Source organism: Bacillus sp. E214, assembly GCF_008087365.1.
Classification (GTDB): Bacteria; Bacillota; Bacilli; order Bacillales; family Pradoshiaceae; genus Pradoshia.
Window position 1 is genome coordinate 57,672 of sequence record NZ_VENN01000004.1, and the last position, 57,671, is coordinate 115,342.

Below are 57,671 nucleotides of genomic sequence, written 5' to 3' on the forward strand. Positions count from 1 at the left end.
GCTCCGGAAATTCCACAAGCAATATACAGATCCGGTGTCACAACCTTACCTGTTTGGCCAATTTGCAGAGAATAATCACAGTATTCGGCGTCACATGCTCCGCGAGATGCTCCAACAGCACCACCAAGAACATTGGCCAATTCTTTTAGTGGTTCAAAGCCTTCTTCGCTTTTTACTCCCCGTCCACCGGCAACAATTACTTTAGCTTCTGACAGGTCAACTCCCTCAGTTGCTTTACGTAATACTTCCTTAATAACGGTACGTAAATCCTTGATATCTACAGATATAGTTGAAACATCCCCCGTACGGGAAGAATCATGCTCAAGCGGATCAATATTATTTGGTCGAATAGTAGCAAATACTAGTCCATCTGTTACAATTCTCTTTTCAAATGCTTTACCGGAGTAGATTGGACGTGTGAAGACGATATTTCCGCCTGCCTCTTCTACACCAATCGCATCTGAAATTAGTCCGGAACTTAATTTACCAGCAACACGCGGCGCCAGGTCTTTTCCCAATGAAGTATGGCCGAAAATAAGTCCGTCAGGAGATTCTTGATCAATCACAGCTAACAAGGCCTGAGTATAACCGTCTGATGAATACTGTTTTAGCTGTTCATTCTCAACAGCGATAACACGGTCGGCTCCATAATGAATTAATTCCATCCCAATCTCTGTAACAGACTCTCCAAGTATAACGCCTACAACTTCTCCGCCCTCAGCAACTGTCTTAGCTGCAGCGATTGCTTCAAAGGATACATTACGAAGAGAAGACTCTCTTGTTTCACCTAAAACTAAAATCTTTCTAGACATAATTTTACCTCCCGTTATTTTTCCCTTTGTGTTCGTTGCTATCTATCACTATCACCGTTTATTTAAATTAAATTACCTTTGCTTCAGTACGAAGCAGATTAACCAGTTCCTTTACTTGGTCAGGAATTTCCCCTTGTAAAACTTTACCGGCATCTTTCTTAGGAGGCAGATAAATTTCAATACTCTTTGTTTTAGCTTCTACATCATCTTCTTCAAGATCAAGGTCATCCAGTTCCAATTCCTCAAGCGGTTTTTTCTTCGCTTTCATAATCCCTGGTAAGGATGGATAACGCGGCTCGTTCAAACCTTGTTGAGCTGTAATTAATAAAGGCAGAGAAGTTTCAATAATCTCAGAATCCCCTTCAACATCTCTGGTAACGGTTACATTTTCGCCGTTAATTTCAAGTTTAGTAACAGTAGTTACATAAGGGATATCGAGTAAACCGGCTACACGCGGTCCTACCTGACCGGAACCTCCATCAATTGCCACATTCCCTCCAATAATCAAATCAACCTCTTGTTCTTTTAAATACTCAGCTAATATTTTAGAAGTTGTATATTGGTCTCCATCTTCCACATCATCTTCAATATTTATAAGAACTGCCTTATCAGCTCCCATTGCAAGTGCAGTTCTTAGCTCTTTCTCTGCATCTTCTCCGCCGACTGTCACAACAGTCACTTCGCCGCCCTGTGCATCACGCACCTGGATAGCTTCCTCCACTGCATACTCATCGTACGGGTTAATGATAAACTCAGCGCCATCTTCTTGAATACGGCCGTTTGATAATGAAATTTTCTCCTCTGTATCAAATGTCCTTTTTAGCAAAACATAGATATTCATGTATTGCCCTCCTATAGTTCGTATTAATTTTGAAGATTGAGAAAACTAAATATATATAACTCCTACTCTCTGAAGCTCCCACTCAAAGAGAAGAGGTTACTCACAAAATGATTCGCTATTGACCGCCTATTTTCCTTTAAAAATCGGCAAACGTTTTTCTAAAAATGCATGAATCCCCTCTTTAGCATCTTCAGTGACAAAGATTTTGCCAAATTGGATAGCTTCCTCATCTACTCCTTTGTAATATTGTTCATGCTTAGAGTAGTTAATAAGGTGGATGGCTTTCTCTAGTGCAATTGGACTTTTTCCTGCAATTTTACCGGCAATCTCTTTTACGGCATCCATTAACTCTTCATCCTTGAAGGATTTATTTGCAAGTCCTGCTTCAACAGCCTCCAAACCAGAAATAGGTTCAGATGTGAACATCATCTCTGCAGCTTTGGATGCTCCCACAAAACGAGTGAGCCTTTGAGTACCAGCAAAACCGGGAATAAGACCCAGCTGCAGCTCTGGCAATCCAAGCTTAGCCCTTTCAGTTACGTATCGCAGATGGCAAGACATAGCGAGCTCAAGTCCGCCTCCCAATGCAGCGCCGTGAATGGCCGCTATGACCGGTTTTTTGAACCGTTCAATCCTTTCAAATAAATCCTGTCCTCTTTTAGAAAGAGCAGAAAAATCTCCTTCGGATGTAACTGTCGTGAATTCTTTAATATCTGCACCAGCTGAGAAAAATTTCCCCTCTCCATATAGGACAACAACCCGCACATCCTCGTTTTCTTCAATCGAATCAAACATGGCGGATAAATCTTCAAGAAGATCAGAAGCCAGTGCGTTAGCTGGTGGCCTATCTATAGAGACATAGGCCACCTGATTCTCCTCATATACACGTAATGTCTTCATTTGTATTACCCCTTTTTTGTATCATGGTTATCTCATTCAAGCACCCAATCCTTTGATTATTAAATGGTGAACTGGTTCAGCTTGCTTATTAAGATCATATTTTTGCTCGTTCATCACCCAAGTCGTAACGATTTCATCCAGCGTACCAAATACCATATGACGAGCCAGACGAACATCAAGTTTATCTTGGAATTCCCCTTGTTCAATTCCTGTAACTAAAATGGAATCAACAAGCTTTAAATATCCTTTAAGAACATCATTAATTTTATAACGTATCTCTTTATTGGATTGCCGTAATTCCAACTGTGTAACGATAGCCAAATGCTTATCCTCAGAAAGAATCTCAAAATGCTTGCGCACCAGCACCAGCATTTTTTCAGTTGCACTGGATACCCGTTCCATCTCTTCTTCAATACTGGATATGAAACTTCCCAGTTTATCCTGGAACATGGAAATCAAAATATCTTCTTTATTTTTGAAATACAAGTAAATCGTACCATCCGCTACACCCGCCTGCTTTGCTATCTTGGAGACTTGTGCTTGATGGTAGCCGTTTTCTGCAATAACAATCACGGCTGCATCAATAATCTGTTTGTATTTTGGGCGGTCTTTTTTCATTATCATTCTTCCTCCTCTAAAAATGAATGAATAGTCATTCATAATTTCATATTAGAGGGGAAAAATAATAAAGTCAAGCTAAATCCCTTTTCAATCAAATGGTTTTGCGAAGAGCTTTCTTCAGAACCGATTAAGCCTCTCTTTTATCAATTGTTTGTTGTTTTTGTTTCTCTTCATCAACCAATACACGTCGTAGAATTTTACCAATCGCGGTTTTCGGAAGCTCATCGCGGAATTCATATAGACGAGGTACTTTAAAGGCAGCCAAATGCTTACGGCAAAATTCATTTAATTCCTGCTCGGTCACTTTTGCTTGATCTTTCAATACTACATACGCTTTAACGGTTTCTCCGCGATATGGATCAGGCACACCCGCCACCACGGCTTCCTGAACAGCCTCATGCTCATATAATACCTCTTCAATTTCCCTCGGATAAATATTGAACCCGCCTGCAATAATGATATCTTTTTTACGATCCACGATGTAGAAGTATCCTTCTTCATCCATATAGCCCATATCTCCCGTTAATAACCATTCACCAGAGAAAGCGTTTTCTGTTTCCTCTGGACGATTCCAATATCCTCTCATAACTTGGGGGCCCTTTATTGCCAGTTCACCGACCTCACCTGGAGGTAACGGCTCTAAGGTTTCAGAGGATAGAATTGCTGCTTCCGTACTTGGCCATGGTAAACCAATACTTCCCTTCACACGCTTGTCACTCCATAAAAGATTAGCATGAGTTACGGGTGATGTTTCTGTCAAACCGTAGCCCTCAACCAATTTACCTCCAGTGAGTTTTTCAAATTTCTCCTGAACTTCCACTGGGAGTGCTGCTGAACCACTTATACAGGCATCAATGGATGATAAATCATACTTCGAAATATCCGGATGATTTAATAAGCCAATATACATGGTAGGAGCTCCTGGAAATAGAGTTGGCTTCTGTTTCTGTATAGTCTTCAAGGTCGTAACGGCATCAAACTTTGGCAATATAATCATCTCATGGCCCTTCATGATAGAAAGGATAAGAACGGTAGTCATCCCATAGACATGGAAAAAAGGCAATATTGCGAGGACTTTTTCTTCTGCTTCTTTATATTTATAGAGCCAGGCATCACACATTTTTGTATTGGCTACCAGGTTATTATGTGTCAGCATAACTCCCTTAGGAAAACCAGTTGTTCCACCGGTATATTGCAGTAAGGCAAGATCTTCTTCCGGGTTGCCTTCATACTCGACCTCGGTTTTCGGTGATGTTTTTAGGATTTCAGACATGAGATGATGATTGCCTTTATGCTCAACATTGACGACAATGCCATATTGCTTTTTCTGGATAAATGGATAAATTAAGTTCTTTGGAAAAGGTAAAAAATCTTTGATGGGAGCAACGATGATATGCTGTAAATCTGTTTTTTTCATGACACTCATGACACGGGGGAACAAAATATCTAAAGTCAGGATAACTTTGGCACCTGAATCCTGCATTTGGTATTCGATTTCTCTTTCCATATACAGAGGGTTCGTTTGAACCACTATAGCACCTGCTATCAATGATCCATAATAACCAATGACTCCCTGCGGCGAATTTGGTAGCATGATAGCTACTCGGTCACCTTTTTCAACGCCTAGCTTTTTCAAATAATGGGCAAATTGCAATGCATACTCATACAGTTTCTTGTACGTAATTGATGTTCCCATAAAATGAATGGCGTTTTTAGTTGGGTATTTGTAAGCAGACTGTTTTAAATAATCCTGTATTAAATTATGTCCATACTCGATGCTTTTCGGGATTTCTTCTGGATAATGCTTAAACCATGGTTTTTCTTCTAACAATGTAAAAACCTCCCTTAAAAAGCTATTTCTCCTAGTTAATTATAGTATAATGAATTTTATGTGACAATATTTTACTAATATTCTGTTAACTTTATTTGAATTATCTAGTTCTTAACTCCTAAAGAATGATTTTGGAAGTCCTGAATATCCAATAATCACTTTTTTGCTTTCAATGTGTACTTAACTTGCCGGCAGGATATAAAAAAGAGCCTAAACAGCGGGACCCCCCACCATTTAAACTCTTTCACTCACGCACTCACGCGTAGAAGGCCATATATATGATCCCGACAATGATAAATAAAGCAGATACCACCAACAAAATCTTCCCCAGTGTTTCCATGGTCTCCTCCTGTGTTCTCCCTTATTTCAATTCAACAATCGTCACGCCAATTCCACCTTCAGAAGCTTCCCCAAACCTCATTGATTTGACTGAACGATGATTCTTCAAATACTCTCTGACTCCTTGTCTCAGTGCCCCTGTTCCTTTCCCATGAATGATGGAAACACGCGGATAACCGGCAAGCAAGGCATCATCAATATATTTCTCCACTCTAGACAATGCATTTTCGTAACGCTCACCACGGAGATCAAGCTCTAGATTAACATGAAAATTTTTACCTTTAATCTTGGTGATCGTTTTCGTCTCGACTGGCTTTGGACTTTTCTTAAATTCGAGATCTTTCTCATCCACTTTCATTTTCATGATTCCCATTTGAACATTCCACTCATGATCGGATATCTTTTCTATTAATTGACCAATTTGTCCCCAAGTGAGAACCTTAACTTCATCGCCAGGCTTAAGCGTCCTTTTGGCTGACGATACAGCGGCTTTTCTTATTTTTTTGGATTCCTCAGGTTTTGCTTCATTAAGCCTTCTCTTCGCCTCTATCAATTCATGCTCTTTGACTTCAGCACTCTTTTCGATTCGCATCTGTCTCAGCTCACGGATAATTTCCTCCGCTTCTTTTTGAGCCTTTTCTACGAGTTGCCTTGCTTCCTGCTTGGCTTTTTCGATTAGCGTATCTTTTTTATCCTCGTACTCCATTAATTGTTTTTGTAAATCTTGATGAAGGATTTCAGCATCCCTCAAATATTCTTCCGCTTCCTGCCAGTCTTTTTCAGCTTCCTTTCGTGAAGTTTCCAAAGATGCAATCATGTTTTCAACCTTATTGGAATCGGCTCCAATCATTCCACGAGCGTTGCGAATAATCCGTTCAGTTAAACCCAGCTTCGTAGAGATTTCGAACGCATTACTTCGACCAGGCACACCGATAAGCAGTCGATAGGTTGGACTGAGCGTTTCTACATCAAATTCCACACTTGCATTCATGACGCCTTCTTTATTATATCCATAGGCTTTCAGCTCAGGATAATGGGTTGTAGCAATAACCTTAGCTCCACGTGAATGTGCTTCATCCAGAATTGAAATCGCTAGTGCCGCTCCTTCCTGAGGATCTGTTCCAGCTCCAAGCTCATCAAATAATACGAGTGATTCAAAGTCCAAGGTTTCTAGGATTTCCACTATATTCACCATATGAGATGAAAATGTACTCAAGCTTTGCTCAATCGATTGTTCGTCACCGATATCTGCATATACAGATTTAAAAACTGCTAATTCTGATCCATCCATTGCCGGTACCTGCAAACCTGCCATAGCCATTAATGTACAAAGACCGACCGTTTTTAATGTGACGGTTTTACCGCCTGTATTCGGTCCTGTAATGACCATCGTCCCATAGGTCTCTCCAAGAATGATGTCGTTGGCAACAACCTCTTCTTTTGGAATGAGCGGATGTCTTGCCTTCTTAAGCTTAATGATTCCCTGATTATTCATAATCGGCATGGATGCATGAATAGCTTTTGCATATTTTGCTTTTGCAAAGGCAAAATCGAGCTTAGCCAAAATAGAGACATTCAGTAGAATATCATCTGCATACTCGCCTACAGCATTGGAAAGTGCTGTTAGTATACGTTCTACTTCCCTACTTTCTTTTACGCGAATATCCTGTAATGTATTATTCAATTGAACAATAGACTGCGGCTCAATAAACAAGGTTTGCCCTGATGCAGATTGATCATGGATAATACCGCCATAATGATTTCTATATTCCTGCTTTACAGGAATGACAAAACGATCATTCCGAATCGTCACAATCGTATCTGATAACATTTTGGCGGCATTGCTTGAACGAATCATACTTTCAAGCTTTTCTCTAACTCTTGCTTCATTCGTGCGCAATTGCTGACGCAACGTCCGGAGCGTATCACTGGCAGAGTCCAGAACCTCACCATGGTCCCCAATTGCCATATTGATGTCTTTTTCCAGATCACTCAGATTCACTAATTGGTCTTTATATTCATAGAGAATAGGAAGTTCGATTTCATTTTCCTGCATATCCTCCAAAAATCTGCGTAGAGTCCGTCCTGCTCTCAGTGTACTTGATGTTTCCATCAATTCAACAGGACTGAGAACACCACCAATCCGAGCTCGTTTTATATGGGAGCGAATATCAAATATCCCTCCAAGAGGCACATTGCCCTTTAAGCGATATACGGTTGCAGCCTCGTCTGTTTCATATTGAGTACGTTTAACCTCTTCCAAATCGGTATTGGGCATTAACTGTTCACTTAGGCTTTTTCCCAGACTGGAAGAAGCATGTTTTTGCAATTGTGCAATGATTTTTGTAAACTCGAGTGTTTTTAATACTTTGTCTTGCATGGAGAAAAATCCTCCTTACTTTTTCTGTTAGTCTCTATTGAGGAAAGCCAAAAAATCGTCCTCATTTTGGGCGTTTAATACAGTCTCTTTCTTGATCCAGCCACGCTTGGCGTTTGACACACCTACGTCCATATTCTCCAGCATATCAATGCTGTGAGCATCTGTATTAATAACGATTTTAACTCCTGCATCCTGAGCTTTTTTAACATTTTCCGCTGCTAAATCGAGACGATTTGGATTGGCATTCAACTCTAATACCGTATCAGTTTCTTTTGCAAGCTGAATCAATAAATCCATATCCACTGCGTAACCGTCTCTTCGCCCAATAACCCGCCCAGTTGGATGTGCGATAATATCGACATGTTTATTGGTCAATGCTGTTTTCAAACGCTCCATAATCACTTCCTGCGGTTGTGAGAAAGAGGAGTGAATAGAAGCAATAACAAGATCTAATTGTTCTAGAATTTCATCATCAAAATCAAGTGTACCATCCGGAAGGATGTCCATTTCGATACCGGACAGGATCATGATGTCATCATATTCCTTATTTAACTTCCTGATTTCTTCTTTCTGTTTTAAAACTCTTTCAGGTGTCAGTCCGTTTGCCACTTTTAAATATTGAGAATGATCGGTTATGGCCATATAGCGATACCCCTTGGCACGGCAAGCTTCTACCATCTCTTTTAACGTATGGGAGCCGTCACTCCAGGTTGTATGCATATGAAGATCACCTTTAATATCCTCCAAGGAAATTAAACCGTAATCAGCTTGATATTTATCGATTTCAGTACCATCCTGCCTAATTTCCGGTGGAATATACGGCAGACCAAAATGGCTATATAGGTCTTCTTCGCTCTCAAATGTTTTGACTTCACCAGTTTCTAAATTTTCAACGCCATATTCACTAACCTTTTCACCGCGATCCTTAGCCAATTGGCGTAAACGGACATTATGGTCCTTAGATCCAGTAAAATAGTGTAAAGCCGTTGCAAACTCAGCTGGCTTTACCATCCTGAAATCTACTGCTATTTCATAATCATAGGCTAAAGCAAGAGATACTTTTGTATCACCGGCTGCAACGATATGATCAATATTGGTTAACCCTAAGATTTGTTCTTTGACACTCAAGGGATTGTCAGTAGCTATGATGAAATCAAGGTCTTTTATCGTTTCACGTCCGCGCCTTACACTGCCAGCTCTTGAAAAGCGAATAACATCTTCCATTGCCTGCAGTTTTGCCTCAATGTCTTCCACAATCGGCAGCATAACAGCAAGAGGCAGACGATCCGGTTTTGTTCCCATTGCTTTGATGGCATCAAGTATGTTTTCTTCAGACTTTTTGCCAAAGCCGGCAAGTTTACTGACTTTCCCTTCTTCACACGCTTTCTGCAGCTCTTCCGCATTCGTAATAGCTAACTCTTTATATAGCTTGGCAATCTTTTTCCCACCGAGTCCTTGTAAGCGAAGAAGAGGAATTAACCCCTTCGGCACTTCCTCCTGCAATTCTTTAAGGACCTCTGATGATTCCATTTCGATATATTCATTTATGACAGCTGCCGTTCCTTTGCCGATCCCGCTCAGCTTGGTGAAATCATCAATCTCCGACAGGCTGCGTTCATCTACTTCAAGTGCCTGTGCAGCTTTGCGAAAGGCAGAAACCTTAAATTGATTTTCTCCCTTTAATTCCATATATATTGCTATTGTTTCCAATAGTTTAATGACATCTTTTTTGTTTACGCTCATTCCGGCCACCTACCCGTCCTATTTCATTTATTAGATACCTTTATCCTTCATTATATACAAGCTCAATCGGATACTAAAAAAGAATGACTTCCCTATTGGAAGAGGAAGTCATGAAAATGGATGGAACCACAAATTTGTCACCCAATCAGATAAAAATGGGGTGTTCATAATGATTGTTTTCGCTAAGGATGAGTTATGTATCATTTCCTGCAGTGACTCAATGGGTAGCATAGCACCAATAAATAGGATAATAAACATACCCAAATACATTTCTACAAATCCTAAAGCCCCGCCAGCCAATTGATTAAACTGCTTCAAAAGGGGCAGCTGAGCAAGAAAGTCCAGCATGGACCCAATAATTTGCAGGACAATTTTTACGCCAACAAAAATAATAAAGAATGCAATTGCATTGTAAAAAGCAGAATCCAAATCTGTAATATTAAACAGCATATTAAGACTTGAGTCAGTATCCGCTGATGACGGAAAAGGAACCCACATTTCAAGCTTAGGACCGAGGTCTTTATAAAATAATTTAGCTACAATCAAGGCAATAATAAAACTTAATAAGTGTACAAGCTGCAAGATTAAGCCTCTTCTTAAACCTATTAAAAATCCTATGAGTAAAGCTACTAATATGAATAGTGTAACCATAATATCCTCATTTCTTCTGTTGATTTATTTCTATTTCCAAGGCTTCTATCTTTTCTAACAATTTATAGTATTCATGCATCGTATTAACTGCAGTTAATACAGCTAATTTAGTCGTATCCAGACTCGGGTTTTTTTGACCAATTTCGCGCATTTTATCATCCACCGAGTGGGCAACTTGTCGTAAATGAGAAGTTGATTCATCGCCTACAATGGTGTATTGTTGTCCATATATCTCAACGTTTATCCTGTTTTTATCAGACAAGGCGGTTGCCTCCAATCATAAAAATCCTGTCTACTATCATAACATGAAAACCAATTTCTTGGTATTCCTAGATAAAAACTACTATCAATCGTAAAATATCATATACACAAATTTCCGTCCTATCAACAAGAGGACGGAAATTTGGCGTAAAGAGGAGTAGAGTAGAAAAATGGCGAATACTGTTATTACAGTAACAAAAGAAACGATTCTTAAAATGAAATCCTATTACTTGAATTCTTTATTGCCTAAAACACCACCCGGAGCTGTTTTCTCAGCGAAAATGAATGGGATGACGATTACGGCCTATAATTCTGGAAAAGTATTGTTCCAGGGAGCCGTCTCAGATGCAGAAGTTCAAAAATGGAGTAGCGGATCAGCCAATGCTGCTGCCCCTCAAAAAAAATCACCAATTAAAAAAAGAAGTGTATCAGACCATATCTACCGTCCTCCTCATACAATCAATGAGTTGAGTATCATTGGTACAGATGAAGCGGGAACGGGCGATTACTTCGGACCCATAACAGTTGCGGCAGCCTATGTCAGCAAGAAACATATTCGGGAACTTGAAAATATGGGCATACGGGACTCAAAAACGATTCGCGATCCGCAAATATTAATTCTTGGCAAAAAGATTACAGCAATGATTCCGTATAGTCTGCTTGTCCTGAAAAACGAAAAATACAATAGCCTTCAGCAAAAAGGAATGAGCCAGGGTAAAATGAAAGCCATGCTGCATGAACAAGCTATTCATCATTTGCTGGCCAAATTGGAAGGAACCAAGCCAGATGGTATTCTCATAGACCAATTTTGTGAACCTGATATATATTTTCGCCATACCGCCACGAACGGAAATCGTGAAGTTCCCTTGTATTTCAGCACAAAAGCTGAAAGTATATCCACAGCGGTGGCAGCCGCTTCTGTCATTGCCCGCTACGCTTTCTTAAAACATATGGATCTACTCAGCGAACAGGCAGGGATGACGATTCCTAAAGGCGCCAGTTCAAAAGTGGATGAAGCTGCCGCTGTCTTTATCGCTAAAAAAGGTGAAAGTGAATTAAACGCCTTTGCCAAGCTTCACTTCGCCAATACAGAAAAGGCACGCAAGCTCGTAAAACGAATTGGATTATAATCAAGCACTCAGCTTGGGAGCTGATCTGCACCCCAATTGTTAGACACACGGTCTAACAATTGGGGAGATCACATCTGGTCTGAGTGTTTTTATTATGGAGTAAAGTTGTTTTCAACAAGATTCTCCATTTAACAGGGCCTCGTAGGTTGTATTTACGGGAATCAAGCCGACTTTATTCAAAATCCGGCCGAACTTAGAAGGAATTCAGCCAATCTTGGTAATAATCCAGCCGAGTTTGATTGGAATCCAGCCAAACTACCCCTAAATCCAGCCGCTATCCTCAGCCAATTAAAATGATGTTTAAATGCAATGAAAAACTTACCAGTTTACCGCATTTTCTGAGGGGAATAAAATAATCGGAATTTTTTCAAAGAGATGAGGTAAAACGAGAATGGAAAATGTTGTGTTAAGTTTTTTCAAGGTTGAAAGCGAAGCATATCAGGCTTTATCTGAGCTAAAAAGAACTCATACATCCCAGAAAGATTTCGTCCTCTCACAAGTAGTTTTACTAAAAAAAGTTGATGGGGAGATTATCACAAAGGATAGCTTCAACACTGGCAGTCAAACAAGTGATGACACTTTATTAGGCGGACTTATTGGAGGAGCTCTCGGGTTACTTGGCGGTCCGATAGGTATCCTTTTAGGAATGGGGATAGGTGCCGGCTTCGGTTCCTTATTAGATATGAATGATGCCAAGGAAGAGGACGGTATGCTTTATACGGTTTCTACAAGAATGAAAGACGGAGATATAGCCCTTATAGCTGTTATACAAGAAGAAACAGAAACATCCTATAATGAGATCATTAATCAATTTAATACAGTAATCGTTAGATACCGTGCCAGCGTTATTCAGGAAGAACTAGACCATGCGCGTAAGATACAAAAGGAATTAGAACACGAAGCAAAAGCCAGAATGAAAGAACAGCGCTCAAAAGAAAGACGAGAAAAAATCGACGAATATAGTACGAAATTAAGAGAAGAATTCAAACAGATTAAAGAGAAATTATCATAAACCAACACAGTCATCATACATTAACAAGTTAATTCATACATAAAAAAAAGATTGCTTATATTATAGCAATCTTTTTTGCATTAAAATTATACAGATATAATCTTTAATTAAGGGAGATGGCTTCCACCACTCCCTCATTCAATTATAAGTGGCTGCAAAGGCCAACAGGATGTTGGATGAAGACATTGCCACACGATGTGGTGGTCTTAGTCTTTGTTCCTTTTTGAGTCGTCTCAGCCTTTCGTTAGATCCAGCTTCAACTCCTAGGCCCTCGAGTCATAAGGATAGCCACTTCGGGGGAAACCATCCCCTTCGTGCCTTTGTCTTATGCTCCTCGCTCCTGAGCAAGGCCCTTCAGCTTTTCTAGCCTCTCAGCTGTGCCCCAGCTTTTTCTTCTACTGCCATTAGGACTTTGCTGTGGGCTTTTGTTACTTCTTCGTCTGTTAGTGTTTTTTCAGGGTCGAAGTATTTTAGGGAGAATGCTAATGATTTTTTGCCTTCTTCCATTTTTTCTCCTTCGTATAAGTCGAATAAGTGAACTTCTTTTAATAGTTTGCCGCCAGCTTCTTTGATAATCGTGCTGATTTCTCCCGCTACTGCTTCAGAGTCCACAACCAATGCAATATCACGTGTAATAGAAGGGAATCTTGGAATAGCTGTATATTGAATTGGTTCTTGATCTACATGTAAAAGGTCTACTAGAGACAATTCAAATACATAGGTTTCTTTTAAGTCTTCTTTCTTTTCAACTTTCGGATGAACTTGACCTACGAAACCAATTAATTCTCCATCTAAGAACAATTCAGCTGTGCGTCCTGGATGCATTCCTTCAACAATCGCTTGTTTCCACTCCATACGGTTTTCAAGGCCAAGCTTGCGGAATAAGCCTTCAAGGATTCCTTTTACAACGAAGAAATCTACTTTTTTCTTCTCTCCCTGCCATAGGTTCGTGTTCCATAGACCCGTTACAGCACCTGCAAGATGCTCTTTTTCTTCTGGAAGCTCTGTATCAGAAGTTTTAAGGAAAATAGCACCTGTTTCATAAACAGCCATATTTTCATTTTGGCGAGCTACATTATGCTTTAACACATCCAGCAAGCCAGGAATCAGGCTCATACGAAGAGTGCTTCTTTCTTCACTCATCGGCATTGCCAAACGAATGCTTTCACGTTGCTCTAATGTATACATGGCTGCTTTTTCAGCAGATGTTAGAGAGTATGTGATGTTTTGCATTAAACCGGCTTCTTCTAGATAACGACGTACAACTCGACGCTTCATTTGGTAAGGAGTTAGTACACCTGGCTTAGAAGCACCAACCGGTAATGTTTTTGGAATATTATCGTATCCGTAAAGTCTTGCTACTTCTTCAATAATATCTTCTGGAATAGTAATATCTCCACGGCGTGTCGGTACCGTAATTACAAAGTCTTCTCCATCCACATTCACTTCAAATTGAAGGCGCGTTAAAATATCCTTCACTTCGTTCACAGATAAAGACGTACCCAGTACCTTATTGATTTTTCCAAGACCAATACTAATCACGGCTTCTTCAATCTTCATCTCATTAAATTCTGCTTGACCTTCAAGCACTGTACCGCCTGCAAGCTCTGCGATTAATTCTGCTGCACGTTCTCCGGCAGCACGAACGCGGTTTGGATCCACACCTTTTTCAAAGCGTGCGCTTGCTTCTGAACGAAGACCAAAATCTTTGGAAGCTTTGCGGACAGGACCGCCTGCAAAATAGGCTGCTTCCAGTAATACAGTTGTTGTTCCATCAACAACCTCTGAGTTGGCTCCTCCCATCACACCAGCAAGTGCAATAGCTTCTTTGCCATTTGTAATGACTAAATGATCATCGCTAAGCGTACGTTCAGCTTCATCCAATGTAGTCAGCTTTTCACCTTCATCTGCCATACGAACTACAATTTCTTTAGATTGTAAACGATCATAATCGAACGCATGCAATGGCTGACCATATTCAAGCAAAATAAAATTCGTAATGTCGACCACATTATTATGCGGACGGATCCCGCTCTTCATTAATCGGCTTTGCAGCCATAATGGAGATGGACCGACTTTTACATCTTTAATGATTTTCGCGATATAAAGAGGATTTTGCTCAGGTGCGTCCACTTTTACGCTTACATAGTCTTCTGCTTTCTCAGAGCCTGCTTTTACAGTTACTTCCGGTAATTTAACTTCTTTACCCAAAATAGCTGCTACTTCATATGCTACACCAAGCATGCTTAGGCAATCAGAACGGTTTGGTGTCAATCCAAGCTCAAGAATATGGTCATCCAGCCCCAGTTGTTCAAGCGCATTTGTGCCAGGAACAACATCTTCAGGGAATACAAAAATACCTGTACTGAACTCTTTTGCCACTACTTTCGCTTCGATTCCCAATTCCTGCAGGGAACAGATCATGCCGTGGGATGCTTCTCCGCGCAGCTTACTCTTTTTAATTTTGAAATTCCCCGGTAAAACAGCTCCCACTTTTGCGACAGGAACTTTTTGTCCTGCTGCCACATTCGGTGCACCGCACACGATTTGAACCGGTTCTTCTTCACCGATATCCACTTTACAAACACTTAATTTATCAGCATTCGGATGCTGTACTTTTTCAAGTACATGTCCGATTACCACGTTTTGAATTACCTCAGCAGGAGATTCTACACCTTCTACTTCGATTCCGCTTCTTGTAATTTTTTCTGCCAACTCATTAGCATTGATTCCATCTAAATCAACATAATCCTGTAACCATCTATATGATACAAACATCTTATTTCCTCCCTCTAATTCTTACTCGTGACGATGAAACTGGCTTCCGAAACGTACATCATTTGTATAGAAATGACGGATATCGTCAACACCGTATTTCAGCATGGCAATCCTTTCAACACCCATACCAAATGCAAATCCAGTGTACTTCTTGGAATCAAATCCTGCCATTTCAAGTACATTCGGGTGAACCATACCTCCGCCCAGAATTTCGATCCAACCTGTTTGTTTACAAACTGAACAGCCTTTTCCACCGCAAATTTTACAGGAAATATCCATTTCAACTGAAGGCTCTGTGAATGGGAAAAAGCTTGGACGAAGGCGAATTTCACGATCTTCACCAAAGAATTTTTTCGCAAATACTTCAAGAGTTCCATTTAAGTCAGCCATTGTAATGTTCTCATCCACTACAAGACCTTCAATTTGCATAAATTGGTGAGAGTGTGTGGCATCGTCATTATCACGGCGATACACCTTACCAGGACAGATAATTTTAACCGGTCCCTTCCCTTCATGCTTTTCCATTGTACGAGCTTGTACAGGGGATGTATGGGTACGCATTAAGATTTCCTCAGTAATGTAGAAGGAATCCTGCATATCACGGGCAGGATGGCTCTTAGGAAGATTCAATGCTTCGAAATTATAGTAATCCTGTTCCACTTCCGGACCTTCAGCCACTGTGTAGCCCATTCCAAGGAATAGGTCTTCTAATTGTTCCGTAATTTTTGTTAAAGGATGGTGGTTCCCTTTATTAACAGGAGCTCCAGGAAGAGTGACGTCAATTTTTTCCTTTGCCAATTTTTGATTAACAGCTTCTTCCTCTAATGCGTGCTGCTTTTCTTCAATTGCAGATGCAATCGCACCTCTTACTTCATTGGCAAGTGCCCCTACCTTTGGACGTTCTTCTGCTGAAAGACTGCCCATTCCTCTCAATACCTCGGTGATCGGTCCTTTTTTGCCAAGGTACGCAACACGGACATCATTCAAGCCTTTGAGGTCAACAGCAATCTGTACTTTTTCCAAGGCTTCCTGCTGCAATGCTTGTAATTTCTCTTGCATAATTAAATCCTCCTATGTGATTTTTGATGAAAACCAATAAATGAAAACAACAAAAAACCCCGTCCCCAAAAAGGGACGAGGTTATCATCGCGGTACCACCCTTGTTAGCGTCCTATTCATTATAGGCTCGCTCACTTCATTCAATAACGACATTTCTGCCGGCTAACCTTTACACAAACGTTTTGTCTGTGGTCCCGGTTGCAGCTCCGGGGGTGAATTCACTTGTTTGCCTTTTTCCATAAAAACGCTCTCAGTCTCAGGCGTTTTTTTCCTGTAAGGCGGTCAAACAGCTACTTAGTCCCCATCTATGCTTTTCATCATCCAATTTTATTTACTCATTATAATCTAAATTGCCCCGAGTTTCAAACGTTCATTTCCTCTTTATTTAAGGCCATACATCAAAATGCCGGCAGCTACTGCCACATTTAATGATTCACTTTTTCCGTATATAGGAATATACACATTTTGATCTGTTTGTTCTAGCAGTTCTTTGCTGACGCCGCTGCCTTCATTGCCGACAAGTATAGCGAACCGTTCTGCTTTACTTATCTCCTTATAAGACTTTGCTCCCTGCAAGGCAGTCCCATAAACCTTCATACCTGATTGTTGTAATTTATCCACCCAAGTTTCTAGGCTTCCTTTAAAAGTTGGGATATGAAACAGGCTGCCCTGTGTAGAGCGAACTACCTTTGGACTGTATGCATCTGCGCACCCGTCCCCTAGTATAACGGCATCAAAGCCCGCTGCATCTGCTGTACGTATCATTGTTCCGATATTCCCTGGATCCTGCACACGATCAATTAATAATACAGTTGAAATGTCCGCTCCTAACTCAGGGAAAGTTGGCTTTCTGCAAGCCGCTGCAACTCCCTGTGGTGTGTCAGTATCCGCGATTGCTTTAAAAATGTCTTTATGTACAGTAAACAGATCAATGCCTTCTAGCTCCCACTTTAAAGGTAAATCAGTACCTTCCTTTACAATCAGTTCTTCCACTAATCCATGCATAAGAGCTTCCTCTACTAAATGAAAACCTTCCACTAGGAAAAGACCGCTTTTATCCCTGTCCTTCTTTGTCAAAAGTTTCTTCCATTGCTTTACACGTGCATTTTGCATTGATTCAATATATTTCAATATAAGTCACCTTCTTATCAAACGTTCTTTCATTATATCCCAAATTTAATACATAGAAAAAGGAAAGAAAAGCAAAACTAAGTATGAGACCAAAATTGGAGGGAATATCCATGAATTTAAATCTTAGAAATGCCATTATCCATAATGTAACAGGCAATACCCAGGATGAACTTGAAGCCACTATTGTAGATGCCATTCAAAGCGGTGAAGAAAAAATGCTGCCGGGCCTTGGTGTATTATTTGAGCTTATTTGGCAAAAAGCCTCTGAAAGCGAGAAGGACGAGATGCTCCATCTATTAGAAAGTGCACTCAGCAAATAACAAAAGAACGATGACGGAGTTATTCTCCATCATCGTTTTTTCGTATTCAATCAAACGTAATCTTATCCACCGTTTCCCTGTTCAGACGTTTAACCAATTCTACAATAAGGTTAACCGTATTTTCATAATCATCACGATTTAATATCCCCGCATTAGAATGGATATAACGAGTTGGAATCGTAATCGCGATAGAAGGTACACCCGTACCGCTGACATGGAATGATCCAGCATCTGTTCCGCCGCCAGGTATATGATCAAATTGATAAGGTATATTCATTTCTTCTGCCACACCGACAATAAAGTCCCTCAAGCCTTTATGAGTCACCAGGCTTGCGTCATATAACACCAGTCCCGGACCGTCTCCCGCTTTTGTTAAACCGTCTTTTTCAGATAATCCTGGTGTATCGATTGCCACTCCAACATCTACAGCAATCGCAATATCAGGCTGTACATAATTAGCCGCTGTTTTAGCGCCGCGCAGCCCTACCTCTTCCTGAACAGTTCCTACGCCAAATACGGTATTCGGATGGTTTTCATCTTTTAGGCGTTTTAATACCTCTATTGCCACCGCACAACCAATTCGGTTGTCCCATGCTTTAGCCATTAACATTTTTTCGTTTTTAAGTACCGTAAATTCGGAGTACGGCGTTACCATATCTCCTGGACGGATTCCCCATTCAAGTACTTCATCCCGGCTTGTGGCTCCGATATCAATGAACATATTTTTGACATCTGCCGGTTTCTTTCTCGCTTCCGGAGTAAGGATATGAGGCGGTGAAGATCCGATTAAACCCGTAATTTGCTCGCCCCCCGAAGTGGTTACTGTAACACGCTGAGAAAGCATAACCTGTGACCACCAGCCCCCAATCGTTTGAAAAAAGAGGAATCCTTTGTCATCAATCCGGGTAACCATAAAACCTACTTCATCAAGGTGTCCGGCAATCATAATGCGCGGTCCTTTTTCTTCTCCTGTTTTCTCAGCAATCAAACTGCCGATTCCATCAAATGAAAGGCTATCAGCATATGGCTCAATCAGCCTTCTCATAACTTTTCTCGGTTCTCCTTCATTACCTGCAATGCCGTTAACATCTGTTAGCTCCTTCAGCATAGAAAGCGTATCATCTAGATGTTTCATAAAAAAGAGCCTCCTTAACTATGTATATCATTCTTTATAGTATATGTATTATTTCCCTTTACTATCAAATAATCGAAAGACCATTATGAATCAGCCGAAAGACTTCCGTTAATATTCACTTCTAAATATAGCCTGACCATGGAACTGGTTCATTCCATTAAACATGGTCATTCCTCCTGTATCCTAACCAGTCTTCAGTAAACTGAATAGAACTTCATTCTATTAACCATCTAAAAAAGCCTGCAAAACTTATCTATACAAATAAGTTTAACAGACTAATGTTAAGTATGACCAAAAAACTGACTCCACTTAATAATGACCTTCTTTTCTCTAAGGAAAAAGAGCAAGATAATCAGCGCTGAAATGATAATCAGCATCATCGTTGGAGAAAACTTTGCAATCGAATGTCCAAATACCGTATAAAAAAATGCCAAGGGAATATTGGACCAAAAAACGGCTTTTGCGTAATCCGTAAAGGTTTTGCTGTTGCCGATTAAATAAAAATTTAGGAGATGGAAATGTATAAACGGAATAAGCCTTAGGATACTCGCCTGCTTTACATTTATTCTTCCTCCGAACTTCAATGTACGCTCATCCAACTTTTCAAGCTTATGCTGTAATTTCGGCATTTTAATAATCATAAAGTAAAAAATAATCGATGATAGCCAGAGACCTAATAAAGATAATAACGTACCGAATACAGCACCAAACATAATCCCGCCCGCCATACAAACAACAGCTACCGGAATAAAAATATATTGCCTTACTATATGGAAAACTACAAAGACAAGAGGTGACCAAAAACCACCTGCCTCAATAAAAGCGAGCAACATGGTAAAATCATAATCCATACTCACACCCCATTTTGCCTTTCTACGTTGTTAAAACTTGGCTTATTTATTAATATATGTTCTCTTGCTTAATTATGACTGTATGGTTGATAAAAGAATAGCTGCTATGATTACGTCCACGATTGCTAATAATGGAAAGCCTGCCACAAAAGCTTTATGCTTTGTTTTATGCCTGAATAGCTTCATACCTGCTGTCCCGCCAATAGCTCCTCCAGCAAGAGCCAGAATCCACAATGTTTTCTCGCTTATGCGGTATCGATTATGTTGAGCTCTGTTTTTATCCAGTTTCATAACAAGAAGTAAGGTTAAATTGATCAGTATAAAATAACCGATGATAAGCTCTTTCATATTCTCCTCTCCTCCCATAACAAAAGGCGCCCCCAATCACTTGAGAAGCGCCTCTATTATTATTTATTAAGTTCTTTTTTAGCTGTTTCAGCTAATTGAGCAAATGCTGCTGCATCGCTAACTGCAAGTTCAGCAAGCATTTTACGGTTAACTTCAATACCAGCAAGTTTTAAACCGTGCATTAAACGGCTGTAAGAAAGACCGTTGATGCGAGCTGCTGCATTGATACGAGTAATCCATAATTTACGGAAGTCGCGTTTCTTTTGACGACGATCGCGGAATGCATATTGCAAGGATTTCATTACTTGTTGATTAGCAACTTTGTATAATGTATGTTTTGAACCGAAATAACCTTTAGCTAGCTTTAATACTTTTTTACGACGTTTGCGCGTCACTGTACCGCCTTTAACACGTGGCATATCTAATTCCTCCTAAAATTGAGCGTTCTCAATTACTTGATATTGTCTAATAGATGACGAATGCGTTTGAAATCTCCGGAACTAACCATTCCACTTTTACGTAATTTACGTTTTGCTTTAGTGGATTTGTTAGCGAATAAGTGGCTTGTGTAAGCATGGCTGCGCTTAAGCTTACCAGAACCAGTTTTTTTGAATCGCTTTGCAGCGCCTCTGTGAGTTTTCATTTTTGGCATGGGAAATTTCCTCCTCGAAACATTACTTTTCGTTTTTCGGTGCTAAAATCAAGAACATGCTGCGTCCGTCCATTTTTGGCGCTGTTTCCACAGTAGCCACTTCTTTACATTCCTCTGCAAAGCGAACTAACACGCGCTGCCCGATTTCTTTATGGGTAATAGCCCGTCCTTTAAATCGAATACTTGCTTTTACCTTATCTCCTTTTTCAAGGAACTTAATAGCGTTGCGAAGCTTCGTATTAAAGTCATGCTCGTCGATAGTTGGGCTTAAACGAACCTCTTTTAAACTAATTGTTTTTTGGTTTTTTCTAGCTTCTTTTTCCTTCTTCTGTTGCTCGAAACGGAACTTACCATAGTCCATAATACGGGCGACAGGAGGCTTTGCGTTCGGTGCAACCAGCACAAGATCCAAATTCACGCGTGTAGCAATTTCTAATGCCTCATTGCGGGATTTAATTCCAAGCTGCTCACCATTTTGATCAACTAGACGTACTTCTCGGGCACGAATGCCTTCGTTTAAGATTAAGTCTTGTTTGCTAATAATAAGCCACCTCCAAGATTTTCTAGCAAATACTACTTCACATGCTTTTTAAACATATAAAAAAGGCCGGTGCATGCACACCCGCCCATAAAAAGACATACCGTCTGATTATATCAATTGAACCAGTTAACTACTCTCTGAAGAGTGTTATACAGGTGAGAAGCGGGTGCTTCTGCTTTATAATGTGTCGTATTTGATTTGCTCACTAAAAATCATTTTAACATGTTTCGCTGTATAATGTCAATAGAAGCTCATTCGTAATGACAACAAAAGTTATTTTATCAAAAATTGTACCTGGTGGCAAGAGGTTTTTGAAGAAAGATTGGAAAGTTAAAATCCAGATACTATTGATTCTGTATAGATTTCAAAATTGGATACATGTTTGGCCATTCAACAAAACAATTCCAAATCCGGTTGATTTCGCAACAGAATTCAAACCTTAAGTGTGTACATTCATTACGACCACCATATTTCACTTGGTCTTTCGCGAATAAGCACACCATTTAAATTCTTAACCGCTCGAGTAAAACCTTCTTCAATAGACATTAATGGATCTTCATGTTCAATACTGACAGCATAATCATAATTGTAAATACGGAGCGCACTCATCATATCGCTCCATTCTTGAATAGAATGCCCGCATCCAACACTTCTGAATGTCCAGGCTCTAGATTCCACATTACCATAGGGCTGCATATCTGTTAATCCATACATATTTACATTATCCTGATCGATATACGTATCCTTCGCATGGAAATGATGAATAGCACCGGCCTTACCGAGAATCTTAATCGCTGCCACCGGATCAATTCCCTGCCACCACATATGGCTCGGGTCAAAATTAGCTCCGATTGCCGTACAGGTTCTTTCCCTTAGTTTTAATAATGTATAAGGTGTATGAACAAGGAACCCCCCATGTAATTCAATACCTATTTTTACATCATGTTGCTCTGCAAACGTCCCGATCTCTTTCCAATAAGGAATCAACTTATTTTCCCATTGCCATTCTAATAGATCGGCATATTCCGCCGGCCAAGCAACAGTTGGCCAATTTGGATATTTTGCTTCTTCACTGTCTCCCGGTGTACCGGAAAATGTATTTACAACGGGTACTCCCAACAAGGATGCAAGTTGAATTGTCTTACGTAAAATGGAATCTGATTCTTCAGCGAACTTTTTATCCGGTGTTAGTGGATTGCCATGGCAGCTGAACGCACTAATCGATAATCCTCTAGAGTTGACTTCTCCAAGATACGAATTCCTCTTTTGTTCATCCTCAAGCAATTCATCCAACGGACAATGAGCGTTCCCCGGATACCCTCCGGTTCCAATTTCAACAGTGGATAATCCTGCTTCTTTAACATAATCGAGCATATCTACAAATGACATTTTCGAGAACAATACGGTAAAAACTCCCATCTTCATTAAAAACCTTCCCCCTCAGCTAAGGAAACGGTCTTCTTCGTCCGCTCTGATTCAAGAGCACCAAGAATGATACCCAATGATTTTTTCCCTTCTTCTCCCGTAATTAGCGGTTCTTTATCCTCGATAATTGACTGAATGAAATGATTGATCACATGAGATGACGTTTGCCCACCATCTTCATTCGTCTGAATTTTATCCAACTTATGTTTAATGACACGTCCATCAACATACTCTTCAATTAATGAATGCTCTGGATCATCCTCCAATCGCAGAATACCCTTTTCTCCATAAATAACCGTTGAATTATCCCCGCCGCCGGCTACATAAGCCCAGCTCGCCGCTAAAGTGCCAATGATTCCGCTATCCGTGCGCAGCAGGACAACCGCATTGTCATCTACTTCAGTAGAATCCTTTGCATTGGTTTCAACAAAAGCACTTACTGCTGAAAACTCTCCAAATAAATAGCGAAGTAAATCTGACTTATGTACGCCTAAATCACCTAAAGCACCTATAAATGCTTGTTTCTTATTGAAGAACCAGCTTTCCTTGCCATCCACACTCCAGCCTTCTGGTCCGGGATGGCCAAAAGCGGTACGAAAACTATAAATCTTCCCTAATTTACCGCTATCCAAAATTCCCTTGGCAGTCTGATGTGATGCAACAAATCGTTGGTTATGGGCAATCATTAATTTTTTACTGGCCTCACGTGCGGCATGAATCATCTCTTCTGCTTCTTGCTTTGAAGTTGCCATTGGTTTTTCGCATAATACATGTTTACCAGATTTTAATGCAGCAATTGTAACGGGAGCGTGCAAATAATTCGGAAGGCATATACTGACAGCATCAATATCGTTTCTTGCTATAATTTCATCATAATCGGTATACACTTCACTGCCATAAAGCTCAGCCATCTTCTTTGCCCTTTCTTCAACTAGATCGCATACGGCAGTGATTTCTGAAGTCTCATTTGCAGCATACTCAGGTAAGTGGCGGAATTTAGCGATACTTCCACATCCAATAACACCCACTCTTATTTTATTCATCTACGTTCCTCCATTTTAAAATTATTGAACTTAATTAGCGTCTAGTAAAAATGGCTTCTCGCATTTACTTTCCATTACATAATGAGTCCCTAATTCCGAGGACCGATGTATTCCTTCCATAATTTCAAGTACATGCAAGGCCATTTCAGAGCTAGCACGGGGCTGATAGCCGTTCTGAAGAGCCTTTGCCATGTCGGCAAGACCAATCCCGCGCAGATTGTCATATGGATCTCCCATAGTCTTCAATTCAGTCCACTCAATCTCTCCATCTCTTTTTACAAGAACAGGATGATTAAATTGGTTCGGATCAGGCAAGCTAAGTGTTCCTTTTTCCCCATATATCTCAAGAAACGGAGTTCTAGCTCCCACTACATCAAAGCTTGTCGTAATCGTCGTAATCACTCCACTCGCCATTTCCAGTATTCCAGTCACATGTGTCGGCACCTCAACCGGGATAAACTCTCCAAACCGCTTCGGATTTGTGATCAATCGTTCCGTATAGGTTGTTCTAGCTATACCAGTAACTCTGTTCACACTGCCCAGTAAACTGATTAATGCCGTTAAATAATATGGACCCATATCAAACATAGGGCCACCGCCAGCCTTGTAATAAAAGTCGGGGTTTGGATGCCAGGATTCAGGTCCATTGGACATCATATTGCCTGTTGCCCCTACAATTCGCCCAATCAACCCTTCCTCAATCCATTTTCCAGCTAATTGAAGACTGCCACCGAGAAAGGTATCAGGAGCCGACCCTACTATAACTCCCTTTTCACGGGCAGCGTCCAGTATTCTTTTGCCTTCGTTATATGAAATTGAAAGAGGTTTTTCAGTATAAACATGCTTACCGTTATGAATAGCTTTTAGAGATACAGATGAATGAGCATGAGGAACAGTTAAATTTAAAATTAAATCGATATCTGGAGATGTAAATATTTCTTCAAGCTCCAACGGTTTTCCAACATTATACTTTCGAGCCATTTCGATCGCTTTTGTATAATCCAAATCCGCACAGGCTACTACTTGATAGTCTGTAAATCTATTACTATTCTCGATATAGATGCTGCTGATATTTCCGCAGCCGACAATCCCTACCCGTAAAGTCATGAAACCCTATCTCCCTTTATTTGTTGTATAATCAGGCAGGTTGCTTTTTAAATAATTCATACTAATTTCCATACTCCTAAACGGAGTTAATCTCGTAGCATCCTGTTCAACAATCCACCAGGCGACGTTTAACTCCTCGCCCTTTTCTAAAATTTTCTCAATCTCAACCCCACCTGTGCCCAGTTCTGCGAAAAACTGTTCATCATCTAAGGTCATGTCCTTTAAATGGATGAGAGGAGACCGATTCCGGTATTTATCCAACCAGGAAATAGGATCTTCCCCTGCCTTTTTTAGCCAATATACATCAAACTCCGCTTTAACCTTATCTGGATCTGTACCATCAAAAATAACCTCTAGCGCTTTCCGTCCATCAGATAGGGTCTCTAACTCAAAATCATGATTGTGATAGCACAATGTAAGACCGTTCCTCTTACATGTCTCCCCTATTTCATTTAATAGAGAAGGCAAAGCAAGATACTCACTTTCCTGGCGTCGGTCTTCTGCTAAATATGGACATACAATATAGTTTGAACCTAATATAATTTGCTCTTCAATTACTCGTTCAAGCTCACTTTCTAGCTCATCGATTGGGATATGGCTGGCTGCTGCTTTTAAGCCATACTCATCTAAGAGGTTCCTCACTTCCTGGGCAGTAAGATTACCGTGGCCAGCTAACTCAACACCGTCAAAACCAAGCTCAGCTACTTTTTTCAACGTACCTGCAAAATCTTTTTCCGCCTCTTCTCGCAGACTGAACATTTGAACCGCTATAGGAATCTGATTCATATGAATACTCTCCAATCCAGTAAATAATTTATTATTCTTTCATTTATATAGCCTGATAGTTAAAAACACTGTCCTCCTATAAAGATTCAGGAGGACAGTTATGATTTAATATCACTTATTCCATAGCTCAATACGGTCTTTTATTAGTTTGGTATATTCCTTTTCAGCTTGTTCGACATCCGCTTTTTCCAAATCCTTCATAAAGGTATCCCACACTTTATCAAAGTTATCTGGATCTGCCAGAATAGCTTCTGGAATCCGTTTTTTCACGATATCAAGACACTTTTGCATGATAAGCTCCGTATCAGAACCTGAAGGGACCGCCATATTAAAAGCTGCTCCCCATTCTTTTACAGGGAAATCTTCTTTTTGTGGATACAAATCGGCCCACATCTCTACGCCATAATTAGAAAGTACTTCTTTTTCAACATCAGTATAGCCGTCTTTGATTTGCTCTCTACTGGCAATTGAAAAGGTTTGTCCAGTTGAATCTGTTATTCCATCCCCGTAATAAGGAGCAAAGCCTTTTAATGCACCAATACCAGTTTCCTTTACATAATTGGCATTGCTATTACGCTGATCCATTTCTTCTTTCGAGATGACACGTTTACCATCTACAACCTCATAATGCTCCCCTTCAATTCCCCAGTTTTGAAGAATCTGTCCTTCTTCAGAGGCAAGATAATCAATAAATTTAATGGCACGTACAGGATCCTCATTATCTACTGTAATCCCGATGCCCCATCCGCCTAGATAGCCAGTATCCTGGAAATTATGATGTTTGAATTGTTCATTAAGTGTTACAGGATACATTCCATACATACGCTCTGTTTTTCCAGATTCACGCAGCGCACGGTCTGCATCGCCAATCTGCCAATCCGTATCGGTTACGGAAAGAACACGGCCAGAAGAAATCTTAGCTAAATATTGGTCGTATTTTTGTACAAAGCTTTCCTTATCCAATAAATCAATATCATTCATATGGTTTAACCAGCGGAAATATTCTTTTTCTTCAGCCCGGCGATAATGTAATTTTGCTTCATGTGATTTTGGATCGATATAAAATTCTCCATCATCAGGTGCACCTGTTGCATAAAATGCAGGATTTGTGGTAGATATCTGGATGCGCCAGTCATCAGCCAGTAGGGATAAACCTATCGTTGGCTTTCCATCAATCGTTGGATATTTAGCCTTATATTCCTTAATAGCCTTCTCTACATCCTCCACTGTGCGGATTTCAGGATAACCTAATTTTTGAACAACATCATGCTGGAGCATAAACCCAGTGCCTGGCTCGAAATACGTCTGATCAACAGCTGCAGTTGGAAGGATATAAATCCCTTCATCTTCATTACTCCATTTCAATCGATTTAAATAATCACCATAAATTTTCTTTAAATTAGGTGCATGTTCTTCAATTAAATCTGTCAGGTCTATAAAAGCTCCTGCATCAACCAAATTACCAGCATTCCCTTTTGGTAAAATTAAATCCGGATACTCCCCGCTTGCAATCATAAGCGAGATTTTCTGATCTCCGCCATTTACATCAAATTCAGGATCAATTGTCACATCTGTTTTATCCTTGATTGCTTTGCTCACTGGACTTTCCATCTTATCCCATTGAGAATGCGGATCAGCGCTAAATAAAGAAAAAGTAACAGGCCCAGTTGTCTCTTCCTTCGGACTCGAAGTACTATCATCCTTACAACCAGTTATCACCAACATAACGGCCATCAAAAGAATTAGTACTGATTTCGTTTTTGTTTTCATTCTCTTTTCTCCTTATCATTTATTGTCAAACAGATCATGATCTGTTTTAACTTAAATCAGCTTTTTACGGCACCTAATGTCATACCCTGTACAAAAAAGCGTTGTAGGAACGGGTATACTAGCAGAATAGGAACAATAGTGACAACTGAAATCGCCATTTTGATGGATTCCGGTGATACAGATGAAGCAGCTGCTTCACCGCTCGAAGTCCGATAAGCATTAGGATCACTGGCACTAACAGTCGTATTTTGTAAGATTTTCATTAATTCATATTGCAAGGTTGTTAAACTCTCATTTGAACTATTATATAAATACGTATCAAACCAGGAATTCCATTGACCAACTGCTACAAATAAAGCAATTGTCGCTAAAACGGGCGTACACAGCGGCAATACAATTCTCCAAAAAATAGTAAAATCATTAGCGCCATCAATTTTTGCTGATTCCTGTAAGGCATATGGCAATCCATCCATAAAGGACCGAACAATGATGATATTGAAGGCATTAACCATACCAGGCAATACATACACCCAGAATGTATCGATTAAGCCTAAATCTCTCATAAGCATATATCCAGGAATTAATCCCCCAGAGAAATACAAGGTTAAAACCAAGATCGTTGAAACAAATTTACGTCCACTAAAATCAGCACGACTTAAAGTAAAAGCCACCATTGCTGATGATAATACTCCAAGTACAGTCCCGATTATGGTACGAAGTGTTGAATTAACAAATCCTGTTACCAAATTATCGTACTGAAAAATAGTTTTATAGTTTTCCAGCGTAAACTCTCTTGGGAATATCGTAATTCCCCCTCGAATCGTGTCATTCGACTCATTAAAGGATATAGCCAATACATTCAAAAATGGATATAGGGTAACGACGAATACAAGTGTTAGAAAGATATAATTACAAATATCGAATATTCGGTCGTCCCGGCTGGGTCTCACGTTAACTCCTTTGCTACTCACTATCTCACCCCATTACATTACACTTTGGTTTGTAAATCTCTTGAAAATGCCATTTGCTAAGAATAATAAAATGATGCTGACTAAAGAATTGAATATCCCAATTGCCGTACCATACGAGAATCTTCCAAGACCAATACCGTAGTTTAAGGCATATAAATCTAAAACCTCTGCATAATCAACAACAGTAGCATTACCCAGCAAGAATTGTTTTTCGAAGCCAATGGAAATCAAATGACCAATCGATAAAATCAAAACAACCAAGATGGTCGGCCGAATACCCGGTAAGGTAATATGCCATATTTGCCTCAAACGGCTTGCTCCATCCACCTTTGCTGCTTCATATAATTGAGTGTCAATTCCAGCCATGGCCGCTAAAAAGATGATTGAGTTCCAGCCCATCTCTTTCCAAAGGTCAGATAATGTAACAATGATCCAGAATAAATTTCCCTGTGTCATAAATTGATAGGGTTCATCCAAAATACCTGTTGTAGTCAACAACTGATTGATGGCTCCCCCATCGACCGAAAGCATTTTTGTTACAATCCCTGCTACTACAACCCAAGAAACAAAGTGAGGAAGGTATGATACAGTTTGGATCGTTTGTTTAAATGCCTTCTTACGTATTTCATTAATACAAATGGCAAATATAATAGGGATAACAAATCCAAGTATCAGACCCATTAAGCTCATTGCAAGCGTATTACGTAAAGCAAGAAAAAACCTCTCGTCCTGAAAGAGTGCAATAAAGTGGTCAAATCCCACCCATTCCTGTTCCATAAATGATCTGGCTGGCTTGAAATTTTGAAAAGCCATTGTCCAACCCCATAAAGGGATATAGTTAAAAACAAACACCCACGCAACAAATGGCAATGACATAAGGTACAAATACTTTTGATTTTTTATTGACGTCCACATTCTTTGCGTTCTTGTAGGAGCTGCCTCCATAATTGTATGCGCTTTCTTTTCTGCCGTCTGCATTGATACCTCCCCCTTTTCTTACATTAATGATAACCGAATCAAAAAGGTGGAAATACCATACAGATTTAGGAGAAAATCAGGTGAAAATTTTAGATATGCAGTTCATATGTATGCAAGGTAAAATAAAAAAGCCAAAGCATTCATCAACAAAGCTTTGGCAAGGTACTATTACCCAGTATGATTTCGGTAGGCAGAAGGTGAGATCCCTTCATATTTTTTGAACTTTCTATGAAAATAATCAACATCGGCATACCCAATTTTTTCGGCAACCTCATAAACCTTTAAACCTTTTTGTAATAATATTTTTCCATTTTCAATACGGACCTTATCTAAATACGTATTAAAATATTCACCGGTATAATTTTTAAATAATTTTCCAAGATAGGCACTATTATAATTGAATACCCCAGCAAGACTTTCCAACCGGAGATTTTGATTATAATTCTTATGAATTAAATCAATCATTTTCTTCATTTGTGTACCGGTCAACCCATTATCAATTCTTTTTATAATAGACTCAAACTGTTGAAAAATATATTCGATTAAGTCAGACATAGTTTCGATTTTATAAATATCAGTGGCACAATCATTAACCTTCATTGAATCTAAACCAATGGAAGAATTTAATTGCAACAGCTTATTCATTGTATGGGTATAGATGTAAATAAACTGTTTCTTTATTTGCTGTTCCGAAAAATCTCGATGCATCATTTCTCTTCCAAGTTCATCTATAACAGTTCTGCAAGTATCAATATTAACAACATCTATCGCATAATAAAGGCGGTTTAAATATTCATCTAGCAGTAGTTCTTCTTTTAAAATCCCATGGGCGCTATCCAACTCTTTTCTATGGCTCTTTGTTAATATTTGTCCTTTTTCAAAATAAAATTGATGTTTAATCAAGGTAAGTGCTGTTTGATAGGATTCCTGTATACCGTATACACTCGGCATAAATTCTCCCAATGCAATACTTTTACAAAACGGATGAATCTGTTTCATTAATTTTTGCTTGATCATGTCAGTCCGAGAAATAAATGAATAATCTGATCTCAAATAAACAGCTGCATACCCATTTATCGTAAAAACAACGCCCTTTTTACAATCCTCGAAGAAGGATACTAACTCTGATTTTATTTTTTTCTGCCCATTCTCATAGCACTGAATTAATAAAATTTGACATCCGCTATCCTCCAATTCAAACTTATGAAGATTTTCTTGAACATTAGCCATTTCTTTAAAATCATTCAGACATAAGGAAGCGAGAAATTCATCCCTTTCGTGACAGTACTCAGCCTGAATCAAACTGGACCATTGTTTCCTTTCCTCAATATTTTGACGCAAGTCAATCAGGTACTGAATCAACTCCTCCTCGTCAATTGGCTTAAGCAAATAACCCGCTGTTTTTGCTTTGATTGCCCTTTTGGCATAAGCAAAATCTGAATAGCCACTCAGAACAATAAAAGAAATATCATTATCCTCTGCACGTATTAACTCAATAAGGGAAATACCATCCATCTCTGGCATACGAATATCTACAATCATTAAATCGGGTTTACACCGGCAGTATTCCTCATAGCCTTCCTTTCCATTTCTAGCCAATGCAATGATTCGAAAACCGTATTCCTCCCAATTGATCAGAGTTTTTAAGCCTTCACGAATCATAGGTTCATCGTCAACAATCAATACATTAAACATGGCTATCTCTCCCTATTGGAATTCTAAATTGTATAACGGTTCCTTTATTAAGCTCACTTTGAATAGAAAGACCATATTCTTCTCCATAAATGAGCACCATCCTTTGATGGACATTCCTCAGCCCTATATGTTTCCCCTCTTCTTGATGGTTAATGGATTGAAGAATATCCATTAACCTCTGTTCCGAAATACCAATCCCATTATCAGAAACGATGATTTCTAAATCACACTCTTTTTTCTCGATTGTCACCCACACTTTTCCACCGTTATCTAATAAATCGAATCCATGAATAACAGCATTTTCAACCAAGGGCTGAATGATTAATGGCTGAATCAGCACGGTCAAAGCTTCTTCTTCTATATCCAGCTCATATTCCAACCTGTCCTGATAGCGGAATTTCTGTATTTGCAAATAGAGATTCACCATTTCCAATTCTTTTGACAGAGGAATTTTTTGACCCTGAATCTCCAAGCTGTGGCGCATCATTCTGCCAAGCATTTTTACAACATTCGCCACATCCTTCGCTCCCTCCATATGGGCTTTCATCCGAATAGACTCTAATGTGTTAAATAAAAAATGCGGGTTTATCTGGCTGGCCATCATTTTAATTTTGATTTCATTTTGCCTAATTTCCAACAGACTTTTCTGCCTATTCGTTTCCTCCACCTTGGCAATGAGCTCTCGCAGATTTGCCACCATTCGATTAAATTGCTTGGATAATGTACCAATTTCATCTTCCCCATCCACTTCAATCATGCTTGATAAATCACCGGCTGAAACCAAATCTATTTGCTTGCTCAATTTAGAAACCCGCTTAGAATAAAGGATTGATACAATGGAAATTAATACGCCAGCTAATGTAAATCCAAGCAGGGTAACAAAAAAACCCATCATACTGATGTTATTGGCATCTTTCATCATTTGGTCTTCTGTCATAACTGATATAATCCGTAAATGATCTTGACTTTGTTCCAGTAAGGAATCCTCCATAACCACAGATTTTTTGCCATTTAATTTACCTTCATAAACTTTGAATCCATCCTCTTCACTTACCTTTTCTAATGAAGGGATGACACTGGAAAGCTTTTGTCCTATATGCTTTTTCTGATTGGAGGCTACAATATTATTCTCCTCATCAACAATCATTGCCCTCAGGGTCTCCTGATTCAATATCCATTCCAACTCTGAAGTATTCACTGTTATAACAAGCGCCCCGTATGTATTAGTCTTAAGAAAATTAATACGTCTCACAAGTGATAAATAGGGCCCATTATCCTTAGTTGAATCATTGACGTAATACCATCTCATTAAATCAGGATTTTTCGTTGTTTCCTGATACCATTCTTCTTTTTTTACCTCTTCATCAATAGGTATAAATTCCCAATTATTTAACATCGTTGGATTATCCATGAAAAATCGAATTGTCGAGATTTCATTATAGTATTCAAGGTAATATGTAAATAGCTTATAATTTTCATAGGCTTCTACAACCTGATAACGCGAATCATAAGAGGTATTTGCGACCGTATCCAGCTGCTGATCAAACTGAAGGTTGTCAGATATATAGATTGGTACTTTTAAAACCTCAGCCGTTCTCTTTTTCATTCGTTCCATATTCATTTTCGATTCACTGATGGCGTCTTCAATAGCTCCATTTCGCAATTGCTGAGTTAAATATAGACCAACTATACTAATCGGAATCGCTACCAGAATAACCAGGGATATAATCAACTTATCTCTTAATTTCATATTATTTAATTTGCGAGTAATATACGCTATCATCAACGAACCTCCAACGGATAGTAAGCGCTTACATATATAAATATATTATACATGAGATTTTTTAAAGAATTTTCCAAATAAAGTGGTATATTTTTTATGATTTTTCATGTCATAATTAGTGATTACGCAAAACCTCATGGTAATAACTCCTATTTATTTTATATTTATTCACATGCTCACTCTATACCAATTATCGATAAACGTAAAAAAACACTATATTTGACTATAGTGTTTTTTGTCTCTTATTACTCTATTGTTAGCCAATGAATAGCCACTTCATCTTTAAATAAGAGATAGATATCTTCTACCTTGTCCTCTTCGATGTCCATGAATGATTTTTCCACTGTAGTCCAAGCTTGATACCCACCTGTACTTGGAGCTTGAAGGGTACATAAAAGCTTTCCATTCGGCTTACATGTCCTCACTTCAATATCGGTTTGCTTTCCGCCATTGGCCAAACGTATTTTCATCATTCTGTTATTTGCTTTTATTTTAACGTCTTTATACATAATCCAACCACTAGAGCCAATACTTTGAATTGCATGCCGTCCTTCTAAGCACTCAACCATTTTGACTGAGTAATAATCATCATAATGAACAGAGTTTACTTTGCCCTTCAATGTTCTTTCTGTACGGGTTTCTCCTGTTATTTCAACTGTTTTTTCCAACTGAATAGCTTTGGATGAACTGCCCAGCATGACTGTATATGTTCCATCCTCCAATAGAAAACGTTCTTCTGCCACATCCCAGTATGCCAGATCCTTTACCTCTATTGATAAGATTATTTTTTTAGTCTCTCCGCCTTTAATATGCACCCGTTCAAAGTCCCTTAACGTTTTAATAGGCCGAATTACTTTAGACTGATTACACCGCACATACAACTGGACCACTTCATCACCATCCAGATCACTTCTATTGCTGATTTCTGCTGTCACATGTAAAACTTCTTCTTTCGTTACACTTTCTTTCGATAGTTCCAAATTTTTATATTCGAACTGTGAATAAGATAATCCATGTCCAAAAGGGTACAATACTTCCCCATCAAAATACTGATAGGTACGCTTTCCTTTTATGATGTCATAATCCATAATTTCAGGCAGCTGATTGACAGATTGATACCATGTCATTGGTAAACGTCCCGCTGGATTATAATCCCCAAACAACACATCAGCTATTGCACGGCCTAGTTCCGGTCCTGCATGAGATGTATATATAACGGCAGGAACATGTGCATTAACCCAGTTAACAGCATAAGGATAGCTTCCAACAATAACAACGACAGTATTGGAATTAACCTTAAGTACTTCTTGGATGAGCCTTTCCTGAGCAGGCGGCAATGTCAAATCCGGACGATCAATGCATTCCTTTCCATTTATAAAAGGATTATTACCAGCAAAAATGATAGCTGTATCTGCTTTGCTTGCCTCTTCCACAGCTTTTTGGATACCATCCTCGGTTATGTTATAGGAGAACAATGCGGCAGGCATACCTTCGGCCTGAATAATGGATCCATCATCAGACAATTGGATAGGCTGCTTATCCCAGGAAAGAATCTCCATGCTTTCTTCCTTTTGAGAAAAAGTAAATACTTCTTTTACAAACCACCCTTTTGCTTCATCAGCGGTAGCCTTTAAATGAAGATCGTCATCTACGGTAATGAATTTGCCATTTTTCTCAGAGCGAAGCGTCTCACTCCCCCATCCCCAGTCCGTATGAATCAATACATCTCCTTCATTCTCACTTGCAAGCAAGAAGCCGGTATCAGGGTTAACCCCTATCGATTTTCCGCTTTCCGTAATACTGAGCCTTATGCGATTGCTTCCATCAGCGTAGGGAATTGTTTCACCGATTTTTCCCTTGATACCTTCAAGCGGTGTGATTGAATAAGGTGGTGTACCGCTGTACCAATCGGTTAACACTTCATCTGCCAAAGGACCGATTACGGCAACCTTTTTATTTTTCAATGGAAGGATTCCATTATTTTTAAGCAATACAATAGATTCCCGGGCAGCCTTCAAAGATAGCTCATAATGCTCCTTACTGGCTAATTTTTCTGCAGAAACATATGAATAAGGATTCTCCCCATCAGAATCAAACTCACCAAGACGAAATCTCACCCTAAAGGTGTTGCAAAGAGCCTTATCCAAATCTTCTTCCAATAGATATTCCTGTTCCAAAGCATCACGGATGGCTCGTACCGTTATGTCCTTATCATCTGTGATATTGTCAATTCCATTTTTAATGGAGTATGCAACCGCCTTTGAATAGGATTCAACATAGTGATGCTCATTAACTGAACCAAGTACATCTCCAGCATCACTTACAACAAAGCCATCCATTCCCCATTCCTTTTTTATAATCTCGTTAACATCAGGATTCATATTACATAAAGTTCCATTAACAGCATTATAGGCAGTCATGATCGATTGTGCTTTTCCTTCTTTAATTTGCCTTTCAAAAGCTTTCAGATAATATTCATTTAAATTACGGGGATCGAGACTGACTGAGCACTCTCCACGGTTAACCTCGTTATTATTTCCCAGAAAATGCTTTAATGTAGCGGCTGTCTTCAAATAAAATGGATGTTCCCCCTGCATACCCTTGATTAATTCTGTTGTCAGTTTACCAGTTAAGCAAGGATCTTCCCCATAGGCCTCTTCGGTTCTACCCCATCTTGGATCCCTTTCCATATCAACCGTTGGAGACCAAATTGTTAATCCATTATGTTCTGGATCCTTTTGATAAAAAATTCTCGCCTCATCTCCAATGACAGAGCCAATTTCCTTCATTAGATTTACATTCCATGTACAGGCCAAGCCGATATTTTGCGGGAACACGGTAGCTTCCCCCAGCCAAGCAATACCATGAGCTCCTTCTGTTCCATGCTTATATTTTTTTATTCCCAATCTCGGAACAGCATCTTGGTACTGACACATTTGATTAATTTTTTCTTCCAATGTCAGCTGAGACACCAGATCTTTCACCCTGTCCTCTAGTAAAGCTTTTGTATTCTGAAAGAGATATGTATATTCCGTCTTCATCTTCAACTCCAACTCCCATCAACAGATTCTTTTTCTTATCAAAAACAAATAATCGATTAAAAGCCCAGCCTTTATTTAGGTTGTTTTTTCTTCTATTGTGTCTAAGCCACTATCTCTAGTTTGATTTTGATAGTGTATGGTTTTCTCAATAATCCGATAGAAAAAGCTAAAGGATAAAAACGCCAATATCGTTCCGGTAAAGAATGGCCATAAAAACGTAAAACCAATGCTAATATAAATTAATATCGCAGTGACCATGACTACCCCAAGGGTTGAAATCGGTCGTCCAACGGACATGATGAAAGAATTTTTGATAGATTGTAAGAGCCGATCGTGAATATGAACGGTATAGCAGCAAAAATATAAAGTCCATGTTAGGAGAATCATCGTAAAAAAAGCATAGAGAACAAGAAATATAACGGACTGTTGACTGACAAAACTAATATAATTCATAATCCAGCCAGCCCACATAAGGGTAAACACGATTCCCCCTATGAAACTCCTGAAATAGTTTTCCTTATAATAACGAAGAAAGGAAGTGGCAATCGGAATATCGCTTTCTCCCATCACCCATTTCCGTACAACTCCAAACAAAGCGACAGTGGAAGGGAAAGAGAAAATTGGCACTAACCCCATGATTAAAAGAAGAATATACGTGATATTTAAATATTCAGCATTCAATAAGCTTAAACAAAAATATAAAACAGGAAGATTTAAGAAAATCCATATGATATTTGACCAAGCCAGTCTGACAACCCATAAGCATACTCGATATGTCCCACCCAAAACTCCTGAATTCATTACCCGTCCCTCCTTATTCCTTTTGTTTAAATGTAAGTGTAGTATTTTCTCCTGCTTTTAAATTTATTTTCCATGTATCTCTTTGATTATTGTTTAAAAACCAATTTCCTTTTTCTTCTTCAATTGAAAGAGAGATTTCCTGATTTATATCTGAAAGTAAGGTACAGGAAAGAATTCCTTCTTCTAAATCCCACTCCATAGTCGATATCTTCATTCGTTTACGACATAAAATGCCCTCGACTGCTCCCTTTGTTAAGTTCTTAGGGATAGCTGGCAGCAATTCAAGTTTCCCAGGCAATGAAAAAACCAGGAGATTTACCAGAAGCTCAGGAATACATCCATTTGCATCAACATTAAACACATTAAAATGGTCATAATGAGCTGTCATTAAACTAGGATAGATAGCTCCGCCAGCTGCCATCATCCGGATAATATCAATCACAACATCTCCCATTCCTAATCTGGCAGCCGATAATCCTGCATGCATACGGCCATGAGACGAGGTATCGGTGTCAGGGTTATATAGCCAATGTTCCATTTTTAGCTCCAATGCCCGTTTGGATGCCTCCCAAAGTTCAGGAGTCTCGGTATCGGAAAATTCATAGCTTTGAAAAAGCGGATATAGGTGAGAAAAATGCCGATGGTTATAGTTATCATCATGATCCCATACAGCCCACTCCTTCAATGCCCCATCCTCATTAATCATGTACGGCGGCATTTTTTCTATCATTTGCTGCCAATGCGGTATAGATTCTTGATAAATTCCAAGCTCCCTGCAAGCCTCGATTGTATGATTTAAAACCTCTTTCGCTACGGCAATATCCTGAGTACTATTAAACGCGATTCCATTTTCAGCGGAATAAGAGGGATTAAAGACATATATTCCTTCTTCCTCATATAAAAAGTCCTCATAAAAGGCTATGATTTCTAACATAAACGGTAATGCATGTTCTCGTAGGAACTGCTGATTTCCAGTATACAAATAATAGTCATACAGCCAATGAGCAAGCCATCCTCCCCCGCACGTCCAAAAAGCGCCAAAAAACGTATCGCATTCTCGATCTCCCCAGGAAGATTCTCCCCAGTGCAAATGCCTTCCATGGCTTGAAGCCCGAACACCTGAGAGAATGCCTCTACATCCAAAGAGCATCCTGGCATTATAACGAAAATCTTCCATATAAGAATCGAGCAGGGCTGTATATGGGTGAATGCCTTCAAGCATATTACAGCTAAAAACAGAAGCCATGGCCAATTGCAAATTAGTATCTAACGTATAATCAGATGACCAGGAAGGCTCCCATGTTCCCGTCCATATCCCCTGAAGATTTGGCGGACGTACACCGGCACTGCAGATAAACATATATCTTCCTGCATCAAATAATCTCTCTAATAATGCCGGTGGTACACTGGAAGTTTCCTTAACATCCGCCAGTAGTTGATCGGTACTCCAGCCTCTTTTTTCTCCGCCATTTAAATTTAAGGAGACACGGTTAAAGACTTCTGAGTGTTTTACTTGATGGGAATCGAATAATGCTTCATATGTATCGGAAAAACCGGAAAATAAGGACGATACCTCTCTCACCATATCTTCATTGTGTTCGGCGAATGGAATAATTTTCATTAATATCAGTAACTTACTGGCATTCCTTGCTTCAATTGAAGTAGGCGTGCACTGTATCGTTCCATCACAATTTTTTATGTGCACAAAGGTATAGTATCCGCCTTTTCCATGTACGTAATCATGAGTTCCAACTAACACGTCATTAGGGAGGCATTCATATCTAGACTTTATTAAAGGATGATTGTTTTCATCTATGGTTAAACAAGTTAACGGCAGATGTTCATCCATTTTAATACTTAATGCTATAAGCTGATCGGTTCTTGAGGAAAAAAGGCGGCGCTGAAACCTTTTTCCATCATTCTCCCATGAAGAACCAATCTCTCCCTTTTCAAAATCTGTATAACGGCAGTATTCACGCAATCCTTCCGTTTGGCTTTGTTCAATATTTAGAAAGAATCCAGGATGGAATGGGTCTGTGTCCACGATTGTATGTCCCAGTTCTTCCCCTTTTTCAATAAAGAATTGATGGGATGCTCTATAACCATCACTCTTGCTGATTCTTCTCACATCTTCTAAATAAAAGGACATATCTGGCATGGTCTGTGGCGAGCCGGTTGGAAGAAATAATTCCGCATGGTTCACAATAATCGTTTCCTTGTGTGGCTGCCCAAAATGTATGGCTCCTAGCTCTCCATTTCCACATACATTCGCAAATTCCCACTTATCAGCAGGCTTATCGCTATATGTCCAATGCCTGCTGAAGCCTCTCAATGGTTCACTTCCCACTTTCCTTCACCCCATTCTTACTAAGAAGAGGACAGCTTCCTGTCCTCTCTCCATTAAATCTTAGATAAAATAACAACATCTCTGCCTGAGATTGCTATTGAACCGGAGTATTCCCGTTGATGAATCAAATCAAAATAGGAGTCATCCACCTGAATCATTTCCTCATTTTCATTATGGTTCAATATAAAAATGATCTCTTCACCATTCTTTTCGCGTTTTGATACTTCAACTCCTTTTGGAGCAGTAAGCACCGGCTTCACATTTCGCTCTCTGCATACATTTGCCAGGAAATCACGAAGAAACTCAGGATCCACACTGGATGCAATATAGTAGGCATACCCATTACCATATTGATTCCGAGTAACTGCTGGCATTCCTTTATAAAAATCTTCACCATAGAAAGCTAATGCCTCAGCCCCTTCAAGGTGGAGAAGATCACAAAGCAATGAACATGAATAGGATGGCTGGTATATATCTTTTTGAGAGGAAGCCATTAAAATATGATTCGTTTTTCCAGGCGGCAAAGCATCAATTTCTTCCACCCAAATCCCAAGTAAATGACGCAAATGGCCTGGATATCCTCCTCCTATGACTAAATCATGTTCATCGACTATGCCGCTGAAAAAAGTAGTGATAAAGGAACCCCCATTTTCAGTAAACGCTTCCGCTTTCTCTTTAAAACCAGCCTTGGTCATATAGAGAACGGGCGCAATGACAACCTCATACGAGTTAAAATCATCATTCTCAGCTATGATATCAACCTGAATATTTTGCTCAAATAACGCATGATAAAATTTCCATACCTCTTGTTCATAATTCAAATCTCTGCTTGGACCACTTGAAAGTTCCACGGCCCACCAGTTATCCCAGTCAAAAACAATCGCGACTTTCGCTTTCACTCTTGAATCGATAATTGTATCCCCAAGTGCAGTCAATTCTTTCCCCAGCTCAGCGCACTCTTTAAATACACGTGTATGTTCGTGTCCGGCATGATCAATTACGGCTCCATGGAATTTTTCACAGGCGCCAATAGAGCGACGAATTTGGAAAAACATCACACTATCTGCTCCATGAGCGACAGCCTGAAGACTTTGCAGGCGCATGACACCAGGCCGCTTTAGCGCATTATATGGCTGCCAATTTGTTACACTCGGTGTTTGTTCCATTAACATGAACGGTTCTCCTTGCTTCAACCCTCGCATTAAATCATTCCGCATTGCTTCCTTACTTACCGGAGATCCTACCTCAGGATAATTATCCCACGAGATAATATCCATATAGTTCGCCCACTTTTGATAATCTAACGGCTTGTATGTTCCCATTAAATTAGTGGTTACCTTTATATCAGGAGTGTATTTTTTGATAATGTCATATTCCAATTTATAGCATTCCAGCATACTATCAGAGTTAAAACGGCGATAATCGAGTGAAATCCCCTGAAAGGCTGTGTAATCTGAGTTTCCTAAATGCTCACTTAAATTATTTGGCAGGACAATTTCATCCCAGTCATAGAATGTATGTCCCCAAAATCGTGTATTCCAGACCCGATTTAATTCATCCAACGTGTTATATTTTCTTCTCAGCCAAACTCGAAATGCCTTTTCACAGTTTTCACAATAACAATCCCCTCCATATTCATTAGAGACATGCCATAGTGTGAGAGCAGGATGGTTTTGATAACGCTTAGCAATTTCCTCTACTAGTCTTGCTGAAAAGTGGCGGTAGGAAGAACTGTTCGGACAAGAATTATGGCGTAATCCAAATTTTCGTTTTCTGCCATCAAAATCCACACGTAACAAATCATTATACTTCCTGGCCATCCAAGCTGGGTGAACAGCCGTACTTGTTGCTAAACATGCATAAATCTTATTTTCTGCCAACAAATCCATCACTCTATCAAGCAATGAGAAATCGTATTCATCCTCTTTAGGCTGCAGCATAGCCCAGGCAAATACATTAATTGTCATGATGTCTATATCTGCGAGTCTTGTAATCCGCATATCCTCCTGCCAAATCTCTTCAGGCCATTGTTCAGGATTATAATCTCCACCATAAACAATTTTTTTAATTTGTTGGTGAATCATAGTTCAATCACTACCCTATTTTCATTTGCATGGATACATACACCCTGTTCTGTTTCTATACTTTCCCCGCCCTTAACAGCTAAGACGCTTTTTCTATTTCGAATGACGAGTGAATATGGTTTGGAAACTCTCTCCCCTTCTACGATTAACGCATTACCTGAGCGGGAAATCGTAATCCTGCACACATTCTCACCATTTTGGTTATAGATATGTGAGTTTACGGTTTTACCTTCTTCCAGTTCAAATAAATGAAAAGTTACTTCCTCTGCATAATCATAAACTGCTGTAGAATCAACAGAGCCTACCGCAATAAGAGAGTTTGGTTTTGCCATTAATGGTAATGTCATATACCCATGTTCCTCCGCCTGCCATGTTCCTCCGTCGACGACCTCATTTGTCAGGAAGTTTGTCCATTTACCCTTTGGCAAATAGTATGTTACTTTTCCATCTTCATTAAAGATTGGAGCAACTAATAGAGAATCTCCTAACATATATTGGCGATCTAAATAGTGGCACGATTCATCCTCCATATATTCAAGGATCATAGGCCTCATCATAGGAACACCAGTTTCTGCTGACTCACATGCCATTCTGTATAAATAAGGCATTAATGAATTTTTTAATTTTGTAAAAGTTCGTGTGACATCCACCGCTTCTTCATCATAGATCCAAGGAACCTTATATTCAGTATTACCATGATAACGGCTGTGAGAGGATAACAAGCCAAATTGAGTCCAACGCTTATACAAATCAGGTGTAGCTCCATGTTCAAAGCCCGCAATATCATGGCTCCAGTAACTAAATCCTGATAAGCCAAAAGACAAGCCCCCTCGTAATGATTCAGCCATCGAAGGATAAGTGGACCAGCAATCTCCTCCCCAATGGACAGGGAATTTCTGGCTTCCAACAGAAGCTGATCGGGCAAAGACAGCTGCTTCTCCCTTTCCAAGCTTTCTTTCTAATAACTCATAGACGATTTTGTTATATAAATACGTATAGTAATTATGCATTTTCTGCGGGTCAGAACCATCATGATAGACAACATCCGTAGGAATCCGCTCACCGAAATCTGTTTTAAAGCTATCTACCCCCATATCAATTAAAGCTTCAAGCTTTTCCTCAAACCATTTGCATGCTTCAGGATTAGTGAAATCTACAACCGCCAACCCCGGCTGCCACTTATCCCATTGCCAAACATGTCCATCCTTACGCTTAATGAAATAACCATTTTCCAGTCCCTCTTTAAATAATGGAGATTTCTGTCCGATATATGGATTAATCCACAAACAGATTTTTAACCCTTTATCCTTCAGCCTTTTCAACATGCTTTCCGGTTCAGGAAAAACGCGCTTATCCCACTCAAAATTACACCATTCAAATTCCTTCATCCAAAAGCAATCAAAATGAAAAACATCCAATGGAATATCTCTTTCCAGCATTCCATCGATAAAATGATTTACAGTCTCTTCGTCATAATCTGTTGTAAATGACGTACTTAACCATAGACCAAATGTCCATGCCGGTGGTAGGCTTGGCTTCCCTGTTAAAGTTGTATACTTTTCTAGTACATCCTTCATTGTCGATCCATTTATAATAAAATACTCCAGACTTTCACCTGGTACACTAAATTGTGCTTTAGAGACTTTTTCTGATCCAATCTCAAATGATACTTTCTCTGGATGGTTCACAAAAACTCCATAGCCTTTATTACTTAGATAAAGCGGTATATTTTTATAAGCTTGTTCACTGCTTGTACCGCCATCTTCATTCCATATATCAACCGTTTGTCCATTTTTCACAAACGGTGTAAACCTTTCTCCTAATCCATAGATTAATTCCCCAACATCTAATGTTAATTGTTCTCGCATATAGGGCTCTTTTTTATCAGTCAAAATATAGCTCATCCCCATACTTTGACTGGATACAATTCGTTCATCCCCAGAAAAGAAATCAATATTCCAATCCCCTTTTTTTCTAATAGAAGCCCGCAGATTTCCGCTCTGATACGATATCTCTTCATCCGCTTCCTCTATATAAACGTCTGGATTCTGTTTTGCCAGTTCAAATTCCGGCCCTCTCATCGGTGCTCCAATATGATGAAGCAGTTTGACAGAAATAACATCCTCAAGAGGTGAAGATAACTCAATGGTCATTAACCCTCCGTCCAATGTTTTTCCTCTATGTAGAATTTTTGTAAACGGAGCAAAAATCGATAGTTTATTACCATCTTTTTCCAAATCGTATACTTCCATTGGATAATGAAGCTGATAGCCTTCCTTATCCAGCCAATTCCCATTGCTAAATTTCATATATAATCACCCTTTTCAAAAATTGAGTTGCAGCATACCTCTTTAAAAAAGTAGATCGAAAAATCGAATTTGAGTAATCTGATTAGAATAAGCTCATTGCATATACCTGTTACTAAATTATTAGAACTTTCATCTGTCGAACAAAATTAATGCGCTTACATTTTTTTGTATCAACTAGCTCTCTTCCATTTTACAGAGGGAAATCAGGAGTGAACACCCTGTGAATTAAAGAAAAAATCAGGACAAAATTAGATAGAATGGCGAAAAGTGCCTAGAGGCTGAGTTTGCAGTAATCTTATTATTATTAGATAGTTGTTCATCATGGGGATAAGGATAATGGGGAAAACCAGCTTTTAACCCTCTTTCAAGTTTGAAGGTAAATCATGAAGTTACCTTGAAATTTAAGTATAAAAAAGAAGAGCATAGGCGCTCTTCTTTATAGCAAATTATAATATAATCCACCACAAAAGCTGGATTCTTAATAAAAAGGGCCTATCCAAATTCGGATAGGCCCCTTATCATCTAGAGTTTTATTTCAATTCACCTTTAATCAAAGTCAAGAACTCATCAAATGGCATAGTCTCTGATTTCTGTTCTCCATACTTACGAACGTTAACATTACCATTTTCTTGTTCCTGGTCTCCCACCACAAGCATGTAAGGGATTTTTAGCATTTGAGCTTCACGAATCTTATAGCCCATTTTTTCATCGCGTAGGTCTACTTCTACACGTAAACCTGCACGTTGAAGGCTCGCTTCAATTTCTTTTGCATAATCAAGATGAACATCCGGAGATACTGGAATAACCTGAACCTGCACTGGTGCTAACCAAGTAGGGAAAGCTCCTTTGTATTCCTCAATTAAGAACGCAACGAAACGTTCCATAGTTGAAACAACCCCACGGTGAATAACAACTGGGCGATGCTGTTTGCCGTCTTCTCCAACGTACGTAAGGTCAAAACGTTCAGGAAGCAAGAAGTCAAGCTGTACTGTGGAAAGAGTCTCATCTTTTCCAAGCGCTGTTTTAACTTGAACATCCAATTTAGGTCCGTAGAAAGCGGCTTCGCCTTCTGCTTCGAAATAGTCAAGACCCATCTCATCCATTGCTTCTTTCAGCATGGATTGAGCTCTTTCCCACATTGCATCATCATCAAAGTATTTTTCTTTATCCGCCGGATCACGGTAAGAAAGACGGAAGGAATAGTTCTCCATGCCGAAGTCTTTATACACTTCCAGAATCAAAGTAACAACACGTTTGAATTCATCTTTAATTTGGTCAGGACGTACAAATACGTGAGCATCATTTAATGTCATTCCACGTACCCGTTGCAGGCCTGCCAATGCACCGGACATTTCATATCTATGCATCATACCCAATTCAGCAATCCGAATCGGAAGCTCACGATAGCTGTGAATATCGTTTTTATAAATCATCATGTGATGCGGGCAGTTCATTGGACGAAGAACCAGCTGTTCATTATCCATATCCATTACTGGGAACATATTTTCCTGATAGTGATCCCAGTGGCCGGAAGTTTTATAGAGGTCAACACTTCCCATGATTGGTGTATACACATGGTCATAGCCAAGCTTTTGTTCCTTATCCACAATATAGCGTTCAATGACGCGGCGAATCGTTGCACCTTTTGGAAGCCATAACGGAAGGCCTTGTCCAATTAATTGAGAGTTCATGAATAAATCAAGCTCTTTCCCAATTTTACGGTGATCACGTTCTTTCGCTTCTTCTAACAGACGTAAATGCTCGTCCAAATCTTCTTTCTTGAAAAATGCAGTTCCATACACACGTTGAAGCATTTTATTATCGCTGTCTCCACGCCAGTAGGCCCCCGCAATATTCAATAGCTTAAATTCTTTAATTTTGCCAGTTGAAGGTACATGAACACCTCGGCAAAGGTCAAAAAATTCACCTTGTTCATAAATCGTTACAGTTTCCTCTTCAGGAATCGCATCAATCAATTCCAGCTTATACTCATCGCCAATTTCTTCAAATAGACGCTTCGCTTCAGCACGGCTGACTTCTTTACGGACAATATCAATATTCGCATTAATGATTTTCTTCATTTCTTTTTCGATTAAAGGAAGGTCTTCCGGTGTAATGGATTTCTCTAAATCCATATCATAATAGAAGCCGCCTTCAATTACTGGGCCTACACCGAATTTAACATCTTTATAAATACGTTTAACTGCCTGTGCTAATAAATGCGCTGTACTGTGGCGCAATACCTCCAGGGCTTCCGGTTGATCCGGAGTCACAATCTCTACTGACGCATCCTCTGTAATTGGTCGGCGCAAATCATATAATGCTCCGTTTACCTTTCCTGCAATTGCTTTTTTCTTTAATCCAGAACTAATGGAAGAAGCAATTTGCTCAGTTGTAATTCCAGATTCAAATTCCTTTACCGCGCCATCTGGAAATGTAATTTTGATCATTTCAGCCATGTGAGCCACTCCTTTTTCTACATAATAAAAAGCCCGTCCCTGATAAATTAAGGGACGAGCTATTGTATACTAAACAAACCCGCGGTTCCACCCAAATTCCGGTGCTGATGGTTCAGCTTTTCCGGCACTTGTATCTTTTAACGGAGTTCCCGTCAGCCAATAATCACCCAAATATGTTTTCCTGGCTGAAGTTCAAAGGCGGTAAGCATTTCAAGTCTATGAGGAAGCTTGCAGCCACTGGCTTCCCTCTCTGTTCACAGCTTTTTAAAACACTCATGTCCTTATCGTAACCTATCGAATTATAAACTTGTATGTAGGTTATTATAAAAGCTTATGAGGACAAAAGCAAGTCACTTTCTATTCTTTTATCATTATGAACGCTCTTCTACCTTTTTAACCTGTTCATGGAAGTAACTGATTCGGAATAAAAGGATTCTTTCCTCGAAAATTTTCCTCAATGTAGTGATTACACGATTATCCTCATCATCCGCATAAATATGAATTCGTTTCGGTGCTAAGGAAACCAGCGGTGCAATGGTGTTTGAATCAATAAACATAGGATTCTCAGCCATCAATTTACGGTCAATCACTTTAAGAATATCTTGTTTAGAAATTGGCTCAAAATATCGATTATAAAATTGAAATTCTTCATGATAAACTAAATGAATTTCATCAATCTGTGGATTCCGCTCCTCTATCAATCGTCTTAGCACAGAGATAAATTCCTGATAATCCTGCTCAAGCTTATACTCATCAATCGCAAATCCAACTAATGTAACAAGCGATTCATGGATATCCCTTAAACGGAAATTCCATAAGGATCGAAACGAAAAATCAATTCTTTGTTTAACTACTTCCTGCAGGAGATACTTGACTTGTTTTTTTAATTGTTCTGAAAGGTGATGGCTACAGCAGTAGGCAGCTTCACCATCCCACATGAGCAATGCGATTTCTGCAATCTGGCTAATTTCATCTTCATCCTCATATAAAAAGCGTTCCCGAATCACATCCCGAATTTTGCATTCCAGATGATAGGTAGAGAAAAATGTATATAAAGCATCAATGAGTGCGTGACAAAAAATTTCCTCCTGATCCGGGTCCCAAAGAAAGGAGACAGACTTTTGGCCATCCTTATGAACAGAATGAATTGCCTGTCGGATAAAAAAATCGCTGTTCTTAAATCGAACATGCCAATTAGCCTGTTCTTCCTGTGAATCAAAATACATCGTAAGCAACCCTATCCCTCCAGACTATCGGAACTCCTAGTTTTATGTATATGGGACATGGCAACCCTTTAGAATGGATGGATAAAATTAGATGTAAAATAAAAGCATCATGGCAGACTGTACAGAGCCGCTGTACTATTGCCTACATATCATATGAATTCCAGTCAATTTATTTCATGCCAGGTCTGTTAGCTTATTAAGGAATAGTAATATCTAAAAAGAGACAGCCCCTTTTTTGCGCGAGCTGCCTCTTTGCCAAACCTTTTATTCTCTTTAATCTCTACGATTTTTTCCGTCCATTTCAATTGGCTCCGTTAAATTACGGACTCTCTCCATGATCCTTTTACCTTTAACCAGTTCTTCATCTCCACGCTGAGAATACGTGAAATGGTGTTCCAATTGTTTCATGTTAAAATTGGAGGTAAAAAAGGTTGGAAGATTTTCATGCATTCGATATTGAAGGATCGGTCCCAGTACATCATCACGCGACCAGGCACTCATCGTTTCTGCTCCAATATCATCAATCATCAAAATAGGAACTTCCTTTAAGGCATCCACCTTTTGGTTATAGGAATTTTCCGCGAAGGACCCTTTTAATTCTCTTAAATATTCAGGCCAGTACACAATATGTGATGAAACGCCCTCTTCAGACAGTGCGTTTGCAATCGCACCAAGCAAATAGGTTTTACCTACCCCAAATTCACCGTATAAATAGAGCCCTTTATGACCAGCACCATTTATATATGAGTCAACAAAATTCTTTGCCTTTTCGACTGCCTCCACACGTGCTTCGGTCGTATACTCATCCCAAATCAAATTAGAAAAAGAAGCCTCCACAATTTCTTTTGGTACATGGCTGGCACGGATCAGCTTACGTAATCGATTCTTCTCTTCCTGCCTGCGTTTTTTATGACAGGGTTCATACCGAACATCAATCCGTTTCCCCTGAATAAACAGGTGCGGATGATGACCCTGAAGAAGATTTTTACATTCAGATAAAGAAGGACATTCGTCACATGTCTTCGTTTGAGTGGAGAACTCGTAGAGCTTATTCATGCTTTTTTCAATCATGTCGCTTGTCAGCTGACTGCTATGTTCATTTATAAATAAACGGACATCAGGATCTTTTAAAACAATATTTCTCATTTCATCCAATCTTTGTTGAAAGTTTTCACGCTTCCCGAGCTGATTCAGTGCATCCTGTATATTTTTCATCCTTATACACCTCCTGTTTATTTAGAATTTTCATTTTGCAATTTTTCCTTGAGTTTTCTTACCCGCTCAGCAATTTCGGTGGATTGAGCAACTGGCTCTTTCTTCTTTGTTTCATCCAGCCAGTCAGGAACGATTTCCTTCCTCGCATTACCCGATGTGCGGCGTGTTGATTTATTTGTTTTCGTCTTTTTCTCATTAGCCCAGGTTTGGTATTTCTTATGCTCACTCAAAGCCATTTCATAGGCTTCACGTACGGTGGTGATATTTTTCCTCGCCCAGTGCGAAGCAATTGTCTCCACATAGTTTGATTGCAATTTCATATCTGATTTTAACATGACATAGTGCAGAAGGACATTAACGACTCCAGGAGGAAGTTTTTGATTGACCATGACCTTTTCTACAAGTGCCAAATCATTGTCGGAAGGCATTGCTCCTTGCGAAAGGCTGACTAAAAACTCCAATGGAGAGGTTGTTTCAAAGGTATACAGCAAATGCTCCTCGGGTGTTTTAGGTTCTATGATCGTACGTTCATACTCAGGCTGTTTCTGTTCAATCAGTGTCGGCATTTCTTCACCATGATTGATGTGGAAAAACTCTCTGGCACATTTTCTGAGTTCGTCTATATCAATTTCATTATGTTGATTTTGACAGCGTAAAATCAACTTGCTCATATCCATTACATTAATTTTATATAAATACGACAGCATCGCGATGGATTCCATCACATTTGGAGTAAACGCTTTTCTCGATATAAAGCTATTTTTAGCCGTCGCAAATAATAACTCGAAATCAAATTGCTCCATTAAATTATGGCTATATCCCTGTGGGTCCTTTGAGAAGAATTGCATGTTTTGATCAGTTTCCGAGCTGATGATTTCTTTTGGATTGCGAAATTCAGATGCAAACACTTCATTGAACGATTGTGTTATTTCCTCATAATCATCCGGTATACGTTTATCCGCAAACATCGTGAGCAGCCGTTCGTAATGTCTCTCTTCTAGTTTTTGCTTCAGATAAATAGGCAGCAAATCATCATGGAAAAATTTATCCGGACTTAAAGGACAAAGAATCTCATAAATAAAAACATTACCTTCCGGAGTTGCTTTTTTATATGTTTTTAATAACCCGATTCCTTCAAGCCTTTTTCGGTATTGAAATATCTCATCCAAAGGTAAACCAAGTACATCCATTAACCAACGATGTGTCGTTTGTCTGGAATACATGTTACCTGTATTGACTTCGTTTAATAAGGTCATATACAAAGAAACAGCCAATCCTCCTACAAGTGGCTGATATAAATATTGAATCGATTTATGGTCCATTTCTGATAGCTTTTCTTTATATAGTACAACATATCTGTCTTTAGGATTTACAAACTTCCATGAAAATTGCATTGTCTACAAACCTTTCGTACTTCGGGTTTTTATAGTTGAAAAAAGAGCTAAAGAAACTGTCTTCAGCTCTACTTAATCCTCTTTTTTCATTAATTCTTTCAATTCGTCAATAAAGACATTTATATCCTTAAATTGACGATACACAGAAGCGAAACGGACATAGGCCACTTCATCCAACTCAGCCAGCCTATCCATAACCATTTCACCTATTAAATCACTTTTTATTTCAGAAAATCCTTGATTTCTTATTTCTTTTTCAACATCAGTTGCAATCTCTTCCAGTTCTTTAAGAGCAACATGACGCTTTTCACAAGCTCGGATTAAACCTCTTAGGATTTTTTCTCTGCTATATTCTTCCCGTGCGCCATCTTTTTTTACCACAATTAGCGGAATTTCTTCTACCTTTTCAAATGTAGTAAAACGATAACTACAGGATTCGCATTCTCTTCTTCTACGTATTGAACGTCCTTCATCCGCAGGGCGGGAATCCAGCACTCTTGTCCCATTATGTTGGCACGTTGGACATATCATAGATTAGCACCGTCCTTTTCTATAGTTCTATCTTATTAAAACAAATCGAATAGGACAAGTCTGTTTGCATAAAATGCTATTTTTTATCTATGATACGGCCAATACTATCGGAGAAAAGTAAATAATGGGCAAGTAAAGACGTTTGCCACAAAAAAAAGAGATGCATATGTACTGCACCCCTAAAAGTTAGAGTTTGAATCTAGCTTTTTTGAGTCAACACAAAAGGACATCTCTTAAATATTTTTTATTTATAATGCTTTAGCAAGAACATGGCTGACAGCAACAGGACCCATGCCTCGCGGGATTTCAATGTGTTCCCTAACCTGAGCGTTTAAGGCTTCAGCTATAAAATCAGCAGCCACATTAGGATCTAAGTCACCGCATGTATATACATCAATACTCGCATAACCATGTTCCGGAAAACTATGAATGGTTAAATGTGATTCAGATATAATGACTACTCCGCTTACTCCCTGTGGCGCAAACTTATGGAAGGCTACTTCTCTAACTTCAGCTCCAGATCGTAAAGCAGCGTCCACGAATATTTGTTCAATCTGATTAACATCGTTCAATTTAGATAAATCACAGCCCCATAATTCAGAAATGACATGACGACCTATTGTATGCATGTTCAATTCCCCCTTTAGCATTTAAACGAATTATAATTATCTTCGTTTCTGGCCTTTACTACCACGGGGGAAAGTTAGTCCTGAGAGGTCCTAACCCTTTAAGTAGTACTGCCAGGATGATGAAGTTTACGACATTTAGTATATATGGTTTATATTTCAAAAGCAATCATACAATTCAATATTAGTTAATATTTACCACTAAATGTACATTAATTGTTTTTCTTAGTTTATTCTAGAATATGAATCAAAGAACGGCCTGAACCGCCTTTTTTTCAGAAAGACAGCCAGACCGTAATAGATATTGTTTATTATTATTAACTTACTTTCACCTTATCCTCCTGAAGAAGGCGTGCCACATGGTTTACTAATTCTACCACTCTGCATGAGTATCCCCACTCATTGTCATACCAGGCAAGCACTTTCACTTTATTTGCACCAATCACCATTGTTGAGAGTGCATCTACAATAGCCGAATGTGGATTCGTATTAAAATCAATCGAAACAAGCGGCTCTGTGCTGTATTGGATAATACCGGCCAATGATCCTTCAGCTGCTGTTTTAAACGCTTGATTGATTTCATTAACAGTAACTTCTCTTTTTAAATCTACTACCAAATCAACTAAAGAGACGTTTGGAGTTGGTACTCTCAACGCAATACCATGGAGTTTTCCTTTTAAATGAGGAAGCACCAGTGAGAGTGCTTTGGCTGCTCCAGTTGTGGTAGGTATGATACTTTGTGCACAGGCACGAGCTCTGCGTAAATCTTTGTGCGGGTTATCGATATTATTTTGATCATTTGTATATGCATGAACGGTTGTCATAAGACCATTGTCAATTCCAAATTGTTCATCGAGTACTTTTACAACAGGAGCGAGACAGTTAGTTGTGCAGGATGCATTAGAAATAACAAGGTGTTTATTGATATCCAATGTATCCTCGTTAACACCCATTACAATCGTGACGTCCTCATTCTTCCCGGGAGCTGTTAAAACGACTCGTTTTGCACCGGCATTTAAATGAAGAGCTGCTTGATCACGATGATTAAATTTCCCAGTTGCTTCGATTACGATATCAATCCCAAGATTTTTCCAAGGCAGGAATTCAGGATTGCGATTATTTAGCAAAAGAACTTTTTTACCATTTATCAATAAATGATCATCCATAGCATGTACATCACCATTAAATGGACCATGATTCGTATCATATTTAATTAAATGTGCTAATGTTTCAGGCGGATAGCTAGCATTAATGGCTACGATTTCAAGATGCTCATCCAATATTGCTTTTCGGAAAACCATTCTGCCAATTCGGCCAAACCCATTGATAGCAACTCTTGCACTCATTTAACTTCCTCCTATATATAAGTTATACTTATTATAAAAATGATGTAATTAGTATAACACATTCAATAAAATGCTGCATGGTTTAAATACCCAAATTATCCAAATTAAATGGTACTTTATACAAAAAAAGACTATCCCAGGGTCGTTATCCCTCAGATAGCCTTTCTATTGGTTATACATTCAATTGTTTAATTAGATCAATGAGTTGCTCTTCCGTCTCAAAAAATTCTCCGTTATTGTCAACAATATAATCGGCCAATTTTTTCTTATCATCAATTGGCATTTGTGCTCGTATTCTCGCAAGTGCTTCTTCCTCAGTAAAATGATCCCGCGCCATTAATCTCTTTAACTGGACCTCGGGCTTTACATACACAAGAATAATACCCTCTACCATATGCGTCAAATTACTTTCAAACAATAGGGGAATGTCCATGAAAACGAGTTCTTTCCCCTGGTGTAACGCTTTCTCCGTTTCTTCCATCATCCATTTCCTGACTGCCGGATGAACAATTCCATTTAACATTTGCCGTTTTTCAGAGTTTGAAAATACGATGGAACCTAATTTTTTTCGGTCTAATGTCCCATCAGGTAAACAAATATCCTGACCAAATACATTTTTAATTTCCTCTAATGCTGGCATACCAGGCTCGACGACTTTTCTAGCTGCGATATCTGCATCAATAACAGGGTAACCCTTGGAAATGAGCCATTTGCTGACGCTGCTCTTTCCACTGGCAATCCCTCCTGTAACTCCGAATATTTTCCCCATAGCATTCCATTCCCTATTAAATTATTTTGGTTAACCCAAGAAAAATAAGTACTAAACCCGGAATAAATGAAAAGACCTTTGCCATAATGGAATCCTGCAGATATTTTCCCGCTTTTATACCCACAGTCATTAATAAAGCACTCATACCAAAACAGAGAGTCACCTGAATAAACAGGGGATAATGAAGTATACCAGCACCTATTCCAGCTCCAAATCCATCTAATGATAAGGCTAATCCTAGAAAGAAAGCCTCTAATCCAGTAATGGTCCCGGAACGGTCAAAGTCTGCACTTAATGGCTTTTTAAGTATATGAATAACCAGCCCAATAGACTTTATTTCTAATTGGAATAAGGTTCTTTCATCCACATAGGGACAATTATCTTCATTTCGCTTGAAGTAACTTGAAAGTGTCCAAATTCCAAGCACCAGCAAGATAAATCCTCCTAGCTTACCGGTCCAGGAATGTGCCATCAAATGCTCGCTTAACGATCCCATTAACATACCGAATGCTAGGCTTAATGCAGAGCAACCGGCAATGATGATGATGGAGCGAATCGGTATACTTACTTTTCGCATTCCATAGGTCATTCCCACACCGCAACTATCCAGACTCACTGCCAATGCCAATAATACTATTGATGCTATGTGCTCCATTTCATAGGGACTCCTTTCCATAATCAATACCCTACTATATGAAAGGAGCCCATCTTATGTTCATCTTCAGTTAGGCTAATGGCTGACATTCAGGACAGTAGACGGTCCCTCTGCCTCCAACAATAATTCTTTCCATGTTTGTTCCGCAAATTTTACAAGGCTGTCCTTTTCTCGAATATGCAAACAGCTCGAGCTGAAACATGCCGATTTGTCCCTGTGAATTCACATAGGATCGTACTGTACTTCCACCTTTTTCAATGGCGGTAGCAAGAGTTTCCTTAATGGATGTATATAGTTTTTCTATCTCCTCTTTTGTCAATGTGGATGCCGGCCGTTCAGGATGGATACCGGAATGGAACAATGCTTCATCCACATAGATATTACCAAGACCTGCAACTACTCTTTGATCCAATAATACCGTTTTGATAAAACGATTTGTCTTACTGAGTGCTGTGCTTAAGTAATCTGGTGTAAATTCATCTGAAAAAGGCTCAGGTCCTACTTTTGAAAGTGGCAATACTTCCAATTCTGTCCCCTTTGTATGCAGATGCATCGTGCCAAACTTACGGACATCTCTGTATCTCAATTCCGTTTGATCCGTAAATTTGAATATAACATGCGTATGCTTATCTGCCGGTTCCGTTTCATCATAAAGACCGTATTTCCCTTCCATCCGTAAATGGGAAACAAGACTGTAATCATCTAAATGGAAAATCAGGAATTTACCTCGCCTCCCAATCTCATGAATGGTTTGCCCTTTTAAAAGCATACGAAACAGTTCAGCATCATCCGGCTCTTTTATAATTTTTGCCCAGCGTATATCCACATCATCAATTGTTTTTCCAAGTACCAAAACTTCGAGGGTCCTTCTGATTGTTTCGACCTCAGGTAATTCAGGCATACCTTTTCACCCCTTTTATTCCTATTTAGCATCATACCAGGTGTTGCCAAAAGAATAGTCCACTTTTAATGGAACCGCTAATTCAATTGCATTTTCCATTTCTTCCGGAACAATTTTCTTTAATATATCCAACTCTTCAGGTGGCGCCTCAAAAATCAATTCATCGTGCACCTGAAGCAGCATTCTAGTCTGTAAATTTTCTTTCTTTAATCTGGCATTCATTCGAATCATCGCCAATTTGATAATATCTGCAGCACTGCCCTGAATTGGTGTATTCATAGCTGTTCTTTCTGCAAAACCACGAACATTGAAGTTCCGATTATTAATTTCAGGTATATATCTTCGGCGCTGCAATAAAGTACTTACATATCCATTTTCCTTCGCCTCTTCTACAATATCCTTCATGTATTGCTGAACACCAGGGAAGCTCTCTAAATAGCGATCAATAAAGATTCCAGCTTCTTTTCTGGTAATTCCAAGACTTTGCGATAGTCCATAATCACTGATACCATACACAATTCCAAAGTTCACCGCTTTAGCCTGTCTTCTCATATTTGATGTCACCTGATCAGCATCCACATGAAATACATCCATAGCCGTTCTTGTGTGGATGTCCATATCTGAGTTAAAGGCATCTATCAGGTTTTCATCTCCCGCTATATGGGCCAGAACACGCAGTTCAATTTGAGAATAATCAGCCGCAAAAATGACCCAGCCTTCTTCAGATGGAACGAAAGCCTGTCTGATTTTTTTGCCTTCTTCAAGTCTGATCGGAATATTTTGCAGGTTAGGGTCTGTTGAACTAAGTCGTCCAGTTTGAGTTAATGCCTGATTGAACCTCGTATGAACCTTCTGATCATCATGTATAACTTTTAAAAGTCCCTCAATATAGGTTGATTGCAATTTCCCCAGCTGTCTATAATGAAGAATTTCCCGGACAATACTATGCTTGCTCTCTAATTTTTCAAGTATATCTGCTGATGTGGAATAGCCTGTCTTCGTCTTTTTAATAATAGGTAAATTTAATTTTTCAAACAGGATAACTCCAAGCTGCTTCGGTGAATTAATATTAAAGGATTCACCGGCCATTTCATAAATTTTAGCTTCGATGTCCTTTAATCTGCCTGCAAGTTCAGCTCCCATTTCTTTCAAACGGTTCTCATCGACCTTCACACCCGTAATTTCCATTTCAGCCAGGATAAGAGCAAGCGGCAGTTCTAGATCCTGCAGCAATCCTATTTGATTGAATTCCTCCAGCTGTCTTTCCAGGCTTTCCTTAATCAGTGTTAACGATAAAGCTTTCCGGGCAATATGCTCACCCAATTCAGCAACCGGCGGAATTGAACGTTTCACTCCTTTTCCATAAAAACTCTCATCTGTTTGAATATGTCCGGCATTATGTTTTTTAGCAAGATCCGCCATATCAACATCCGGTTCAGCTGGATTTAAAACATAGGATGCCAGATAAACATCAAATTTAATTCCTTTTAAAGCAATCCCATCATGGCTTAATGCCACAATACTTTGTTTGGCATCATACACTGTTTTTTTATATTCAGGATTCTCTGCCCACTCTTTGAAAAGAGGGGATCCTGCAGCCTTGTCCTTATTGATAAAGAATGTTCCATTTTCATTTGAAATAGCTATGCCAATTACTTTTGCAGTATGATAATTCGGATCAAGCAGTTCTAGATAGAGTGAGGACTCTGCTGTCAGCATATCTTCCGTCACTTCTTCCACTGCCTTATAGTCAATCTCTTCAAGGATGGCCATCTCTTCTTTTGCAGCTGGTTCCATTTTTTCAATTAAGGTTGCAAATCCAAGCTCCCTATAGATAGACAGCAGCTTTTCCTGGTCTGCACCCGCATAATCAATTGATTCAAGCTCTACCTCAATTGGAGCATTTGTTTCAATTGTTGCCAACTGCTTACTTAAAATAGCTTGGTCCTTGAATTCTTCCACTTTTTCTTTTAGTTTTTTTCCGCTGATTTCATCAGGGGAAGCCACTACCTTCTCAACTGTTCCAAATTGATTCAACAATTTTAAGGCAGTTTTCTCACCTACACCCGGGATTCCAGGAATATTATCTGAAGCATCCCCCATTAATCCTTTTAAATCAATTATTTGATTCGGCGTTAAGTTATACTTTTCACGAATATGCTCCGGTGTATAATCCTCCATATCCGTAATCCCTTTACGGGTAATACGTACAGTCGTTTTATCCGTAGCAAGCTGGGTTAAATCTTTATCGCCGGAGATAATTTGTACTTCATAATCCCCTTTTTCAGCTTCAAGAGCAAGTGTTCCGATAATATCGTCGGCTTCATAATTCGTTAACTCATAGCGAGAGATTCCGTATGCATCCAGTAATTCTCGAATAAAAGGAAATTGCTCTGATAATTCAGGTGGCGTCTTTTGACGTCCGCCTTTGTATTCTTTATATGTACTGTGTCTGAACGTTGTTTTCCCGGCATCAAAAGCAACTAATATATGAGTAGGATTTTCCTCTGAAATGATTTTGTTGAGCATCATCGCAAAACCATAGATGGCATTTGTGTGTACACCCTTCTCGTTATTCAGTAATGGCAATGCAAAAAACGCCCGATAGGCAATGCTGTTTCCATCGATTAAAATCAATTTTTTCTTCATGGTTACCTCCAGTATCCATATATATATTTTCATTAACATATAGCATAATTTAAATACGGCCACCGAATCATTCATCATAACAGGTGTGCCTTATAAATGCTTTTATCAGGATTTGAGACATTTTACTGATTCAGGCCTGATAAAAACCGTCACTTCACTTATCCACTCTATTTTATCATGACTAGAGTTTGAAAGAAAAATGACGGTTCAGTTCTATTTATTCAATTACACCGGTTTGGATTTGTCATAGGACTCTTTTAAGCTGGAAGTCATCAGGCCTATGTATGCTTGGCCTGGTATTTAGGAAGTATGATTGTAAAAGTGGTTCCTACATTCTTTTGGCTTTCTACCGTTATTTCTCCCTCATGTGCCTCCATAATATGCTTAGCTATTGCAAGTCCCAATCCCGTTCCTCCTGATTCCC

General features: G+C 39.2%; 47 protein-coding genes and 1 other annotated feature (2 of these 48 cut by a window edge). Of the genes, 3 read left to right on the plus strand and 44 right to left on the minus strand.

What is annotated here, in order from left to right:
- The 9 genes from FHY47_RS14265 to zapA form a co-directional block, all read right to left on the minus strand.
- Nucleotides 1-812, minus strand: the 5' portion of a protein-coding gene (locus tag FHY47_RS14265; protein WP_066108748.1) for an electron transfer flavoprotein subunit alpha/FixB family protein. The gene continues 166 nt to the left of window position 1, outside the view; only the first 812 of its 978 coding nucleotides appear in the window; it begins with the start codon at nucleotides 810-812; the stop codon falls past the left edge of the window.
- Between the two features lie 67 nt (nucleotides 813-879).
- Entirely contained in the window at nucleotides 880-1,653 is a 774-nt protein-coding gene (locus tag FHY47_RS14270; RefSeq protein ID WP_066108751.1) for an electron transfer flavoprotein subunit beta/FixA family protein, read from the minus strand.
- A gap of 126 nt (nucleotides 1,654-1,779) precedes the next feature.
- Entirely contained in the window at nucleotides 1,780-2,553 is a 774-nt protein-coding gene (locus FHY47_RS14275; protein ID WP_139892815.1) for an enoyl-CoA hydratase, read from the minus strand.
- A gap of 36 nt (nucleotides 2,554-2,589) precedes the next feature.
- Nucleotides 2,590-3,171: a fatty acid metabolism transcriptional regulator FadR gene (locus FHY47_RS14280; protein WP_066108759.1), complete on the minus strand. Its 582-nt coding sequence runs from the start codon at nucleotides 3,169-3,171 to the stop codon at nucleotides 2,590-2,592.
- A gap of 130 nt (nucleotides 3,172-3,301) precedes the next feature.
- Nucleotides 3,302-5,005, minus strand: coding sequence for a long-chain-fatty-acid--CoA ligase (locus FHY47_RS14285; protein WP_066108762.1), 1,704 nt, complete (start codon nucleotides 5,003-5,005; stop codon nucleotides 3,302-3,304).
- A 361-nt stretch (nucleotides 5,006-5,366) separates the two neighbouring features.
- Nucleotides 5,367-7,724, minus strand: a complete 2,358-nt coding sequence (locus FHY47_RS14290; protein ID WP_140462243.1) for an endonuclease MutS2 — start codon at nucleotides 7,722-7,724, stop codon at nucleotides 5,367-5,369.
- Between the two features lie 27 nt (nucleotides 7,725-7,751).
- Entirely contained in the window at nucleotides 7,752-9,467 is a 1,716-nt protein-coding gene (polX, locus tag FHY47_RS14295) for a DNA polymerase/3'-5' exonuclease PolX (protein ID WP_140462242.1), read from the minus strand.
- Between the two features lie 108 nt (nucleotides 9,468-9,575).
- Nucleotides 9,576-10,118, minus strand: a complete 543-nt coding sequence (locus tag FHY47_RS14300) for a CvpA family protein (RefSeq protein ID WP_066108772.1) — start codon at nucleotides 10,116-10,118, stop codon at nucleotides 9,576-9,578.
- A gap of 7 nt (nucleotides 10,119-10,125) precedes the next feature.
- On the minus strand, nucleotides 10,126-10,395 hold the full coding sequence (gene zapA, locus FHY47_RS14305; protein WP_373925507.1) for a cell division protein ZapA: 270 nt from the start codon (nucleotides 10,393-10,395) through the stop codon (nucleotides 10,126-10,128).
- A gap of 154 nt (nucleotides 10,396-10,549) precedes the next feature.
- Between zapA and rnhC the strand changes: the two genes are divergently transcribed.
- Both rnhC and FHY47_RS14315 read left to right on the plus strand, forming a co-directional pair.
- Nucleotides 10,550-11,509, plus strand: coding sequence for a ribonuclease HIII (gene rnhC, locus FHY47_RS14310; RefSeq protein WP_148630965.1), 960 nt, complete (start codon nucleotides 10,550-10,552; stop codon nucleotides 11,507-11,509).
- Nucleotides 11,510-11,900: 391 nt separating this feature from the next.
- Nucleotides 11,901-12,521 (plus strand): DUF1269 domain-containing protein, encoded by a 621-nt coding sequence (locus FHY47_RS14315; protein WP_066108777.1) that lies wholly within the window; start codon nucleotides 11,901-11,903, stop codon nucleotides 12,519-12,521.
- A gap of 363 nt (nucleotides 12,522-12,884) precedes the next feature.
- On the opposite strand, the gene pheT is transcribed toward FHY47_RS14315, so the two are convergent.
- From pheT to FHY47_RS14330, 3 genes are all read right to left on the minus strand, one after another.
- A complete protein-coding gene (gene pheT, locus FHY47_RS14320) occupies nucleotides 12,885-15,299 on the minus strand; it encodes a phenylalanine--tRNA ligase subunit beta (RefSeq protein ID WP_148630967.1) in 2,415 nt (804 codons plus the stop codon).
- Nucleotides 15,300-15,320: 21 nt separating this feature from the next.
- Complete coding sequence (gene pheS / locus FHY47_RS14325) at nucleotides 15,321-16,358, minus strand: phenylalanine--tRNA ligase subunit alpha (protein WP_066108785.1); 1,038 nt, start codon at nucleotides 16,356-16,358, stop codon at nucleotides 15,321-15,323.
- Nucleotides 16,359-16,739: 381 nt separating this feature from the next.
- Nucleotides 16,740-17,471 carry a TrmH family RNA methyltransferase gene (locus FHY47_RS14330; protein ID WP_187393497.1) on the minus strand — a complete coding sequence of 244 codons (732 nt, stop codon included), beginning with the start codon at nucleotides 17,469-17,471 and terminating at the stop codon, nucleotides 16,740-16,742.
- A gap of 128 nt (nucleotides 17,472-17,599) precedes the next feature.
- On the opposite strand from FHY47_RS14330, the gene sspI reads away from it, so the two are divergent.
- Nucleotides 17,600-17,809, plus strand: coding sequence for a small acid-soluble spore protein SspI (gene sspI / locus FHY47_RS14335; RefSeq protein WP_066108794.1), 210 nt, complete (start codon nucleotides 17,600-17,602; stop codon nucleotides 17,807-17,809).
- Between the two features lie 46 nt (nucleotides 17,810-17,855).
- On the opposite strand, the gene FHY47_RS14340 is transcribed toward sspI, so the two are convergent.
- The 32 genes from FHY47_RS14340 to pnpS form a co-directional block, all read right to left on the minus strand.
- Nucleotides 17,856-18,944 carry a M42 family metallopeptidase gene (locus FHY47_RS14340; protein ID WP_066108797.1) on the minus strand — a complete coding sequence of 363 codons (1,089 nt, stop codon included), beginning with the start codon at nucleotides 18,942-18,944 and terminating at the stop codon, nucleotides 17,856-17,858.
- A gap of 281 nt (nucleotides 18,945-19,225) precedes the next feature.
- Nucleotides 19,226-19,795, minus strand: coding sequence for a VTT domain-containing protein (locus FHY47_RS14345; RefSeq protein ID WP_066108799.1), 570 nt, complete (start codon nucleotides 19,793-19,795; stop codon nucleotides 19,226-19,228).
- A gap of 72 nt (nucleotides 19,796-19,867) precedes the next feature.
- Nucleotides 19,868-20,143, minus strand: a complete 276-nt coding sequence (locus FHY47_RS14350; protein ID WP_066109248.1) for a DUF1294 domain-containing protein — start codon at nucleotides 20,141-20,143, stop codon at nucleotides 19,868-19,870.
- Between the two features lie 59 nt (nucleotides 20,144-20,202).
- Nucleotides 20,203-20,562 (minus strand): 50S ribosomal protein L20, encoded by a 360-nt coding sequence (rplT, locus tag FHY47_RS14355; RefSeq protein ID WP_066108802.1) that lies wholly within the window; start codon nucleotides 20,560-20,562, stop codon nucleotides 20,203-20,205.
- 32 nt (nucleotides 20,563-20,594) lie between these two features.
- Nucleotides 20,595-20,795, minus strand: a complete 201-nt coding sequence (rpmI, locus tag FHY47_RS14360; protein ID WP_049669916.1) for a 50S ribosomal protein L35 — start codon at nucleotides 20,793-20,795, stop codon at nucleotides 20,595-20,597.
- A 22-nt stretch (nucleotides 20,796-20,817) separates the two neighbouring features.
- Complete coding sequence (gene infC / locus FHY47_RS14365) at nucleotides 20,818-21,339, minus strand: translation initiation factor IF-3 (RefSeq protein WP_077248178.1); 522 nt, start codon at nucleotides 21,337-21,339, stop codon at nucleotides 20,818-20,820.
- A gap of 48 nt (nucleotides 21,340-21,387) precedes the next feature.
- Nucleotides 21,388-21,520, minus strand: a sequence feature (ribosomal protein L20 leader region).
- A gap of 272 nt (nucleotides 21,521-21,792) precedes the next feature.
- The gene (locus FHY47_RS14370; protein WP_066108818.1) at nucleotides 21,793-22,761 is read right to left on the minus strand and encodes a sugar phosphate isomerase/epimerase family protein; all 969 of its coding nucleotides are present in this window, start codon (nucleotides 22,759-22,761) and stop codon (nucleotides 21,793-21,795) included.
- Entirely contained in the window at nucleotides 22,761-23,804 is a 1,044-nt protein-coding gene (locus tag FHY47_RS14375) for a Gfo/Idh/MocA family protein (protein WP_066108822.1), read from the minus strand. The genes FHY47_RS14370 and FHY47_RS14375 overlap by 1 nt, the downstream gene beginning before the upstream one ends.
- A 30-nt stretch (nucleotides 23,805-23,834) precedes the next feature.
- Nucleotides 23,835-24,911: a Gfo/Idh/MocA family protein gene (locus FHY47_RS14380; protein WP_066108824.1), complete on the minus strand. Its 1,077-nt coding sequence runs from the start codon at nucleotides 24,909-24,911 to the stop codon at nucleotides 23,835-23,837.
- A 6-nt stretch (nucleotides 24,912-24,917) separates the two neighbouring features.
- Nucleotides 24,918-25,697: a sugar phosphate isomerase/epimerase family protein gene (locus FHY47_RS14385; RefSeq protein WP_066108826.1), complete on the minus strand. Its 780-nt coding sequence runs from the start codon at nucleotides 25,695-25,697 to the stop codon at nucleotides 24,918-24,920.
- 111 nt (nucleotides 25,698-25,808) lie between these two features.
- Complete coding sequence (locus FHY47_RS14390) at nucleotides 25,809-27,467, minus strand: ABC transporter substrate-binding protein (RefSeq protein WP_148630972.1); 1,659 nt, start codon at nucleotides 27,465-27,467, stop codon at nucleotides 25,809-25,811.
- A 56-nt stretch (nucleotides 27,468-27,523) separates the two neighbouring features.
- On the minus strand, nucleotides 27,524-28,438 hold the full coding sequence (locus FHY47_RS14395) for a carbohydrate ABC transporter permease (protein WP_066108832.1): 915 nt from the start codon (nucleotides 28,436-28,438) through the stop codon (nucleotides 27,524-27,526).
- 12 nt (nucleotides 28,439-28,450) lie between these two features.
- On the minus strand, nucleotides 28,451-29,383 hold the full coding sequence (locus tag FHY47_RS14400; protein WP_262366028.1) for an ABC transporter permease: 933 nt from the start codon (nucleotides 29,381-29,383) through the stop codon (nucleotides 28,451-28,453).
- Nucleotides 29,384-29,584: 201 nt separating this feature from the next.
- Complete coding sequence (locus tag FHY47_RS14405; RefSeq protein WP_148630976.1) at nucleotides 29,585-31,111, minus strand: response regulator transcription factor; 1,527 nt, start codon at nucleotides 31,109-31,111, stop codon at nucleotides 29,585-29,587.
- Nucleotides 31,104-32,894, minus strand: a complete 1,791-nt coding sequence (locus tag FHY47_RS14410; RefSeq protein WP_148630978.1) for a sensor histidine kinase — start codon at nucleotides 32,892-32,894, stop codon at nucleotides 31,104-31,106. Before FHY47_RS14410 ends, FHY47_RS14405 begins: the two co-directional genes overlap by 8 nt.
- A gap of 245 nt (nucleotides 32,895-33,139) precedes the next feature.
- Nucleotides 33,140-35,935, minus strand: a complete 2,796-nt coding sequence (locus tag FHY47_RS14415) for a glycoside hydrolase family 3 C-terminal domain-containing protein (protein ID WP_148630980.1) — start codon at nucleotides 35,933-35,935, stop codon at nucleotides 33,140-33,142.
- 75 nt (nucleotides 35,936-36,010) lie between these two features.
- Nucleotides 36,011-36,736 carry a YesL family protein gene (locus tag FHY47_RS14420; RefSeq protein ID WP_066108846.1) on the minus strand — a complete coding sequence of 242 codons (726 nt, stop codon included), beginning with the start codon at nucleotides 36,734-36,736 and terminating at the stop codon, nucleotides 36,011-36,013.
- 13 nt (nucleotides 36,737-36,749) lie between these two features.
- Complete coding sequence (locus tag FHY47_RS14425) at nucleotides 36,750-39,083, minus strand: glycosyl hydrolase family 95 catalytic domain-containing protein (RefSeq protein ID WP_148630982.1); 2,334 nt, start codon at nucleotides 39,081-39,083, stop codon at nucleotides 36,750-36,752.
- A gap of 53 nt (nucleotides 39,084-39,136) precedes the next feature.
- Nucleotides 39,137-41,167 (minus strand): beta-galactosidase, encoded by a 2,031-nt coding sequence (locus FHY47_RS14430; RefSeq protein ID WP_148630984.1) that lies wholly within the window; start codon nucleotides 41,165-41,167, stop codon nucleotides 39,137-39,139.
- The gene (yicI, locus tag FHY47_RS14435) at nucleotides 41,164-43,476 is read right to left on the minus strand and encodes an alpha-xylosidase (RefSeq protein WP_148630986.1); all 2,313 of its coding nucleotides are present in this window, start codon (nucleotides 43,474-43,476) and stop codon (nucleotides 41,164-41,166) included. Before yicI ends, FHY47_RS14430 begins: the two co-directional genes overlap by 4 nt.
- A 530-nt stretch (nucleotides 43,477-44,006) precedes the next feature.
- Complete coding sequence (gene thrS / locus FHY47_RS14440; protein ID WP_066108853.1) at nucleotides 44,007-45,935, minus strand: threonine--tRNA ligase; 1,929 nt, start codon at nucleotides 45,933-45,935, stop codon at nucleotides 44,007-44,009.
- A gap of 371 nt (nucleotides 45,936-46,306) precedes the next feature.
- A complete protein-coding gene (locus FHY47_RS14445) occupies nucleotides 46,307-47,161 on the minus strand; it encodes a putative sporulation protein YtxC (RefSeq protein ID WP_262366029.1) in 855 nt (284 codons plus the stop codon).
- A gap of 273 nt (nucleotides 47,162-47,434) precedes the next feature.
- Entirely contained in the window at nucleotides 47,435-48,376 is a 942-nt protein-coding gene (gene dnaI, locus FHY47_RS14450; protein WP_066108861.1) for a primosomal protein DnaI, read from the minus strand.
- A 17-nt stretch (nucleotides 48,377-48,393) separates the two neighbouring features.
- Nucleotides 48,394-49,770 carry a replication initiation and membrane attachment family protein gene (locus FHY47_RS14455; protein ID WP_066108866.1) on the minus strand — a complete coding sequence of 459 codons (1,377 nt, stop codon included), beginning with the start codon at nucleotides 49,768-49,770 and terminating at the stop codon, nucleotides 48,394-48,396.
- Nucleotides 49,771-49,842: 72 nt separating this feature from the next.
- Entirely contained in the window at nucleotides 49,843-50,301 is a 459-nt protein-coding gene (nrdR, locus tag FHY47_RS14460; RefSeq protein WP_066108869.1) for a transcriptional regulator NrdR, read from the minus strand.
- A gap of 248 nt (nucleotides 50,302-50,549) precedes the next feature.
- Entirely contained in the window at nucleotides 50,550-50,930 is a 381-nt protein-coding gene (speD, locus tag FHY47_RS14465) for an adenosylmethionine decarboxylase (RefSeq protein ID WP_066108871.1), read from the minus strand.
- A 314-nt stretch (nucleotides 50,931-51,244) separates the two neighbouring features.
- On the minus strand, nucleotides 51,245-52,273 hold the full coding sequence (locus tag FHY47_RS14470; RefSeq protein ID WP_066108875.1) for a glyceraldehyde-3-phosphate dehydrogenase: 1,029 nt from the start codon (nucleotides 52,271-52,273) through the stop codon (nucleotides 51,245-51,247).
- A gap of 172 nt (nucleotides 52,274-52,445) precedes the next feature.
- Nucleotides 52,446-53,042, minus strand: a complete 597-nt coding sequence (gene coaE / locus FHY47_RS14475; RefSeq protein ID WP_066108877.1) for a dephospho-CoA kinase — start codon at nucleotides 53,040-53,042, stop codon at nucleotides 52,446-52,448.
- A 16-nt stretch (nucleotides 53,043-53,058) separates the two neighbouring features.
- Entirely contained in the window at nucleotides 53,059-53,697 is a 639-nt protein-coding gene (gene ytaF / locus FHY47_RS14480; protein WP_148630992.1) for a sporulation membrane protein YtaF, read from the minus strand.
- Between the two features lie 70 nt (nucleotides 53,698-53,767).
- Nucleotides 53,768-54,598, minus strand: coding sequence for a DNA-formamidopyrimidine glycosylase (mutM, locus tag FHY47_RS14485; protein ID WP_148630995.1), 831 nt, complete (start codon nucleotides 54,596-54,598; stop codon nucleotides 53,768-53,770).
- A gap of 21 nt (nucleotides 54,599-54,619) precedes the next feature.
- The gene (polA, locus tag FHY47_RS14490) at nucleotides 54,620-57,247 is read right to left on the minus strand and encodes a DNA polymerase I (protein WP_148630997.1); all 2,628 of its coding nucleotides are present in this window, start codon (nucleotides 57,245-57,247) and stop codon (nucleotides 54,620-54,622) included.
- A 278-nt stretch (nucleotides 57,248-57,525) separates the two neighbouring features.
- A protein-coding gene (gene pnpS, locus FHY47_RS14495; RefSeq protein WP_066108890.1) for a two-component system histidine kinase PnpS crosses the window boundary here: on the minus strand, nucleotides 57,526-57,671 show its final stretch. 1,624 nt of this gene lie beyond the right edge of the window; 146 of the gene's 1,770 nt are visible here — the last part of the coding sequence; its start codon lies beyond the right edge, outside the window — the gene reads right to left on this strand; it ends in the stop codon at nucleotides 57,526-57,528.

Bases quoted from the DNA above. Each gene is read 5' to 3' on its own strand.
- FHY47_RS14420 (WP_066108846.1), bottom strand. From the start codon at position 36,736: ATGAATTCAGGAGTTTTGGGTGGGACATATCGAGTATGCTTATGGGTT.
- FHY47_RS14390 (WP_148630972.1), bottom strand. From the start codon at position 27,467: ATGAAAACAAAAACGAAATCAGTACTAATTCTTTTGATGGCCGTTATG.
- pheT (WP_148630967.1), bottom strand. From the start codon at position 15,299: ATGTTTGTATCATATAGATGGTTACAGGATTATGTTGATTTAGATGGA.
- FHY47_RS14380 (WP_066108824.1), bottom strand. From the start codon at position 24,911: ATGACTTTACGGGTAGGGATTGTCGGCTGCGGAAATATCAGCAGCATC.
- FHY47_RS14410 (WP_148630978.1), bottom strand. From the start codon at position 32,894: ATGATAGCGTATATTACTCGCAAATTAAATAATATGAAATTAAGAGAT.
- FHY47_RS14340 (WP_066108797.1), bottom strand. From the start codon at position 18,944: ATGAAACATCTAGATGATACGCTTTCTATGCTGAAGGAGCTAACAGAT.
- FHY47_RS14415 (WP_148630980.1), bottom strand. From the start codon at position 35,935: ATGAAGACGGAATATACATATCTCTTTCAGAATACAAAAGCTTTACTA.
- FHY47_RS14405 (WP_148630976.1), bottom strand. From the start codon at position 31,111: ATGTTTAATGTATTGATTGTTGACGATGAACCTATGATTCGTGAAGGC.
- FHY47_RS14290 (WP_140462243.1), bottom strand. From the start codon at position 7,724: ATGCAAGACAAAGTATTAAAAACACTCGAGTTTACAAAAATCATTGCA.
- FHY47_RS14345 (WP_066108799.1), bottom strand. From the start codon at position 19,795: ATGGATTATGATTTTACCATGTTGCTCGCTTTTATTGAGGCAGGTGGT.
- polX (WP_140462242.1), bottom strand. From the start codon at position 9,467: ATGAGCGTAAACAAAAAAGATGTCATTAAACTATTGGAAACAATAGCA.
- FHY47_RS14330 (WP_187393497.1), bottom strand. From the start codon at position 17,471: ATGCAAAATGCACGTGTAAAGCAATGGAAGAAACTTTTGACAAAGAAG.
- sspI (WP_066108794.1), top strand. From the start codon at position 17,600: ATGAATTTAAATCTTAGAAATGCCATTATCCATAATGTAACAGGCAAT.
- FHY47_RS14275 (WP_139892815.1), bottom strand. From the start codon at position 2,553: ATGAAGACATTACGTGTATATGAGGAGAATCAGGTGGCCTATGTCTCT.
- FHY47_RS14280 (WP_066108759.1), bottom strand. From the start codon at position 3,171: ATGAAAAAAGACCGCCCAAAATACAAACAGATTATTGATGCAGCCGTG.
- nrdR (WP_066108869.1), bottom strand. From the start codon at position 50,301: ATGATATGTCCAACGTGCCAACATAATGGGACAAGAGTGCTGGATTCC.
- FHY47_RS14300 (WP_066108772.1), bottom strand. From the start codon at position 10,118: ATGGTTACACTATTCATATTAGTAGCTTTACTCATAGGATTTTTAATA.
- thrS (WP_066108853.1), bottom strand. From the start codon at position 45,935: ATGGCTGAAATGATCAAAATTACATTTCCAGATGGCGCGGTAAAGGAA.
- FHY47_RS14445 (WP_262366029.1), bottom strand. From the start codon at position 47,161: ATGTATTTTGATTCACAGGAAGAACAGGCTAATTGGCATGTTCGATTT.
- FHY47_RS14375 (WP_066108822.1), bottom strand. From the start codon at position 23,804: ATGAATAAAATAAGAGTGGGTGTTATTGGATGTGGAAGTATCGCTAAA.
- dnaI (WP_066108861.1), bottom strand. From the start codon at position 48,376: ATGAAAAATATACAGGATGCACTGAATCAGCTCGGGAAGCGTGAAAAC.
- FHY47_RS14350 (WP_066109248.1), bottom strand. From the start codon at position 20,143: ATGAAAGAGCTTATCATCGGTTATTTTATACTGATCAATTTAACCTTA.
- FHY47_RS14370 (WP_066108818.1), bottom strand. From the start codon at position 22,761: ATGAAGATGGGAGTTTTTACCGTATTGTTCTCGAAAATGTCATTTGTA.
- polA (WP_148630997.1), bottom strand. From the start codon at position 57,247: ATGAAGAAAAAATTGATTTTAATCGATGGAAACAGCATTGCCTATCGG.
- mutM (WP_148630995.1), bottom strand. From the start codon at position 54,598: ATGCCTGAATTACCTGAGGTCGAAACAATCAGAAGGACCCTCGAAGTT.
- FHY47_RS14270 (WP_066108751.1), bottom strand. From the start codon at position 1,653: ATGAATATCTATGTTTTGCTAAAAAGGACATTTGATACAGAGGAGAAA.
- FHY47_RS14315 (WP_066108777.1), top strand. From the start codon at position 11,901: ATGGAAAATGTTGTGTTAAGTTTTTTCAAGGTTGAAAGCGAAGCATAT.
- FHY47_RS14400 (WP_262366028.1), bottom strand. From the start codon at position 29,383: ATGGAGGCAGCTCCTACAAGAACGCAAAGAATGTGGACGTCAATAAAA.
- rplT (WP_066108802.1), bottom strand. From the start codon at position 20,562: ATGCCACGTGTTAAAGGCGGTACAGTGACGCGCAAACGTCGTAAAAAA.
- pheS (WP_066108785.1), bottom strand. From the start codon at position 16,358: ATGCAAGAGAAATTACAAGCATTGCAGCAGGAAGCCTTGGAAAAAGTA.
- FHY47_RS14430 (WP_148630984.1), bottom strand. From the start codon at position 41,167: ATGATTCACCAACAAATTAAAAAAATTGTTTATGGTGGAGATTATAAT.
- rpmI (WP_049669916.1), bottom strand. From the start codon at position 20,795: ATGCCAAAAATGAAAACTCACAGAGGCGCTGCAAAGCGATTCAAAAAA.
- FHY47_RS14385 (WP_066108826.1), bottom strand. From the start codon at position 25,697: ATGAATCAGATTCCTATAGCGGTTCAAATGTTCAGTCTGCGAGAAGAG.
- FHY47_RS14455 (WP_066108866.1), bottom strand. From the start codon at position 49,770: ATGCAATTTTCATGGAAGTTTGTAAATCCTAAAGACAGATATGTTGTA.
- FHY47_RS14470 (WP_066108875.1), bottom strand. From the start codon at position 52,273: ATGAGTGCAAGAGTTGCTATCAATGGGTTTGGCCGAATTGGCAGAATG.
- coaE (WP_066108877.1), bottom strand. From the start codon at position 53,042: ATGGGGAAAATATTCGGAGTTACAGGAGGGATTGCCAGTGGAAAGAGC.
- speD (WP_066108871.1), bottom strand. From the start codon at position 50,930: ATGCATACAATAGGTCGTCATGTCATTTCTGAATTATGGGGCTGTGAT.
- ytaF (WP_148630992.1), bottom strand. From the start codon at position 53,697: ATGGAGCACATAGCATCAATAGTATTATTGGCATTGGCAGTGAGTCTG.
- yicI (WP_148630986.1), bottom strand. From the start codon at position 43,476: ATGAAATTTAGCAATGGGAATTGGCTGGATAAGGAAGGCTATCAGCTT.
- rnhC (WP_148630965.1), top strand. From the start codon at position 10,550: ATGGCGAATACTGTTATTACAGTAACAAAAGAAACGATTCTTAAAATG.